Genomic DNA, 57,671 nt, shown 5'->3' with positions numbered 1-57,671 from the left:
CCCACGGGCCCTGCGGGGCCCGGCCGCCCCAGCCGCTGTCGGCACGGGCCGGGGTGGGGGCCGGCGGGGTGCCGTTCACGGGGGCGGTCGGGGGCTGCCACTGGCCGGCGGGAGGCTGGTCCTTCGACCACTGGGGGGCGGCGCCGTTCGCGTCGCCGGGCGAGGCGGGCCGGGGCACCCCCTGGTCGTTCTGGCCGTCGGAGGGAGCAGATCCGGGCGAGGCCCAGCCCGGAGTGTCGTTCACGGTCGTCCACCTCGAGGAATGGTCGCGGGGCCGGATCGGCGAACCGGCTCGGTCTCTGCGGCCGACCGCCTGGAGCGGCGGGCCGGGAGCCATCGTGCCACGCGGGCCCCGCCCGTGGGCGGGGCCGTCTCGGCTTTGTGTCCTCGCTCCCGGGTGGGCGGGTCGGGGGACGCGGGCGGTGGGTGGGGTCGTGGCCCCCGACATGGTGGAGCCCCCTGTCCGTGGGGTTTCCAGGCAGGGGGCGCAAACGGTGTTGTTCGCGAGTGTCGAGTGTTTCGGCTACGTCACTTGTTCCATCCACCGGGGGCGTGGCCCGAGGGGTTCTGGAACTCGCTCTCCTGCGTGAGCGAGCTGCCCTTGCAGGACGGCTGCTGGCCGCCGGGGTCGTGGCCGCCCTTGTTGGTGCAGGAGATGTCCACTTCGTCGATGGTGGCGACGGCGGTTCCGGCAGTGCCCAGCCCGAGCGCGCAGGCAGCGGCGGCCGCGGCTATCGCCGCACCGAGCCTCTTCTTCGTGAGGGACCTGGTCATGACGACCTCGAATCCTTTGGTGCAATATTCGCTCCCCACGTTTCTCGGGCAAAACGCTCGTTGTCAAGCGATTCGGGCAAGTGTGGTGGAGTTGATGAACCGGCCGGTAGGGGAGGTCGCGGGCTGAGGCCGGGCCGGTTCGTCCCATGGCCGCGCCGGGTGGCGCAAGGTACGGTGCAGGGCGGCAAGGGGCCACGGGGTGACGGCCATCTGACATCGACACCCACGGACACCGGCGGATCACGGCGCGCAACCGCGGACGTCACCGCAGGTCAGTGAGGTATCTCACCAGCCGCCTTGAGACTGATACGGAAATGGGATGATGTCGATATGAAGGGACGCGTTCTTGTCGTCGATGACGACACCGCACTGGCCGAGATGCTCGGGATCGTGCTGCGAGGGGAAGGTTTCGAGCCGTCGTTCGTCTCGGACGGCGACAAGGCGCTCGCCGCTTTCCGTGAGGCCAAGCCGGACCTGGTGCTGCTCGATCTGATGCTGCCCGGTCGGGACGGCATCGAGGTGTGCAGGCTCATCCGGGCCGAGTCCGGGGTGCCCATCGTCATGCTCACGGCCAAGAGCGACACCGTCGACGTCGTGGTGGGCCTGGAGTCCGGGGCCGATGACTACATCGTGAAGCCGTTCAAGCCGAAGGAGCTCGTCGCCCGCATCCGGGCGCGGCTGCGGAGGTCGGAGGAGCCGGCGCCCGAGCAGCTCGCCATCGGTGACCTCGTCATCGACGTGGCCGGGCACTCCGTGAAGCGGGACGGGCAGTCCATCGCCCTGACGCCGCTGGAGTTCGACCTGCTCGTCGCCCTGGCCCGCAAGCCGTGGCAGGTGTTCACGCGCGAGGTGCTCCTGGAGCAGGTCTGGGGCTACCGGCACGCCGCCGACACCCGCCTGGTGAACGTGCACGTCCAGAGACTGCGCTCGAAGGTCGAGAAGGACCCCGAGCGCCCGGAGATCGTGGTGACCGTCCGCGGTGTCGGTTACAAGGCAGGACCGAGCTGACATGAACGCAGGCAGTGCTGCTCCGAAGCCCGGGGACCCGGGAGTCCGTACGGGGCGGGCTGCCGGACCGGGGCGGGGGGGCTCGAGTCTTGGCCGTCTGCTGCAGGACGGAACACCGGGTGGACCGGTGTTCCGGCTCGTCGCGCGCTGGGTGCGTCGACCGCTGCTGCCCGCCGTGCGGCTGTGGCGGCGCAACCTCCAGGTGCGGGTGGTCGCCGGCACCCTGCTGATGTCGCTCGGAGTGGTGCTGCTGCTCGGCCTGGTCGTCATCGGACAGGTCCGCAACGGTCTGCTCGACGCCAAGGAGAAGGCCGCGCAGAGCCAGGCGGCGGGTGGTTTCTCCGCCGCGCAGGACCGCGCGGCGACCACGCCGTCCGCGCCGGGCGGCGACCAGGACAACGGCCGGGCCGGTCCGTCGGTGAACTGGCGATCCACGCTCGTCGAACAGCTCGCGAGCGGTGGTCAGAGCGCGTTCAACGTCGTCGCGCTCTCCCTGGAGACCGGGGACACCGCGAGCCGTGGCGCCCGCGCCTCCGGCGAGGTCGACCCGACCACGAGCATCCCCGCCGACCTGCGGCACAACGTCGCCCAGGGCACCAACACCTTCCAGACGTACGCCCGCATCCACTACACGAGTGGCAAGGCCTCCGAGGCCGGCCTGGTGGTCGGCAAGCGCCTCAACGACGCCGACGGCACCCCGTACGAGCTGTACTACCTCTTCCCGCTGACGCAGGAGGAGGACTCCCTCGCTCTGGTCAAGGGCACCCTGGCGACCGCCGGCCTGTTCGTCGTGGTGCTGCTCGGCGCCATCGCCTGGCTCGTGGTGCGGCAGGTCGTCACGCCCGTGCGGATGGCCGCCGGGATCGCCGAGCGGCTCTCGGCGGGCCGGCTCCAGGAGCGGATGAAGGTCACCGGCGAGGACGACATCGCGCGGCTCGGCGAGGCCTTCAACAAGATGGCGCAGAACCTCCAGCACAAGATCATGCAGCTGGAGGACCTGTCCCGGATGCAGCGGCGCTTCGTCTCGGACGTCTCGCACGAGTTGCGCACCCCGCTGACGACCGTGCGGATGGCGGCCGACGTCATCCATGACGCGCGGGCCGACTTCGACCCGATCACCGCGCGCTCCGCGGAGCTGCTCGGCGACCAGCTGGACCGCTTCGAGTCGCTGCTGTCCGACCTCCTGGAGATCAGCCGCTTCGACGCGGGCGCCGCGGCCCTGGAGGCCGCGCCGATAGACCTGCGCGAGGTGGTCAGGCGCGTCATCGGAGGCGCGGAGCCGCTGGCCGAACGCAAGGGCTGCAGGATCGTCGTCGTCGGCGACGAGCAGCCCGTGGTGGCCGAGGCCGACGCCCGCCGTGTCGAGCGGGTGCTGCGCAACCTGGTCGTGAACGCCGTCGAGCACGGCGAGGGCCGGGACGTGACCGTGCGGCTCGCCGCCGCCGGCGGGGCCGTCGCCGTGGCCGTGCGCGACTACGGCGTGGGGCTCAAGCCGGGCGAGGCGACCCGGGTCTTCAACCGGTTCTGGCGCGCCGACCCGGCGCGCGCCCGTACCACCGGCGGTACGGGTCTGGGCCTGTCGATCGCGGTGGAGGACGCCCGGCTGCACGGCGGCTGGCTCCAGGCGTGGGGCGAGCCGGGCGGCGGTTCGCAGTTCCGGCTGACGCTGCCGCGCACCGCGGACGAGCCGCTGCGCGGCTCCCCGATCCCGCTGGAGCCGGAGGACTCGCGACGCAACCGCGAGCAGACGGCGGCCGCCCGGGCGGCCGGGTCCGGTGCCGGGGCGCGCCTGACGGCGGTGCCGGTGCAGCCGGCCGGGGATCGCCCGGCCGCCCTGCCCGTACCGCCGCGTATGCCGCCCGTGCCGAGGGCGACGGTGGATCCGACGGCCCTGCCGGGCAACGGTGCCCGGGTGGTGGCCAGGGCCGCCGAGGGGGCGGACGGCGACGGTGGTGAGGCGATGGCGTCGACGCGCGCCGAGCGGGAGGACGGAACACGTGGGCGCTGACCTTCGAGGGGCTCGGGAGGCCCTGGGGCGGGGACGGTCGGTGCGGGGCGCGGTTCTCGCGGCCTGCGGTTCGCTGCTGGTGGCCGGCTGCGCGACCATGCCCGACAGCGGTGACGTGCGCCTGGTGAAGGCGTCCAACCCGGGCGACTCGCAGGTGCGGGTGTACGCCGTCGCGCCGCGCGAGAACGCGGATCCGGACGAGATCGTCGACGGCTTCCTGGAGGCCATGACGAGTGACGACCCCGGCTTTGCCACGGCGCGGAAGTACCTGACGAAGCAGGCGGCCCGCACCTGGAAGCCGGAGGAGAGCATCACGGTGCTCACCAACGCGCCGGACCGCGACCAGGCCGACCGGATGGCCGACCCGGAGACCAAGGGGCGCACCTATCCGATCTCGGGGCGGCGGCTGGCGACGGTCGACGCGAGCCACGCGTACCAGCCGCAGGCGCCCGCCGAGTTCAGCGAGTCGATCCACGTGGTGCAGCAGCCCTCGGCGGACGGCAAGAGCAAGGAATGGCGCATCGACAACCTGCCGAAGGGCCTGGTGCTCGGTGAGGCGGACTTCCTGCGCAACTACCGCTCGGTCAACAAGTACTACTTCGCCTCGGGCGAGAACTGGGTGGTCGCCGACCCCGTCTACATCCGGCAGCGCCAGGACCCGGTGACCCGCATGGACCCGGTGACGCAGACCGTCAAGGCGCTCCTCGAGGGGCCGACGGGCTGGCTGGGCCGGGCCGTGGACTCGCGCTTCCCGTCCGGCACCCAGCTGCGGACCGGTGTCACGACGCTGACGACCGACGACCAGTCGACCCTGAAGGTGCCGCTCAACTCCAAGGCCGACCACGTGAGCTCCCCGGCCTGCAAGGGCATGGCGGCGCAGCTGCTGTTCACCCTGGGAGACCTCACCTCGGTCCGGGTCGAGCAGGTCGAGATCCTGGGCAGCGACGGCAACTCCCTGTGCCGCCTCGGCAAGGGGCAGGCCCTGGAGGAGTACTCGCCGGTGCGCGACCCGCGCCGGGGCGAGAACCCGTACTTCGTGGACGAGCACGGCAAGCTGATGATGATGTCGGTCGGCGCGAGGCAGACGGACCGGCCGATCGAGGCGGCCGGCCCCTTCGGCAAGGGCCTGGCGCCGCTGCGCTACGTGGCGGTGGACCGCGACGAGAGCCAGGCGGCCGGTGTCGTGCTGGACGGACGCGAGCTGCGCGTCGGCTCCCTGACGACCGAGGAGGAGCTGCCGGCGCCGGTCGTGGTCAGCAGCGCGCTCAAGCCCGACGACCGCCTGTCGGCGCCGAGCTGGGACGGGCGCGGCGACCTGTGGGTCGCCGACCGCAACCCGGTGAAGCCGCGGCTGTGGCTGGTGCCCGGCGGCCGGGGCGAGCGGGTCGAGGTCACCACGCCGTGGCTGAAGGACGGCGCCCGCGTCGAGTCGCTGCGAGTCTCCGCCGACGGCGTGCGCATCGCGCTGCTGGTGACCAAGGACAAGAAGACCACCTTGCAGATCGGTCGGGTCGAGCGGAGCCACGCCGACGGGCACGAGGTCGTGTCCGTCATGGACCTGCAGAACGCCGCGCCGCGCCTGGAATCCGTCACCGCCGTGTCCTGGGCCGGTCCGAGCCGGCTCGTGGTGGTCGGCACGGAGGCCGGCGGGGTGCAGCAGGTGCGGTACGTGCAGACGGACGGCTCGACGTCGACGACGTCCGTCCTGCCGGGCCTCAACGGGGTCACGGCGGTGGCCGCGCCGCACGGCGAGCAGGCGCCGGTGGTCGCGGACTCCGGGCCCGACGGCATCGTGCGCCTGGTGCCCGGCGCGAACTGGCAGCCCGTGGTCAAGGAAGGCAGCTCCCCGGTCTATCCGGGCTGACCCCGAGCCGTTCCCTGCCCGCTCCCTCGCTTCGTCCCCTGCCTGTGGAAACCCCGTCCGGTCGTCCGGGCGGGGTTTTCCACAGGGGTGGCCGGACCGGCCCCGCGGGAGGACAGTGGATCCATGCGGGGGTGGTGGCGAGAGTTCGCCGGACTGGTGCTGCCGGTCTCCTGCGGAGGATGCGGGAGGCCCCGTGCAGCGCTGTGCCCGCGGTGCGCGGCCGAGCTCACCGGGAGCGGGCCCCGCAGGGTGCGGCCGGCACCCGAGCCGCGGGGGCTGCCGCCCGTCCACGCGGCGGCGGCGTACGAGGGTGGGGTGCGGGAGCTGATCCTGGCCCACAAGGAGCGCGGCGTGCTGGCGCTCGCCGGGCCGCTCGGCGGCGCGCTGGCCGGTGCCGTGGAGGCGGCCGAGCGGGCCTCTGGCGGGCCGGGGGCCGGACCGCTGCTTCTCGTACCGGTCCCGTCCTCGCGGCGCTCCGTGCGCGCGCGTGGCCACGATCCGACGCGGCGGATCGCGCTGGCGGCGGCCGGCCGGCTGCGGCGTGCGGGACGGGCGGCGCGGGTCGTGCCGGTGCTGCGGCAGCGGCGGCCGGTGGCCGACCAGGCGGGGCTCGGCGCACGGGCCCGGCTCGCGAACCTGGCGGGTGCGCTGGAGGTCCCCGCGGGCGGCGTGGCGCTGCTCGACGAGGCCGCGAGGGCGGGCGGCCGGGTGGTGTTCGTGGACGACCTCATGACCACCGGGGCGTCGCTCGCGGAGGCCGCGCGTGCGCTCGCGGCGGCTCGTGCCGACGTACACCGTCTGTTCATTCCTGGATTACCGGACAGCCCGGAGGGAGGGACGGCGGAGGCATTATTCGAACAGCCGAAGGCCGCGGTAGTCGCATCCTCTCCGTCCTCGTTCGAAATAAACAGGAACTCACGGGGAAGTTGCATCGTTGCAGGTGGTGAGAGGTGAATGCACCCGAACGGAGTTAACTGGCCGCAGCGGGTGCCGACACCCGTCCGAACGAGCTATGTTCGGTTGTGAGGAATGGCGAATGCTACGCCTCACCGAATGCGCGGGTGCGCCTACAGGACAGGAGTTCAGGGCGAATTAACCTCTGGTTGGTGGGGTGGGGAGCTTGTCGACTGGGGAGGAGGAGGTCAGGTCGCCAAGTCCGAGACTCCGGTAATCGCCGGAGTCTGGTGCAAAGGGAGATGCTCGCCGGCCAAGGAGCCGGACCGAGCGATCCGGGAACGGAGTTCTGCGTGGACATCGTCGTCAAGGGCCGCAAGACCGAGGTGCCCGAGCGGTTCCGGAAGCACGTGGCCGAGAAGCTGAACCTGGAGAAGATCCAGAAGCTCGACGGCAAGGTGATCAGCCTCGACGTCGAGGTGTCCAAGGAACACAATCCGCGGCAGGCCGACCGGTCCGACCGCGTGGAGATCACCGTCCATTCCCGAGGCCCGGTGATCCGGGCGGAAGCGGCAGCAGGCGACCCGTACGCAGCGCTCGACCTCGCCCACGGCAAGCTGGAAGCGCGTCTGCGCAAGCAGCACGACAAGCGGTTCACCCGCCGCGGCAACGGCAGGCTGTCGGCCGCCGAGGTCGCTGACGTCGTGCCCGGTGTCGCCCAGCTCAACGGAAGCGGCGAGCTGGTGGCCGACGAGCCCGGCGTGCCCACCACGATGATGGGCTCGATCGAGGTCCAGGGCGAAGGGCCGTTGGTGGTCCGGGAGAAGACCCACAGGGCCGCCCCCATGACGCTCGACCAGGCGCTCTACGAGATGGAGCTGGTCGGGCACGACTTCTATCTCTTCGTCGACTCCGACACGAAGCAGCCGAGTGTCGTCTACCGACGGCACGCCTACGACTACGGCGTCATCCACCTCGAGAGCGACCCGCTCGCCGAGGGCGGAGGCGCGGGCGGTGCACTGGGCGGCTGACCCTCGGCCGCAGGAACACGACACCGCAGAGACCACGACACCCGGTGCCCCTGGAGCGCCCCCCGCGCTCCCAGGGGCACCCCTTTGCGCCCCCACGCGCCCACGGGAACGCCGCGCGGTCGCCGGGGCATGAAATCATGGCGTGCACGCCAACCGGTGCTCCCCGAGCAGCGGTTGGAGGACCGAAAGCGACACCAAAAGACGACTTCAGGCCACGGCCTTCAGGGGGAGGAACGATGGCGGACGGCTTCGGGCCGGTGCACAGCGGGCGGGACGAGCACGGCCCGGCAAATCCGGAGGCATCGGATTCGGCCAACGGCGCGTCGCGGGACGAGCCGATCAGGGTCCTCGTCGTGGACGACCACGCCCTTTTCCGTCGCGGTCTGGAGATCGTCCTCGCGCAGGAGGAGGACATCCAGGTCGTCGGCGAGGCGGGTGACGGCGCGGAGGCCGTCGACAAGGCCGCCGATCTCCTCCCCGACATCGTCCTCATGGACGTGCGGATGCCCAAGCGGGGCGGGATCGAGGCCTGCACCTCCATCAAGGAGGTCGCTCCCAGCGCGAAGATCATCATGCTCACGATCAGCGATGAGGAGGCCGACCTCTACGACGCGATCAAGGCGGGCGCGACCGGCTACCTCCTGAAGGAGATCTCCACCGACGAGGTCGCCACCGCGATCCGCGCGGTCGCCGACGGGCAGTCGCAGATCAGTCCGTCGATGGCGTCCAAGCTCCTCACCGAGTTCAAGTCGATGATCCAGCGCACCGACGAGCGCCGGCTCGTGCCGGCCCCCCGGCTGACCGATCGCGAGCTGGAGGTCCTCAAGCTCGTCGCGACGGGGATGAACAACCGGGACATCGCCAAGGAGCTGTTCATCTCCGAGAACACGGTGAAGAACCACGTCCGCAACATCCTGGAGAAGCTGCAGCTGCACTCCCGGATGGAGGCGGTCGTCTACGCCATGCGGGAGAAGATCCTCGAGATCCGCTGACGTCGTGTCCGCCGACCGCGAGGACCTCTCCCCGACCGGATCACCCTCAGCCGAGGGCCTTCAGCAGTTCCGGCGCGAGCTCCGGGGCGTCCACACGCTCCACCGCCACCGCGTCGCAGCCCACCCACGCGGCCGCCTCGCGCAGCGCGGTCGCCACCGCGGGCACCGCCTTCGCGCCCTCCAGCGAGACCTGACGGGCGACCAGGGTCCGGCCGTCGCGCGCGGGGTCCACCCGGCCGACCAGTCGGCCGCCGGCGAGGACGGGCATCGCGAAGTACCCGTACACCCGCTTCTGCTTCGGCACGTACGCCTCCAGGCGGTGCGTGAAGCCGAAGATGCGCTCGGTGCGGGCCCGCTCCCAGATCAGCGAGTCGAAGGGCGACAGCAGCGTCGTCCGGTGCCGGCCGCGCGGCTCCGTCGCCAGCGCCGCCGGATCGGCCCAGGCCGGCTTCCCCCAGCCCGCCACCGTCACCGGGACCAGACCCGAGTCCGCCACCACCGCGTCGAAGGCCTCGGCCTTGATCCGGTGGTAGTCGGCGATGTCCGCCCGGGTGCCGACGCCGAGCGCCTCGCCCGCCTGACGCACGAGCCGACGCAGGCACTCCGTGTCGTCCAGGTCGTCGTGGAGCAGGGCGTCCGGTACGGCGCGCTCGGCGAGGTCGTACACCCGCTTCCAGCCGCGCCGCTCGGTGACCACCACCTCGCCGTACATCAGAGCCCGCTCGACGGCGATCTTCGAGTCGGACCAGTCCCACCACTCGCCCTTGTTCTTGGCGCCACCGAGCTCGGTCGCGGTCTGCGGCCCCTCCGCCCTGAGCTGGGCGATGACCGCCTCGTACGCCCCGTCCGACAGCTGGTGGCCCCAGTGCGGGCGGTCGCGGTAGCCGCGGCGGCGGAAGGCGAACAGCGGCCACTCCTCGACGGGCAGGATGCAGGCCGCGTGCGACCAGTACTCGAAGGCGTGGCCCTCGGTCCAGTAGGCGTCCTCGACCGTGCGGCGGCCGACCGCGCCCAGGCGCGCGTAGGGGATGAGCTCGTGCGAGCGGGCCAGCACGGAGATCGTGTCCAGCTGGACCTGGCCGAGATGGCGCAGCACGCCCCGGACCCCGGCCCGGCGGTCGGGTGCGCCGAGGAACCCCTGGGCCCGCAGGGCGATCCGGCGGGCTTCGTCGGCGGACAGTTCGGCGGCGGGGCGCGGGACGGTCGTCATGGTCCGCAGCCTAGGCGGCGGCACTGACAACCGGCCGGGGCGTGCACGCGGGCGGGCGGGCGGCGCTCAGGCCCGCGTCGGGGCCTTCGCCGGCAGGTACGGCAGCGGCGAAGGGAGGCCCAGGTCGGAGGGGAGCAGCGCACCGAGCCAGCAGTCGCGGACCGTGTCGTTGTGGACGAGCCCCGCCCGCTCGACGCCCTCGATGGTGAAGCCGGCCCGCTCGGCGACGGCGAGCGAGGGGGCGTTGCCCACCTCGGCGCGCCACAGCAGGCGGTGGACGCCGATCGAGAAGGCCCAGCGGGCGAGGGCGCCGACGGCCTCCGTCATGTAGCCCCGGCCGCGGTGCTCCTTGGACAGCCAGAACCCGACCTCGCGGATGCCCGGGCCGCGCAGGTGCAGCCCGATGGCCGCGACCAGCGGGCCGCCCTCCAGGGGTTCGACGGCGAAGGCGTACTCGCCGTCCTGCCGCCAGCCCTCCGGAACGATGCGGGTGACGAAGAGCTCGGCGTCCGCACGGGTGTACGGCGAGGGGACGGTCGTCCAGCGTTGGATGTCGGGGTCCTGACAGTTCTCGTACACGGCGTCGACGTCTGCCGCCGTGAAGGGGCGCAGGCGCAGCCGGTCGGTGGTGAGAGTCACGGGTTCCATGACGGAATTCTGCTCACCCGCCCAGGCCTGTGCGAACAGTTTTCGGGAGGGGCGGCACCTTCCGGCGGCCTCGTGCGTTCTCTATTCACGGGAGGCGTCACGGGCGCGAACGGAGCTCCGGCACTGCGGGCCTCCCTTCGTGAGGGCGGTCTCGCTTACGATGGCCGTTGCGGTGGGGACCACCTGCCGTGCCCGCGCCCGAGTCATGACAAGACCCAGTGCCAGGCCCGACCGGCAAGGAGACCAGCCTCAGTGTCCGTCTTCAACAAGCTCATGCGTGCAGGCGAAGGCAAGATCCTGCGCAAACTGCACCGCATCGCGGACCAGGTCAACTCCATCGAAGAGGACTTCGTCAACCTCTCCGACGCCGAGTTGCGGGCGCTCACCGATGAGTACAAGCAGCGGTACGCCGACGGCGAGAGCCTCGACGACCTGCTTCCGGAGGCGTTCGCCACCGTCCGTGAGGCCGCCAAGCGCGTCCTCGGCCAGCGCCACTACGACGTGCAGATCATGGGCGGCGCGGCCCTCCACCTCGGCTACGTGGCCGAGATGAAGACCGGTGAGGGCAAGACCCTCGTCGGTACCCTCCCGGCGTACCTGAACGCGCTGTCCGGCAAGGGCGTCCACCTGATCACGGTGAACGACTACCTGGCCGAGCGCGACTCCGAGATGATGGGCCGCGTCCACCGCTTCCTGGGCCTGAACGTCGGCTGCATCCTGGCCAACATGACGCCGGCCCAGCGCCGCGAGCAGTACGCGTGCGACATCACGTACGGCACGAACAACGAGTTCGGCTTCGACTACCTGCGCGACAACATGGCGTGGTCCCAGGACGAGCTCGTGCAGCGCGGCCACAACTACGCGTGCGTCGACGAGGTCGACTCGATCCTCGTCGACGAGGCCCGTACGCCGCTGATCATCTCCGGTCCGGCGGACCAGGCCACCAAGTGGTACGGCGACTTCGCGAAGCTCGTCACGCGCCTCGTCAAGGGCGAGCCGGGCAACCCCCTCAAGGGCATCGAGGAGACCGGCGACTACGAGGTCGACGAGAAGAAGCGCACCGTCGGCATCCACGAGTCCGGCGTCGCCAAGGTCGAGGACTGGCTGGGCATCGACAACCTGTACGAGTCGGTGAACACCCCGCTCGTCGGTTACCTGAACAACGCCATCAAGGCCAAGGAACTGTTCAAGAAGGACAAGGACTACGTCGTCATCGACGGCGAGGTCATGATCGTCGACGAGCACACCGGCCGTATCCTCGCCGGCCGCCGCTACAACGAGGGCATGCACCAGGCCATCGAGGCCAAGGAGGGCGTGGCGATCAAGGACGAGAACCAGACGCTCGCCACGATCACCCTCCAGAACTTCTTCCGCCTCTACGACAAGCTCTCCGGCATGACCGGTACGGCCATGACCGAGGCGGCCGAGTTCCACCAGATCTACAAGCTGGGCGTCGTCCCGATCCCGACGAACAAGCCCATGCAGCGCAAGGACCAGCCGGACCTGATCTACCGGACCGAGGTCGCGAAGTTCGCCGCCGTCGTCGACGACATCGCGGACAAGCACGAGAAGGGCCAGCCGGTCCTCGTCGGCACCACCTCGGTCGAGAAGTCCGAGTACCTGTCGCAGCAGCTCAGCAAGCGCGGCATCCCGCACGAGGTGCTCAACGCGAAGCACCACGAGCGCGAGGCCGCGATCGTCGCCCAGGCGGGTCGTCGGGGCGCCGTCACCGTCGCCACGAACATGGCCGGCCGCGGTACGGACATCAAGCTCGGTGGCAACCCGGACGACCTCGCCGAGGCCGAGCTGCGCCAGGCGGGCCTCGACCCGGTCGAGCACGTCGAGGAGTGGGCCGCGGCCCTCCCGGGCGCCCTGGAGCGCGCCGAGAAGGCCGTGAAGGCGGAGTTCGAGGAGGTCAAGGAGCTCGGCGGTCTGTACGTCCTGGGCACCGAGCGCCACGAGTCCCGCCGTATCGACAACCAGCTCCGTGGCCGTTCCGGCCGTCAGGGCGACCCGGGCGAGTCCCGCTTCTACCTGTCGCTCGGCGACGACCTGATGCGCCTCTTCAAGGCGCAGATGGTCGAGCGCGTCATGGCCATGGCCAACGTGCCGGACGACGTGCCGATCGAGAACAAGATGGTCACCCGGGCCATCGCCTCCGCGCAGGGCCAGGTCGAGTCCCAGAACTTCGAGACGCGTAAGAACGTCCTGAAGTACGACGAGGTCCTGAACCGGCAGCGCGAGGTCATCTACGGCGAGCGCCGTCGCGTCCTGGAGGGCGAGGACCTGCACGAGCAGGTGCGCCACTTCATGGACGACACCATCGACGACTACATCCGCCAGGAGACCGCCGACGGCTTCGCCGAGGAGTGGGACCTGGACCGGCTGTGGACCGCGTTCAAGCAGCTCTACCCGGCGAAGGTCACCGTGGACGATCTGGAGGACGCCGTCGGCGACCGTGCGGGCATCACCGCCGAGTTCATCGCCGAGTCCGTCAAGGACGACATCCACGAGCAGTACGACGCGCGCGAGAAGCAGCTCGGCTCGGAGATCATGCGTGAGCTGGAGCGTCGCGTGGTCCTCTCGGTCCTCGACCGCAAGTGGCGCGAGCACCTCTACGAGATGGACTACCTCCAGGAGGGCATCGGCCTGCGCGCCATGGCCCAGAAGGACCCGCTCGTCGAGTACCAGCGCGAGGGCTTCGACATGTTCTCCGCGATGATGGAGGGCATCAAGGAGGAGTCCGTCGGCTACCTGTTCAACCTGGAGGTCCAGGTCGAGCAGCAGGTCGAGGAGGTCCCGGTGCAGGACGCGGCCCCGTCCCTGCAGAAGCAGGACGCGGTCCCGGCCGGCGCCGGCCGCCCGGAGATCCGCGCCAAGGGCCTGGACGCCCCGCAGCGCCCGGACCGCCTGCACTTCTCCGCGCCGAAGGTCGATGGCGACGGCTCGGTCGTCGAGGGCGACTTCGCCTCGGACGGCGACTCCTCCGGCGACGGCATGACCCGCGCGGAGCGCCGCAAGGCACAGAAGAGCGCGGGCGGGCGTCGGCGCAAGAAGTAGCCGCCGCGAGTGGTTGAGCACTGAGGAAGGGCCGGTCGCCGAGCGACCGGCCCTTCCGCGTGGGCGGGGGCCGACGGGCTGGCCGCGGCGGCGGGCGGCCTGCGCCGGCCCGCAGCGGCGGACTGCGCCGGGGCACCTGCGGCCGGGATCCCCCATCTCGTCGGCCTGCTCCGCCACCTGCGGTGGGCATCCCGCCGTCCGCCCCCGGCCGCCCGCTGCGGGCCCAGGCGCCCGCCGCTCGCGACGCGCCCCGACGCCGGCCGCCCGCCCGCCGCCCCTGACTCCCCGCTGTCCGCTGGGCGCCTCCCGCCTCCCGCCGGGTCCCGGGGGCGGCCGGGGTGCGCTGCCGGCCCGCGGGCCGGCGCCAGCCCTCCGTGAGGCGCGCTGTGCTCGCCCAGGGTGTGCGGCAGCCGCCGCCGGGCGGGGTGCCGCAACGCGCGAGGCGGACCACGCGGGCGCGTGTCGACGCGGCATCGGGCGTCCCAAGGACGGCGGCCCCGCAGCGGGGGCGCCCGACAGGCTGGGTCCACCTGGCCCGGCACGCCGCCCACCCGGCATGCGCTGTCGAGTCGGGCGTCTCGGCGGTGCTCGTTGCCGGGGCCCCGGGACTGCGCTCTTTCGGGGATGCCCGGGGTCAACGGGGGCGGCGTTACGTGTGGGGGAGGCCGTCCAGTTCAACGGCCGCGCAGCGCCAGCGGCGGTCGGGGCCGCGTTCGAGGCGGAAGGCCATGGCGCGGACGCGGTCGCCGGTGGTGACCGTGGCGCAGGCCTCCAGGGTGTTGGGGGCAGGGACGTGGAACCGGCAGCGCTGGAGGACCGGTCGCGGGCCCGAGGAGCGGAAGGGCATCGCCGGGGCGAGGTGGACCAGCTGCTCGTACGCCTCGCCGATGGTGTGGCCGAGCATCCAGTGGACGGGGCGCTCGCCGCTCAGGACGGCGAGCAGGCGCTCCGCGAACACGACGTGCGCGGGCAGCACCCGGCGCGGGGAGGTGCCCGCGCGGCCGTGGGGCCGGGTGCCGGCGGGGCCGGACGGGCGGCGTGGGGCGGGGTGCGGGCGCGTGGCCGCGGGCGTGGTCATCGGGTCCCCGTTCGTAGCGCTGAGTCAGCCGGTCGTACCAGCCGGTAACTTCGTTGGGGATCTTCTACGGGCGGGGCGGGGCGAACGGCAAGGCGAGGTCGGGAGCCGCTCGTCACGCAGAGCGATTCACCTATCAGGGGGACCGGGGCCCGGAAAGGCGCATGGGCGTGCGAGGGGCGTCGCTCGGGGGCTCGGCCAGGGGTCGGGGGCACCGCCCCCGAAGGGGGACTCCGCACGTATCCTGAGGCTGTCCCCGACTACGAAAGCGGCCAGCCATGCGCGTGTACGTACCCCTGACCCTCCCCGGTCTCGCACAGGCGCACAAGGCGGGCGAGCTCGGCCCCGGGCCGCTCACCGCCTACGCCGTCACCCCCGCGCTGCGCGAGTGGTACGTCTCCGACGACATCGAAGAGCTCGAGTACGCCGCGCTCAACCGCGCCGCCGCCGCCTCGCTCCGGCTGCTCGCCGGCGACCCCGGTGCCGCCCGGCGGCGGATCGTCGTGGCCGTGGACGTGCCCGACAAGGACGCCGTCGCCGACCCCGACCGCGGGCTCGACGCGAGCTCGCTCGGCGAGGTCCGGATCGCCGGGGCCGTCCCGCTGGCCAAGGCCGCGGCCGTGCACGCCGACGCCGACGACGCCGAGCCGGACGTCACCGCCGCCGCCGACGCGCTCGGCGCGGCCGACCAGGGCGACGACGACGCCCAGTTCGTCGTGGACGGCGCCGAGGACCACGAGCTGCTCTGGTACGGCGTGCAGGAGATTCCCGCCCTGCTCGGCTGAGGCCTCCACGTCCTCGCCCTCACCTGTTCGGCCGGTACGGTGCTCTCCATGGGGAAGCACGCGAAGCACCTGGTCTGGGACTGGAACGGCACTCTGCTGGACGACATCGGCGCGGTCATCGGCGCCACCAACGCGGCCTTCGCCGAGCTGGGACTCGACCAGATCACGTTGGAGCGGTACCGCGAGCTGTACACGGTGCCGGTGCCGAAGTTCTATGAGCGTCTGATGGGGCGGCTGCCCACCGACGCGGAGTGGATCGTCATGGACGACGCCTTCCACCGCCACTACTGGCAGCAGGCCGAGGCCTGCGGGCTGACCGCCGGTGCGGCGGAGCTGCTCGCCACGCGGCAGGCGTCCGGATCCACGCAGTCGCTGCTCTCGCTCGCGCCCCACGTGGAGCTCCTGCCGCTGCTGCGGCGGCACGGCATCGCCGAGCGGTTCGTGCGGGTCGACGGGCGGACCGACCGGTCCACCGACGGGAAGTCCGGGCACATGGTGCGGCATCTGGCGGCGCTGGAGGGCGTGCCCGCGGAGCGGGTCGTCGTGATCGGGGACGCGGCGGACGACGCGATCGCGGCGCGGTTCGTGGGAGCGAACGCGGTCCTCTACACCGGGGGGTCCCACAGCCGGGCGTCGCTGGCGCGGGTGGGGGTGCCGGTGGTCGACTCGCTGGCGGAGGCGGTCGCCGTGGCGGACGAGCTGGTCTAGGGCGTCGCGTCCGTCCGCGGGAGCGGCGGCGGGGGCCGGGTGCGGCCCCGGGGCCGGGTGCGTCCCGGTGGTGGGTGCGTACCCACCCGCCACCCCCGCGGAACGACTGCCCACGGACCCCGGCCCGGGCCGGTGACCCCGGCCCCGGGACGTGCAGGGCGGGGCGGGCGGACGGCGGACGGCGGACCCTCGGGCTACGCCTTCGCCTCGCGGAGGACCTTCAGGAACTCCCTCATCCAGCTCGGGTGGTCCGGCCAGGCGCGGGACGACACCAGCTGACCGTCGACGACCGCCGCCGTGTCCTGGAAGGTGGCGCCCGCCGACTGCATGTCGAGCTCCAGGGCCGGGTACGCGGTGACACGGCGGCCTTCCAGGGTGCCGAGGGCGGCCGTGAGGAGAGGACCGTGGCAGATCTGGGCGACGGGCTTGTCCGCGTCGAAGAAGGACTTCAGGATCTTGCGGAGCTCCGGGTCGTTGCGCAGGTACTCCGGCGCACGGCCGCCCGGGATGACGACGGCCACGTACTCGCCCGGGTCGACCTCCGAGAAGGCCAGGTCGGCGGGCCAGGTGTAGCCCGGCTTCTCCGTGTACGTGTCGTAGCCGGGCTCGAAGTCGTGGACCACGAACCGCAGCTGCTTGCGGGCCGGGGCCGCGATGTCGACCTCGTACCCCTCTTCGAGGAGACGCTGGTACGGGTACAGCACCTCCAGCGACTCCGCCGCGTCTCCCGTCACGATCAAGACCTTCGCCATGGCCGCTCTCCCCGGTCTGTCAGATCCGTCTGTGGTCGTGTGCCCCGGGGAACCATTCGTCGCTGTCCAGATCGTCAAACTTCCCGTCCCGCTTTTGTACACATAAGGCTCATGACGACCGGGGGGGCATCAGCGATAGGCTTTTCCCGTGATCAGCGCGATACGCCAAGGGGGCAACGCAGCCCCCGGCCTCCGCCCGGTTCGCCTCAGCGGCCGGGCCGACGGTGCGTTCGCGCGAATCCCTCGTCCGGTGGCCGAGGAGCGGCCGGACATCTCTCATCGCGGCACAACGCCCCTTCCGACCGGTACCACCGCGTCCCGGCGTTGTGTCCTTTCCACCGACGTCACGCAACGGCGCGCGACAGGAGTCAGAGGACATGCAGACCAAGCTGGACGAAGCCAAGGCCGAGCTGCTCGATCGGGCCGCCCGGGTAGCTGAGAACAGCCCGGTCGGGGGGCGACTTCCGACAGGGCCGGAGACGGGTAGGCGTCCGGACCACGCGACCCTGCTCGACTACCTCCAGCGCTACTACCTGCACACCGCGCCCGAGGACCTCACCGGCCGTGAGGCCGACGACGTCTTCGGCGCCGCGCTCTCGCACTACCGCCTCGCCGAGAACCGTCCGCAGGGCACCGCGAACGTCCGCGTCCACACCCCGACGGTGGAGGAGAACGGCTGGACCAGCAGCCACTCCGTCGTCGAGGTCGTCACCGACGACATGCCGTTCCTCGTCGACTCCGTGACGAACGAGCTGTCGCGCCAGGGGCGCGGCATCCACGTCGTCATCCACCCCCAGGTCATGGTCCGCCGTGACGTGACGGGCAAGCTCATCGAGGTGCTCGCCAAGGAGCCCAAGGGCGAGCTGCCGCACGACGCGCTCACCGAGTCCTGGATCCACGTCGAGATCGACCGCGAGACCGACAGGGCCGACCTCAAGCAGATCACCGCCGACCTGCTGCGCGTCCTGTCCGACGTCCGCGAGACCGTCGAGGACTGGGAGAAGATGCGCGACACCGCGCTGCGCGTCGCCGACTCCCTGCCTGGCGAGCCCACCCCGTCCGACCTGCGGCCCACCGAGGTCGAGGAGGCCCGCGAGCTGCTGCGCTGGCTCGCCGACGACCACTTCACCTTCCTCGGCTACCGCGAGTACGAACTGGTCAACGGCGACGCCCTGTCCGCCGTCCCCGGCACCGGTCTCGGCATCCTGCGCTCCGACCCGCACCACAGCGGCGACGACAACCACGCCCACCCCGTCTCGCCGTCCTTCAGCCGGCTGCCCGCCGACGCCCGCGCCAAGGCGCGCGAGCACAAGCTGCTGATCCTGACGAAGGCCAACAGCCGCGCGACCGTCCACCGCCCCTCGTACCTCGACTACGTCGGCGTGAAGAAGTTCGACGCAGACGGCAACGTCATCGGCGAGCGCCGCTTCCTCGGCCTGTTCTCCTCGGCGGCCTACACCGAGTCCGTGCGCCGCGTCCCCGTCGTCAAGCGCAAGGTCCAGGAGGTCCTGGAGGGCGCCGGCTTCTCGCCGAGCAGCCACGACGGCCGCGACCTGCTCCAGATCCTGGAGACCTACCCGCGCGACGAGCTCTTCCAGACCCCGGCCGACGAGCTGCGGTCCGTCGTCACCAGCGTCCTGTACCTGCAGGAGCGGCGGCGCCTGCGCCTCTACCTGCGCCAGGACGAGTACGGCCGCTACTACTCGGCCCTCGTCTACCTTCCGCGCGACCGCTACACCACCCGCGTCCGGCTGCGGATCATCGAGATCCTGAAGGAAGAGCTCCAGGGCACCAGCGTCGACTTCACGGCCTGGAACACCGAGTCGATCCTGTCCCGGCTGCACTTCGTCATCCGCGTCGAACCCGGCACCGCGCTCAGCAAGCTGACCGAGGCCGACGTCGACCGCATCGAGTCCCGGCTCGCCGACGCCGCCCGCTCCTGGGCCGACGGCTTCGGCGAGGCGCTCAACTCCGAGCTGGGCGAGGAGCGCGCCGCCGAGCTGCTGCGCCGCTACGGCAACGCCTTCCCCGAGGGCTACAAGGCCGACCACTCGCCGCGCGCCGCCGTCGCCGACCTGTGCCACCTGGAGGCCCTGGCCGGCAGCGACAAGGACTTCGCGCTGTCGCTGTACGAGCCGGTCGCCTCCGGCAGCGGCGAGCGCCGCTTCAAGATCTACAAGACGGGTGAGCAGATCTCGCTGTCCGCCGTGCTGCCGGTCCTCAACCGGCTCGGCGTCGAGGTCACCGACGAGCGCCCGTACGAGCTGCGCTGCGCCGACCGCACCCACGTCTGGATCTACGACTTCGGTCTGCGGATGCCGCTGACCGGCGGCAACGGCGGCGACTACCTCGCCGACGACGCCCGCGAGCGCTTCCAGGAGGCCTTCTCGGCCACCTGGACCGGACTGGCCGAGAACGACAACTTCAACTCGCTCGTCCTGTCCGCCGGGCTCAACTGGCGCGAGGCCATGGTGCTGCGCGCCTACGCGAAGTACCTGCGCCAGGCCGGTTCCACGTTCAGCCAGGACTACATGGAGGACACCCTCCGCAACAACGTCCACACGACCCGACTGCTCGTCAACCTCTTCGAGGCCCGCATGGCGCCGGAGCGGCAGCGCGCCGGCACCGAGCTGATCGACGGGCTCCTGGAGGAGCTGGACGGCGCCCTCGACCAGGTCGCCTCCCTCGACGAGGACCGCATCCTGCGTTCCTTCCTCACCGTCATCAAGGCCACCCTGCGAACGAACTTCTTCCAGAAGGCCGCCGACGGCAAGCCGCACCCCTACGTGTCGATGAAGTTCGACCCGCAGGCCATCCCGGACCTGCCGGCCCCGCGCCCGGCCTTCGAGATCTGGGTGTACTCGCCGCGCGTCGAGGGCGTCCACCTGCGCTTCGGCAAGGTCGCCCGAGGCGGTCTGCGCTGGTCCGACCGCCGCGAGGACTTCCGTACCGAGATCCTCGGCCTGGTCAAGGCGCAGATGGTCAAGAACACCGTCATCGTGCCGGTCGGCGCCAAGGGCGGCTTCGTCGCCAAGCAGCTGCCGGACCCGTCGCTCGACCGTGACGCGTGGCTGGCCGAGGGCGTCGCCTCGTACAAGACCTTCATCTCCGCGCTCCTCGACATCACCGACAACCTGGTCGCCGGCGAGGTCGTGCCCCCGGTCGACGTGGTCCGCCACGACGAGGACGACACCTACCTGGTCGTCGCGGCCGACAAGGGCACCGCGACCTTCTCCGACATCGCCAACGGCGTCGCCGAGGCGTACGGCTTCTGGCTGGGCGACGCGTTCGCCTCCGGCGGCTCGGCCGGTTACGACCACAAGGGCATGGGCATCACCGCCCGCGGTGCCTGGGAGTCGGTCAAGCGGCACTTCCGCGAGCTGGGCCACGACACCCAGACCGAGGACTTCACCGTGGTCGGCGTCGGCGACATGTCCGGCGACGTCTTCGGCAACGGCATGCTGCTCTCCGAGCACATCCGTCTCGTCGCGGCCTTCGACCACCGCCACATCTTCATCGACCCGAACCCGGACGCGGCCGTCTCCTACGCCGAGCGCCGCCGCCTCTTCGAGCTGCCGCGCAGCTCCTGGGCCGACTACAACACCGAGCTGCTCTCGGCCGGCGGCGGGATCCACCCGCGTACGGCCAAGTCGATCCCGGTCAACGCGCACATGCGGGCCGCCCTCGGCATCGACGCCGGCGTCACCAAGCTGACCCCGGCCGACCTGATGAAGGCGATCCTGCAGTCGCCCGTCGACCTGCTGTGGAACGGCGGCATCGGCACGTACGTGAAGTCCTCGGCCGAGTCGAACGCCGACGTCGGCGACAAGGCCAACGACGCCATCCGCGTCGACGGCCAGGACGTCCGCGCCAAGGTCATCGGCGAGGGCGGCAACCTCGGCGCGACCCAGCTGGGCCGCATCGAGTTCGCCCGCGCCGGGGGACCCGATGGCGAGGGCGGCAAGGTCAACACCGACGCCATCGACAACAGCGCCGGCGTGGACACCTCCGACCACGAGGTCAACATCAAGATCCTGCTCAACGGGCTCGTCGCCGAGGGCGACATGACCGTCAAGCAGCGCAACAAGATCCTCGCCGAGATGACGGACGAGGTCGGCGCGCTCGTGCTGCGCAACAACTACGCGCAGAACACGGCCCTGGCCAACGCCGTCGCCCAGTCGCCGTCGCTGCTCCACGCCCACCAGCGCTTCATGCGCCGCCTGGGCCGTGACGGGGCGCTCGACCGCTCGCTCGAGTTCCTGCCCAACGACCGGCAGATCCGCGAGCTGCTCAACGCCGGCAAGGGCCTGTCCCAGCCGGAGCTCGCGGTCCTCCTCGCGTACACCAAGATCACGGTGGCCGACGAGCTGATCGGCACGGACCTGCCGGACGACCCGTACCTGCGCGGGCTGCTCCACGCGTACTTCCCGACGCTGCTGCGCGAGCAGTTCACGGACGCCGTCGACAACCACGCGCTGCGCCGCGAGATCATCACCACCGTCCTGGTCAACGACACCGTCAACGCCGGTGGCTCGACCTTCCTGCACCGCCTCCGCGAGGAGTCCGGCGCGTCGATCGAGGAGATCGTCCGCGCCCAGACCGCGGCCCGCGCGATCTTCCGCCTGGGCGAGGTCTGGGACGCCGTCGAGGCCCTCGACAACAAGGTCGCGGCCGAGTTCCAGACCCGGATGCGCCTGCACTCGCGCCGTCTGGTCGAGCGCGGCACCCGCTGGCTGCTCAACAACCGCCCGCAGCCGCTGCAGCTCACCGAGACCATCGAGTTCTTCTCGGATCGCGTCGAGCAGGTCTGGGAGAAGCTCCCGCAGCTGCTGCGCGGCGCGGACCTGGAGTGGTACGAGTCGATCCTGGAGGAGCTGACCGCGGTCGGCGTCCCGGAGGAGCTGGCCCTGCGCGTGGCCGGGTTCTCCTCGGCCTTCCCGACGCTCGACATCGTCGCGATCGCGGACCGCACCGGCAAGGACCCGCTGGCGGTCGCCGAGGTCTACTACGACCTGGCCGACCGGCTGCGGATCACCGACCTGATGGACCGGATCATCGAGCTCCCGCGGGCCGACCGCTGGCAGTCGATGGCCCGCGCCTCCATCCGCGAGGACCTGTTCGCCGCGCACGCGGCGCTCACCTCCGACGTCCTCGCGGCCGGGAACGGCACCTCCAACCCGGAGGAGCGGTTCAAGGCCTGGGAGGACGACAACGCGGCGATCCTGGGCCGGGCGCGCACGACCCTGGAGGAGATCCAGGGCTCGGACGACTTCGACCTGGCGAACCTGTCGGTCGCCATGCGGACGATGCGCTCGCTGCTCCGTACGCACAGCTGACCGTCGCTCGGCGACGCGGGGGCGCCCCCGCCGGTCTTCACGACCGGCGGGGGCGCCCTTTTCCGTGGGTGCTCCTTCGCGCGTGCCCCTTCGCGTGTGCCCCTTCGTGCGTGATCTCTCGTGCGTGCTTCCCGGTACGCGCTCCTCTGCGCGGCCCTCAGGCGACCGGGGTGACCGTGGAGGTCCACAGGCGTCGGGCGGCGAGCACCGCGGCCGCGAGGAGGAGGGCGTTGCGCAGCACCATGACAGTGATGCCCGGCCAGGTGCCGGTGACGACGTCCGCGTAGAGGACCGGGTACGCGAGGGTGCTCAGTGCCGCGGCCGGGAGGAGCAACAGGGTGACCGGGCGCATGACCGTGCTGCGCGAGGTCAGGCACACGGCGGCCAGGCCGAGCAGCCAGACCAGGTACTGCGGGCTGATCACCCGGCTGGTGACGGTGAAGAGCAGGACGGCGGCGAACGCGGCGTCCAGCGGGGTGGCCGCGGTCCAGCGGTGGGCGCGGAGCCGCCACAGCAGCAGCCAGATGAAGGCCAGGGCGGTCAGCAGCAGGGCGAGGTGTCCGACGGTGGAGACGTACGGGCCGACGTACTCGAAGGCGCCGTAGCGGAACTCCACGCCGCCCGGCCAGACGCCGGCCGCCTTCGCGAGGGCGAGGCCGGTGCCGCCGAGGGACTCGATCTGGACGCCCCGGTTGCCCTGCTGGCGCAGGAAGCCGAGCGACTCCGAGAAGAGCAGCGCCAGGGTGGCGAGGAGGGCCACGGCGGTGACGGCGGCGGCCGTCCAGGCCTCGCGGGTGGTGCGGCCGCGCGGGGTGCCGATCAGGGTGAGGGCGGGCCAGACCTTGACCATGGCGCCGAGGCCGGCGAGCACCCCGCCGATCCGGTGGGCGACGGAGGAGCGGGCGGTGAAGGCGAGCAGGGCGAGGACGGCGAGTGCGGTGGTCTGCACGTCGTAGCGGGCGAGCGGGAGGTGCAGGAGCAGCGGCAGGCCGAGGACCCAGTACCAGGCGCCGTGGGTGAGGCGGGCGCTGTCGGCGCGGGCGAGGGCCGCGACGACGGCCAGGTCTGCGAGCAGGGTGAGGAAGACGAAGCCCTGGAAGTACGTGAGCCAGGGCAGGACCCCCGGCGACATGATGACCAGGCCGGCGCCCGGCGGGTACTGCCAGGTGGCGTCGCCGGGCGGGAAGGTGCCCTGCGCGAACTGTCCGTACCAGTGCCGGTAGAGCACGTGGACCTCGCTGGCGACGCCGCCGATGCCGAGGCTGTCGCGGTCGAGCAGGAGCAGCATGCCGACGCGGGTGAGCAGCCAGACGACGGCGAGGGCGAGCAGCGGGCCGCGGCCGACCGTCACGAAGGTGGCGGAGGTGAAGGTCTCCGACTCGAAGGGGGACCGGGTCAGGGCGGGAGGCGCCGACCCGGTGCGGGCGGAGCGGGCGGCTCCGGCGGGGGAGCCGGTCGCGGGGCTTCCCGTGGCGGGTTCGTGCGAGGGCGGGTCGGTCGTCATCCCTCCGCACTCTAGACCGCTATGCCCTATTTGCCCTTTCTCTTAGCCTCTGTCCCGGTGAAGTGTTCGTAGGCCGCCACCACCTCGTCCGCCGGTCCGTCCATCCACAACGTGCCCGACTCCAGCCACAGCGCGCGGTCGCAGGTCTCGGTGATGGTGGAGTTCGAGTGGCTGACCAGGAAGACCGTGCCCGCCTCGGCGCGCAGCTCGTCGATCCGGCGTTGGCTGCGGCGACGGAACGGCGCGTCGCCGGTCGCCAGGGCCTCGTCGATGAGCAGCACGTCGTGGCTGCGCGCGGCCGCGATGGAGAAGCGGAGCCGGGCGCCCATGCCGGAGGAGTAGGTGCGCATCGGGCGGGAGATGGCGTCGTCGCCCTTGTCGTTGATGCCGGAGAACTCGACGATGCCGGCGTAGCGCTCGGCGACCTCCCTGCGGCTCATGCCCATCGCGAGCCCGCCGAGGATGACGTTCCGCTCGCCCGTCAGATCGCCCATGAGGGCCGCGTTGACGCCGAGCAGGGCGGGGTGGCCGCGCGTGTAGACGTGGCCCGCGCTGGTGGGCAGCAGGCCCGCGACGGCCTTCAGGAGGGTGGACTTGCCCGATCCGTTCGAACCGATCAGGCCGATCGCCTCGCCCCGGTACGCGGCGAAGCTGACGCCCTTGACCGCGTGGACGGTCTGCTTGCCGCCCCGCTCGGTGTAGGTGACGTGGACGCCGTCGGCGACGACGGTGGGTTCTCGTTCCGTGTGCTCAGCCACGTCCGTACGTCTCCTCCGCCTTCCAGAAGTAGAGGAAGCCGCCGGCGAGGGCCAGCGCGGCCCAGCCGGCCGCGAGCGCCCACACGTGCGGCGGCAGCTGGGAGCCGGTGAAGCTCTCGACGAGCGCGAAGCGCATCAGGTCGATGTAGACGGCGGCCGGGTTCGCCTGGAGCAGCAGGACCACCGCGTGCGGCAGGTCGCGGCCGTGGGTGAGGTGGGCGATCGACCACATGACCCCCGAGGCGTACATCCAGGTGCGCAGCACGAACGGCATCAGCTGGGCGATGTCGGGCGTACGGGAGGCCAGGCGGGCCATCGCCAGCGCGAGCCCGGTGCTGAAGAGGGTCTGGAGCAGCAGGGCCGGGACCGCCAGCAGCCAGCTCCAGCGCGGGAACTCGCCGAAGCAGAAGAGGATGGCGACCAGAGCGCCCAGCGAGAAGACCAGCTGCTGGAGCTGCTGGACCGCGAGCGCGACGGGCAGGCTCGCCCGCGGGAAGTGCAGGGCCCGGACCAGGCCCAGGTTGCCGCTGATGGCGCGGGTGCCGGTCATGAGCGTCTGCGAGGTGAAGGTCCACACGAAGACGCCCGTGATCAGGAACGGGACGTAGTCGGGGATGCCCCGCTGGACGTCCATGAGGACGCCGAAGATCGCGTAGTAGACCGCCGCGTTGAGCAGCGGGTTCATCACCTGCCAGATCTGCCCGAGCCGGGCCTGGCTGTACTGCGCGGTGAGCTTGGCCGTCGCGAAGGCCGTGATGAAGTCGCGCCGGGACCACAGCTGCCGCACGTACGTGGGGAGGGAGGGCCGCGCGCCGCTCACGGTGAGCCCGTGGCGCAGGGCGAGGGCGCGCAGCTCCTCCGAGGAGGGTGGCGCCGGCGGGGTGGGCCTGTTCGGCCGGCCGGGTGGGGCGAGGGTCTGGGTCGTCACGTGCAGCATCGCCTTCGGTGGGGCGGTGGAGCCCGTCCGATGGAACGGGTCCGTATCGTCGCTACGAGGAGACTAGGACGGGCTCACGTCGGAACGCAACCGTCTCGTCGTCTCGTGCCCCGTCGCGTAACCGCTGGTTAAGATCCTGTGCATGACGACACCCTCCGGATCCTCGGGAACCCCTCGTCGCGCCCCCGCGGGAGCCGCCGTGCTCCGGGAGGACGTCACCGAGGCCATCCGCGCCGCCGTCTTCGAGGAGCTGGCCGCGGTCGGCTTCGCCCGGATGTCCATCGAGGGCATCGCCCGCCGGGCCGGAGTCGGCAAGACCGCCGTCTACCGGCGCTGGAAGTCCAAGCTCTCCCTCGTCCTGGACCTGGTCGGCGCGGTCGCCCTCCAGGGCCTGCCCGCCCCCGCCACCGGCTCGCTGCGCGGTGACGTCCGCGCGCTCCTGGAGGTGGCCTCCCACGCCCTGCGCCACCCGGTGGCCTCGCAGGTCATCCCCGACCTCCTCGTCGAGGCCGCCCGGCACCCCGAGATCGCCGACACCCTCAAGGCCGCCCTCCTCGACCCCCAGCAGGGTGTCGTCGCCCAGGTCGTCCGAGCGGCCGTCGAGCGGGGTGAACTGCCCGCCGACGCCGACCCCGACCGGGCCCTCGACCTCGTGATCGGGCCGCTCTACTGGCGGCTCGTCGTCGTCCGCACGGAGCCGCCCACGGGCTACCTCGACGACCTGGCGCGCGCGGCGGTCGCCGCCCTCACCGCATGACCCCGGCCGTACGGGGCTGCTGAGCGCGCCGGCGCCGCGCCCGGCGGGCCGGTTCGCCCTCCGTGCGTACGGTCCCGGGCGCGGCGGGCCTGGTGTCGGGGGCGCGGCCGCCCGCGCGGCGATGCCGCCTCCGGTGCCGAACGGCGGATCCGGACCGGCTCATGACCTTCCGTCAGGCGTGCGTGGGTGTGGTGAGGGGCGCTATCGGAGTCGCCTCCACGGATCGGGCGGCGCGGTCGAGGGCACTGGCCAGCAGGGCCAGATCCGTCGGGCCGTTGCCCAGCTCGCGGACCGGGCGACGGGTGGGCGGGTCGCCCATCCGCTCCCACTCCAGCGGGACCACGGTCGGCCGTTGCGTGGCCGTGCGCGGGATGCGCCCGGTGACCCGGCCCGCCTGGAACGGCGTGACCCGGCCGTCCGGATGCCCCAGGCGCCCGCGTCCGGGCTGCGGCTCGTCGGGCCCCTGGGCCGGAGCGGAGGGCGGCGGGTCCAGCACGATCCGCAGCCGGGCGCCGTGCGCCAGCTCCGTGTCCGCCGTTCGGTCCGGCCGCGCCGAGGTCGCGACCAGATGCACGCCGAGCCGGGCCCCGTTCCGCGCGACCGCCTCCAGTGCCCGCACCACGGACCCGGCCGCCGGTCGGCCCGGCGCGCCGAGCGGGGGCGCGACCAGCGCGTCGAAGTCGTCGACGAGGACGACGAGACGGGGCAGCGCGCCGGCGCCTTCGGCGGTGCCGACGCGCGTGCCGGCCGTCCGAGGCGCGCCGTGCGCCGGGGGCTCGACCGCGCCCGCGCCGCCCGTCGCGTCCGCGCGCAGGGTGCGGCTGCTGGGGCGGTCGCCGAGGAGATCGGACCCGGGCGGCGGAGTGCCCTCACCGAGCGCGCTCGCGCGGTGGGTGCGGGCGCTGGTCGTGTCGTCGAGGGCGTCGGCGCCCTGGCGGTGGGTGCGGCTGCTGCCGGCTGTGTCGTCCGGGGCGCCCGTGCCCGTGCGGTGGACGCGTCCGCCGGTGGTGCCGTCCAGGGCTCCGGTGCTCGTGCGGTACGTGCGCCCGCTCGGGCGGTCGCCGAGGAGGTCCGAGCCCGGCGGCGGGGTGCGGTCGGCGGCCCCGCCGTCCTGGTCGTACACCTCGCCCGCACCGGTGCGGTGGGTGCGGGCGCTGGTCGTGTCGTCGAGGGCGTCGGCGCCCTGGCGGTGGGTGCGGCTGCTGCCGGCTGTGTCGTCCGGGGCGCCCGTGCCCGTGCGGTGGACGCGTCCGCCGGTGGTGCCGTCCAGGGCTCCGGTGCTCGTGCGGTACGTGCGCCCGCTCGGGCGGTCGCCGAGGAGGTCCGAGCCCGGCGGCGGGGTGCGGTCGGCGAGCGGGGGTGTGCCGGGCCTCGGGAGGCGGGCGGTCGGGGTGTCGCCGACCGCGCCGTCGGCGGCCACACGGAGGGTGCGGCCGCTCGGGCGGTCGCCGAGGAGGTCCGAGCCGGGGGGCGGGGTGCGGTCGCCCAGGGGCGCCGCTCCGACCGGGGTGCGGGGCAGCCGGCCGCTGCCCGGGTCGGCCAGGTCGGCCGCGCCCGAGCGCGCCTCCGGGATGCGGGCCGTGGCGCGGGGCCCGGCCGGGACGGACTCGGCCGGGCTCGGCGAGCGCTGGCCGACCAGGCGGCCCGAGCGCCGGTCCGCGAAGTGCGTGTCGCCGAGGAGCTCGGCGCGGCGCTTCAGCTCGGCGCCGAGGGCCTGGGCGAACTCCCGCATGCGTACGGGGTCGGAGGCGACCAGGTGCTCCGTGACGTGCGGCAGCTCCGTGCAGGCCCCGAGGCCCTCGCCGCGCTCCCCGCCCGCGCCGTCCACCAGGAGCAGGCCGAGCCGGTCGGGGCGGCCCCCGGCCGCGAGCGAGGCGGCGATCGAACGCAGCAGTTCGGTGCGGCCGCTGCCCGCCGGGCCCTCGATCAGCAGGTGCGGGCCCTCCTGCGTGAGGTCCACGGCGACCGGCCCGCGGGGCCCGGCACCCAGGATCGCCGTGCCGTCCGACGAGGAGGCCCAGCGGGCCATCAGGGACGCGGGGGTGGCCCGGGCCAGGCCCAACTCGTCGAGGAGCCGGGCCGAGGGCGGCAGCGCGGCGGCCGCGCGCCCCTGCCCGGGGCCGCCGCCCGCCTCCGTACGCAGAGGGGCGAGGGCCCGCCCGAAACGCTCGGCCCACGCGACGGACACCGCGTCCACCACGCCGACCGTGCCGTGCCCGGCGGCCCGGCCGCCGGCCGTGCGCAGCAGCCGCAGCGCCGTCGCCACGTCACCGCTGAGCAGCGCCGCGGCCCCGCACTCGCGGAAGGCGAAGGAGGCCGCGCACGCCTCCTCGTACGTCGCCGCGACGGGCGAGGCGGGCGAGGCGGCGGGCGCCTCGGCGAGGCAGACGAGATGGATGCCGGCGGCGGCGCCCGCTCCGGCCAGCCGGGCCGCCGTCTCGCGCAGCGCGGCGGAGCCCGGGTCACCGTCGACGATCACGACCGTCGCGGGCCCCTCGTACCGCGCGGCGGCCTCGGCGACGGCCGCCCGGTCGGCGCTCGGCCAGCCCGGCCCGAGCGGGCCGTCGTCGAGGCGCCGGGTGAGCTCGGTCAGGCGCGCGTGCGCCTGGTCGCGGTCGTACGCGAGGAGCAGCCTGCAGTCCTGGCCGTGCGCGGGCCGCGCGTGCGGCAGCCAGCCGAGCCAGCCCCAGGCCCGGCGCCGCTCCTCCAGGGGGCGGTTCCGGTCGGCGCTGACCAGGACGATCTCCAGATCGGCCGGGGAGTGCAGGGCGGCGAGCTGGGCGACCACGGAGCGGGCGAGCCCGGCGAGCCGGGGCGCGGGTCCGGCGAGACCGAGCGAGCCGGCCTCGCGCAGTCCGACGGTGACCGGCACGCCGGACAGCTCCGCGCGGTCCGTGGTGCCGAGCCGGACCACGAGGCTCTCCGGGTGCCCGGGGCCCCGCTCCCACAGGCGCGGTCCGGGGCCGAGCGCGGTGAGCAGCACGGCGGCGGGGTCGGGCCAGCTGTCGGGCGAGGGGCCGGGCGCGGCCCCGGGGACGGCTCCGGCGAAGGCGGGCACGGGCTCCACCCCGTACTCGCCGGAGCCGGCCTCCTCGCGGCCGCCGGCGAGCCGCCGGGCCCAGGCGCCGAGCCCTCGTTTGCGGGTCTGCCGGGTCCTGCTGTGTGCCTCGACCTCGCCCTGGGCCTCGGCGGCCTCCTCCGCGCGCGCGTGCCCGTGTCCGTCGCCGTCGGTGAGCGGGATGCCGGCGCCGTGCGTCGCGTCCTGGGGCGCCGCGCCCGTCGCGTACGCCCGCGTGGGGACCGCGGGGACCGGGCCGGTCGGCTCCGGGGGCCCGGCCGTCTCGGGGCGGGCCAGACGCAGATGGCCCTCGCCGTCGGGGGCGGTCGGCAGCACCCGGTCGGCGCCGGCGGCTTCGCCGGGGCCGGTCAGGCGCAGGGCGGACTCGCCGACCCGCAGCAGGGCGCCGGGCGGGAAGCGGACGGGCTGCGGGCCGACGGGGACGCCGTCGACGCTCGTTCCGTTGGTCGAGCCCGGGTCGGCGACCGTGACGCGGCCGTCCGCGCCGACCGTCACCGTGCAGTGGGAGCGGGACACGTCCGGGTCGTCGAGCGGCACGTCCGCGTCCACGGAACGGCCGATTCTGATCGCTCCGCCATGGAGCAGATGCACCCCTCCGGCGTCCGGTCCGGCCACCACGTGGAGCCGGGCGGGGGCGCCCTCGTCGACGCCCTCGTCCGCGCCGGGCACCTGGAGGGAGAGCACGGCGCCGTCGACCAGCGGCGGCACACCGAGCAGGCAGCGGCGGGTGTCGAGGCGCTCCGCGCCCGCGTACAGCACCGTGGTCCCCGAGGACGAGGTGTCCGGGCCGGAGACGGCCGCGGCGAGGGACGAGGCCACGGCGGCCAGCTCGGTCCCCGCGGGCGCGGTGACGAGCACGTCGCAGGCGCGCCCGGCGCCGTGGCCGGCGTGCGGCGCGAGGACGGTCAGCCGGATCTGCATCGCCGTCAGCGGTCCCTTCTGCGCGGCGCGCCCGGCAGGGGAATCCCACTCGCTCCCCCCACCCGGCACGGACGCGTCGTCCGGTACAGGTCGGCACGGCGCGGGGGCTCCCGACCCCCGACACGACGTGCTGTAGGCATCCTCGCACCTGCCACTGACAACCCGCCCCCGGGTCGTCCAGAAGTGATCTTGTTCGGTCGCGCTCGAAGCCCCACCGGACGGGAATTCGCCTGGTTGCGCACGTCTCGCGGTGCTTCCGGCAACCCGCGGAGCGCCCCCGGCGTCTTCTTCCAGGACGCGTACGGCGCACGCGGGGCGCGCGCGGGGTGCGCACGGGGCACACGTACGGCGTCGTGATCGGCCGTCCCGCAGACGGTCGATGACCCGTTCGGCGGCACTAAAGTGGGTCGGACACCCGGACGGGTCACAGAACACACAGGGACCGCGGGGACACTTCGACGAAGCACCCCCCGGACCCCAGGACCTGGGACCCCAGGACCACGATCAGCAGGGAGCGCGTGACGTGCGGCCTATCGGCAGCAAGTACCTGCTCGAGGAGCCGCTCGGCCGCGGCGCCACGGGCACCGTCTGGCGAGCCCGCCAGCGGGATACGGCCGGCCCCGAGGCGGCCGTGCCGGGCCAGCCCGGCGAGACCGTGGCGATCAAGGTCCTCAAGGAGGAGCTGGCCAACGACGCGGACATCGTGATGCGCTTCCTGCGCGAGCGGTCCGTGCTCCTGCGGCTCACCCACCCCAACATCGTGCGCACCCGCGACCTCGTCGTGGAGGGTGACGTCCTCGCCCTGGTCATGGACCTCGTCGACGGCCCCGACCTGCACCGCTACATCCGCGAGAACGGCCCGCTCACCCCGGTCGCCGCCGCGCTGCTCACCGCGCAGATCGCGGACGCGCTCGCCGCCAGCCACGCCGACGGCGTCGTGCACCGCGACCTCAAGCCCGCGAACGTGCTGCTGGCCGAGCGGGACGGCGCGATGTTCCCGATGCTCACCGACTTCGGCATCGCCCGCCTCGCCGACTCCCCGGGCCTGACCCGCACCCACGAGTTCGTCGGCACGCCCGCGTACGTGGCCCCCGAGTCCGCCGAGGGCCGCCCGCAGACCTCCGCCGTCGACATCTACGGCGCCGGCATCCTGCTCTACGAGCTGGTCACCGGGCAGCCGCCGTTCGCCGGCGGCACGGCGCTCGAGGTCCTCCACCGCCACCTGAGCGAGGAGCCGCGCCGGCCCTCGACCGTGCCCGGGCCGCTGTGGACGGTGATAGAGCGCTGCCTCAGCAAGAACCCGGACGGGCGGCCCAGCGCCGAGAACCTGGCCCGCGCACTGCGTACGGTCGCCGCCGGCGTCGGCGTGCACGCGACCCCCGCGCAGATCGAGGCCGCCGACGGCGTCGGCGCGCTGCTCGCCCCCGACCCGGCCCCGGCCCCGGTCCCGCAGGTCCCGGGCGTGGACCCGGCGGGCGCGACCCAGGTCCTGCCGAGCGGCGCACCGCAGCCGCCGCTGTACGACCCCGCCGCGCCGACCGGCGTGATGCCGACCAGCGGCCCGGCCGGCGCCGCCGACCCGACCGCCGTGCTGCCGGCCGCCGGACGTGGCCCGGTGGACGCCGCCGATCCGACCGCGGTCATGCCGCCCGTACCGCAGGACGCGCCGGCCGAGCAGCCGCACCCGTGGCAGACACAGCTGCGCGCGGCCCGGGACCGTAACGAGCAGACCCAGGTGCAGTACCTCGACCCCAGCGAGGACCCGCTGCGCCGGCGTCCGCAGCGGCGCCAGCAGCCGCCGCAGGGCGGGCCGCAGCAGTACCGGCAGCAGCCGCCGCCGCAGCAGTACCAGCAGCCGCAGCAGCCTCCGCAGTACCAGCAGCGTCCGCCGCAGCCGTACCAGCAGGGCCCGCAGCCCCAGCCGTACGCGCAGCAGCAGCCGCAGCGGCAGCAGTACGCGCCCCAGCCGCCCCAGCAGCAGTACGCGCCCCCGCAGCCGCCGCCGCAGGCCCCCGCGCCCGCACCGGCGGCCCGCGAGCCGCGCCCGCCCCGCCAGCGCAGCGCCAACCCGATGCACATCCCGGGCCTCGGCTGCCTCAAGGGCTGCCTGTTCACGATCGTGCTGTTCGTGATCGCGGGCTGGCTCATCTGGGAGCTCACCCCGCTCCAGGACTGGGTCGCCTCGGGCAAGGGCTACTGGCAGGCGATCGGCGACGGCATCAGCTCCTTCACGGACTGGGTGTCCTCGCTCGCCGACAGCGCCGACAGCGGCACCGGTGGCACCGGAGGTTCCGGCGGCGGCACGGGGCAGTGAGGGCCGGTAAAGACCGGCGATTCTGTCGCTTTGTCGACTTCCGAGGGGTGATTTCCCCTCGGAAGTGCCGGTCGGCGCCCTCGGCCGCGTAACTTTGACGCGAACCGCAGCCGCTGAGGGAGCAGTCTTGGCACGGAATATCGGCAGCCGCTACACGGCCCACCAGATCCTCGGGCGGGGCAGCGCCGGCACGGTGTGGCTCGGCGAGGGCCCCGAGGGCCCCGTCGCCATCAAGCTGCTGCGCGAGGACCTCGCCTCCGACCAGGAGCTCGTCGGCCGTTTCGTCCAGGAGCGCACCGCGCTGCTCGGACTCGACCACCCGAACGTGGTCTCCGTCCGCGACCTCGTCGTCGACGGCAACGACCTCGCGCTCGTCATGGACCTGGTCCGCGGTACCGACCTGCGCACCCGCCTGGACCGCGAGCGCCGGCTCGCCCCCGAGGCCGCCGTCGCGATCATCGCCGACGTCGCCGACGGCCTCGCCGCCGCCCACAAGGCCGGCGTCGTCCACCGGGACGTCAAGCCCGAGAACATCCTGCTCGACATGGAGGGCCCGCTCGGCCCGGGCGGGGCCCACCCGGCGCTCCTCACCGACTTCGGCGTCGCCAAGCTCATCGACACCCCCGGCCGCACCAAGGCCACCCGGATCATCGGCACCCCCGACTACCTCGCCCCCGAGATCGTCGAGGGCCTGCCGCCGCGCGCCGCCGTCGACATCTACGCCCTCGCGACCGTCCTGTACGAGCTGCTGGCCGGCTTCACCCCGTTCGGCGGCGGCCACCCCGGCGCCGTCCTGCGCCGGCACGTCACCGAGACCGTCGTCCCGCTCCCCGGCATCCCCGAGGAGCTGTGGCAGCTGATCGTCCAGTGCCTCGCCAAGGCCCCCGCCTCCCGGCTGCGGGCCTCCGAGCTCGGGACCCGGCTGCGGGACGTGCTGCCGCTGCTCAAGGGCATCCCGCCGCTCGACGTGGACGAGCCGGACGCGGACCCGGTGGCGGAACCGGAGGAGGACCCCTACCCCACGAGCGCGGGGGAGCAGGCCCCCCGCCGGGCCGCCGTCCCGCTCGTCCCCGGCGCCTCCACCGACTCCAACCGGGACACGCACACCTCCATGCGGGTCCCCGGCCCCGACGAGCTCTCCGGCGGCCCCCTCGGCACCGCCCGGGCCCCGCGCCCGGCCGGCGCCCGGCGGCCCGGCTCCGCCCGGCACAAGGCGGACGCCGTCCGCAAACGCCGGATCACGCTCACGGTGGCGGCCGTGGTCGTCGCGGGCGCACTGGGCGCCGGCGGCTATCTGGCGGCCTCAGGGGACGCCGGGACCCCGCCCCAGGACAGCCGCCCGTCGGCCCGGCCGTAGTCGCGGGGTCCGGGTCCTTGCCACGAGCCGTTACGCTGGACGCGTGGCAGTCGTCGATGTATCCGAAGAGCTGAAGTCCCTCTCCTCGACCATGGGGTCGATCGAGGCCGTCCTGGACCTCGACAAGCTGAGGGCAGACATCGCCGTGCTCGAAGAGCAGGCCGCGGCCCCGTCCCTCTGGGACGACCCGGAGGCGGCGCAGAAGATCACGAGCAAGCTTTCCCACCTCCAGGCCGAGGTCCGCAAGGCCGAGGCGCTGCGCGGCCGTATCGACGACCTCGCGGTCCTGTTCGAGCTGGCCGAGGAGATGGACGACCCGGACACCCGGGCCGAGGCCGAGACCGAGCTCGTGGCCGTGCGCAAGGCGCTCGACGAGATGGAGGTCCGCACCCTCCTCTCCGGCGAGTACGACGAGCGCGAGGCACTGGTGAACATCCGGGCCGAGGCCGGCGGCGTCGACGCCTCCGACTTCGCCGAGCGCCTCCAGCGCATGTACCTGCGCTGGGCCGAGCGCCACGGCTACTCGACCGAGGTCTACGAGACGTCCTACGCCGAAGAGGCGGGCATCAAGTCCACGACCTTCGTGGTGAAGGCCCCGTACGCCTACGGCACCCTCTCCGTCGAGCAGGGCACCCACCGTCTGGTCCGCATCTCGCCCTTCGACAACCAGGGCCGCCGCCAGACCTCCTTCGCCGGCGTCGAGATCCTCCCGGTCGTCGAGTCCTCCGACCACGTCGAGATCGACGACTCGGACCTCCGCGTCGACGTCTACCGCGCCTCGGGCCCCGGCGGCCAGGGCGTCAACACCACCGACTCGGCGGTGCGCATCACGCACATCCCGACCGGCATCGTGGTCTCCTGCCAGAACGAGCGCTCCCAGATCCAGAACAAGGCGAGCGCCATGAACGTCCTCCAGGCCAAGCTCCTCGAGCGCCAGCGCCAGGAGGAGCGCGCCAAGATGGACGCCCTCAAGGGCGACGGCGGCAGCTCCTGGGGCAACCAGATGCGCTCGTACGTCCTCCACCCGTACCAGATGGTGAAGGACCTCCGTACGGAGTTCGAGGTCGGCAACCCGCAGTCCGTCCTGGACGGCGAGATCGACGGCTTCCTGGAGGCGGGCATCCGCTGGCGCAAGCAGCAGGAGCAGGGCGCCCAGGGCTGACCCCCGCCCCGCCTGCAGACACACCCGCTCGGGCCCCGCTCACCTCTGGTGAGCGGGGCCCGAGGTCGTCATGCGCGTGACAGATTGCGCGACGCCGGGCGGTGCTTGTGGGCGGGCGAGGGGGAAGGGGCGACCGTCTCGCCCGAGATGGGTTTCTGTCGGACCGGGAAGCATGTGACGGCGCGTGACGCAAGCCTGGCGGATTCGCTGCAGCAAGCGACCCATCGGCGATTCTGACGCTTTGTCGACATGGGAACCGCCTCTGCGGGGGCGGGAGTTCCGGGTTTACGTCACAGTTGCATCCCCGCATGGCGGGCAGAAATGGATCTTTCGGGCATCGCACGCGCAACGACCTTGACGCGCCATCGGAAACTCGGAAGGGTGATACGCGGCATGCGTGTTCTGGGGCGCGTGTGAAACGGGGGCAGGTCCAGTGCATGTGACGCCCCCGGTGCCCGAAGCCCCGAGCGCAGCTCTACAGACGATTTTGAGCTACTGGGGGTAGCAGCCAGATGACGAAGAAGACGCGGGTCCGCTTTGCGCGGGTCGCCGCCGGTGTGGTCATCGCCGCCGGTGCGTCGCTGACGGCGGCCGGTGCCGCGCAGGCCGTGGGTGTGAGCGTCACGCTCGGCACCGAGGACGAGCCGCCCTGCGAGATCGACCCGACGCTCTGCCCGACGCCGACGGACGACCCGAAGCCCACGGATGACCCGAAGCCCACGGACGACCCGAAGCCGACGGACGACCCGAAGCCCACGGACGACCCCAAGCCGACGGACGACCCGAAGCCCACGGACGACCCCAAGCCGACGGACGACCCGAAGCCGACGGACAACCCGAAGCCCACGGACAACCCGAAGCCGACGGACAACCCGAAGCCCACGGGCAACCCGAAGCCGACGGGTCAGCCCACCACCCCGGGTGACGACGACAGCGACGACAACGGCGCCGGCACCTGCACCGTCGACCTCGACGGTGCCGAGTGCGTGGACAACGACCCGGGCACCAACAACGCCGGCTCGCAGCCCGTCGAGCAGGGCAAGGCCAAGGAGGAGCTGGCCGAGACCGGCGCCGCCGAGACCTCGTTCCTGATCGTCGGCGCCGCCACCATGATCGCCGGTGGCATCGGCTTCCGCTTCCTGCCGCGTCTCGTCGGCGGCGGGCGCACCGCCGTCTGAGGCCTGTAGGGGCATCCAGAGGCGTAGAGAGATATGGAGGAGGGCCGGACACCCCTGTGGGGTGTCCGGCCCTCCTGCGTACTGCTACGCGGTCTACGTACCCTTCAGCGCCGCCAGCAGGGCCATCGTCGCCACCAGCGCGATCACCAGGGTCAGCAGCATCGCCGGGGTCACGCCCGTCGGCTGGGGCAGTCGCTCGCGGTTCGCGCGGCAGACGGGACAGCGGCCCTCCGCGACGGGGGCCGCGCAGTTGGCGCACACCAGTCGGTCATAGGTCATGCGCTCTCCTCCTCCCGCACGGGTCCTCACCTCAAGAACGCTCCGGGTGAGCCGCGCGTTCCCCTACCACTGTGCCAGCTCCGAGGCGTTTCGGCGCGCCCCGTGGGAGTGGGATCGGGAGGACGAAAAGGATAAAGCACACAAGCCCGGACCGCGACTGCGCAGGCCATGCCCGTTCGCGTATGGTCACGCACACCTACTCCCGGCCGACCGTGGTGCATCCGTGATCCGATTCGACAACGTCTCCAAGTCCTATCCGAAGCAGAACCGCCCCGCGCTCCGGGATGTCTCCCTGGAGATCGAGAAGGGGGAGTTCGTCTTCCTCGTCGGTTCCTCCGGCTCCGGAAAGTCGACCTTCCTGCGGCTGATCCTGCGCGAGGAGCGCGCCAGCCACGGACAGGTCCACGTCCTGGGCAAGGACCTCGCCCGGCTGTCCAACTGGAAGGTGCCGCACATGCGCCGCCAACTGGGGACGGTCTTCCAGGACTTCCGCCTCCTCCCCAACAAGACCGTCGCCGAGAACGTGGCCTTCGCCCAGGAGGTCATCGGCAAGCCCCGCGGCGAGATCCGCAAGGCCGTCCCCCAGGTCCTCGACCTGGTCGGCCTCGGCGGCAAGGAGGACCGCATGCCCGGCGAGCTCTCCGGCGGTGAGCAGCAGCGCGTCGCCATCGCCCGGGCCTTCGTGAACCGCCCGATGCTGCTGATCGCGGACGAGCCCACCGGCAACCTCGACCCGCAGACCTCCGTCGGCATCATGAAGCTGCTCGACCGCATCAACAGGACGGGGACCACCGTCGTCATGGCGACCCACGACCAGAACATCGTCGACCAGATGCGCAAGCGCGTCATCGAGCTGGAAAAGGGCCGCCTCGTCCGCGACCAGGCGCGCGGCGTCTACGGATACCAGCACTGAGCCTGTAGCGAGTAGGAGAAAGCAGACCCATGCGCGCTCAGTTCGTGCTCTCCGAGATCGGTGTCGGTCTTCGGCGCAACCTCACGATGACCTTCGCCGTCATCGTCTCCGTGGCCCTCTCGCTCGCCCTCTTCGGCGGCGCCCTGCTCATGCGCGAGCAGGTCAGCACGATGAAGGACTACTGGTACGACAAGGTCAACGTCTCCATCTTCCTCTGCAACAAGAGCGACGGCGCCACCTCGGCCAAGTGCGCCAAGGGTGCCGTCACCGGGCAGCAGAAGGAGCAGATCGAGGCCGATCTGAAGAAGATGGACATCGTCGAGACGGTCCACCACGAGTCCGCCGACGAGGCCTACAAGCACTACAAGGAGCAGTACGGGGACACCGCGATCGCCTCGGTCGTCACGCCGGACCAGATGCAGGAGTCCTTCCGGGTCAAGCTCAAGGATCCGGAGAAGTACAAGGTGGTCGCGACGGCGTTCGCCGGGCGGGACGGGGTCGAGTCCGTGCAGGACCAGCGCAACATCCTGCAGAACCTCTTCGACCTGATGAACGGCATGAACATCGCCGCCCTCGGCGTCATGGGCCTCATGCTGGTCATCGCGCTGATGCTGATCGTCAACACCGTGCGCGTCTCCGCCTTCAGCCGGCGCCGCGAGACCGGCATCATGCGGCTGGTCGGCGCGACCAACTTCTACATCCAGATGCCGTTCATCATGGAGGCCGCGTTCGCCGGTCTGCTCGGCGGGGCCGTCGCCTGCGTGATGCTGCTCGTCGGCCGGTACTTCCTGATCGACCACGGCATCGCGCTCGCCGACAAGATGCAGCTGGTCAACTTCATCGGCTGGGACGCCGTCCTCGCCAAGCTGCCGCTCGTCATCGCGATCGGCCTCCTGATGCCCGCTCTGGCCGCCTTCGTCGCGTTGCGCAAGTACCTGAAGGTGTGACAGTTCACTCGGCGTGAGCACCTGGCGTCGTACGGCCAACCACCGTACGGCGCCGTTCGCTTGTCCTAGAGTGGGCGACATGCGTGCCGGTGCCGGCTCCGAATTCTGTCGACGGCCCCGCGGAGTTCTCCGTGGGGCCGCCTTGACGTTGGTCTTCGCCGGCGTGCTCGGTACGGCCGCGGCCACCGGCTCGCTGCCCCGGCGGGAGGACGCGCGCGAGGCCGCGCCCGCCCCGGTCGCCACCCGCGCCACCGTCGACCGGGCCGCGCTCGCCCGCGCCGCCGCCGAGGCCATCGCCGACGGCAAGTCCGGCAAGAAGGCCGCCGAGGAGTTCGTCAGCCGCAGCGGTGACCGCTGGGGCGCCGTCTACGACAAACGGGAGTACGCCGAGTTCGAGCAGGCCCTCGACGGCGCGTACACGGGTGTCGGACTGTCCGCCCGCAAGGCGGGTCCGGACCGGGTCGAGATCAGCCGTGTCCAGGCCGGCGGACCCGCCGAGCGGGCCGGACTGCGCCCCGGCGACCGGCTCACCGCCGTCGACGGGCGCCGGATCGGCGGGCTCTCGGTCTCCGAGATCGTCTCCCTGCTGCGCGGGGAGGGCATCTCCGGCACCACCGTCGCCCTGGGGGTCGAGCGGGGGCGCGCCGCCTGGACCCAGCGCCTGCGCCGGGCCCGGCTCGCCACCGACCCCGTCACCGTCCGCCGGCTCGACGGCGCCACCGTCCTCATCCGGGTCGCCGCCTTCACCAAGGGCACCGGCGAGCGGGTGCGGGCGGCCGTGCGGGCCGCGCCGCCCGGTGCGGGAGTCCTGCTCGACCTGCGCGGCAACCCGGGCGGACTGCTCGCCGAGGCCGCCACCGCCGCCTCCGCCTTCCTCGACGGCGGTCTGGTCGCCACGTACGACGTCGACGGCGAGCAGCGCGCGGTGTACGCGGAGGGCGGCGGCGACACCGCGCGGCCCCTGGTGGCGCTCGTCGACGGCGGCACCATGAGCGCGGCCGAGCTGCTCGCCGGCGCCCTGCAGGACCGGGGCCGGGCGGTGACGGTCGGTTCGCGCACCTTCGGCAAGGGCTCCGTGCAGATGCCCAGCGCCCTGCCCGACGGCTCCGTCGCGGAGCTCACGGTCGGCCACTACCGCACTCCCGCGGGGCACGCGGTGGACGGCCGCGGCATCACGCCGGACGTCGCGGTCGGCGGCGCGGTCGGGGACCGGGCCGAGGAGCGGGCCCGCACGGTATTGAGTGGCCTCGGAGGGGCCCCGTAGTGCGAAAATGACCGCACTATGGCTAAGGGACTCGTCAACGTGCAGGGCAAGCCTGCGAAGAAGAAGGCCCAGGACAAGGGGCCGGAGCGCAAGCTCATCGCGCAGAACAAGAAGGCGCGCCACGACTACCACATCCTCGACACCTACGAGTGCGGTGTCGTGCTCATGGGTACCGAGGTGAAGTCGCTGCGCATGGGCCGGGCGTCGCTGGTGGACGGCTTCGTCCACATCGACGGCGGGGAGGCCTGGCTGCACAACGTCCACGTGCCCGAGTACTCCCAGGGCAGCTGGACCAACCACTCGGCGAAGCGGAAGCGCAAGCTGCTGCTGCACCGTGCCGAGATCGACAAGCTGGAGCAGAAGGCCTCCGAGACCGGTCACACGATCGTGCCGCTCGCGCTGTACTTCCTGGGCAGCCGGGTGAAGTGCGAGATCGCGCTGGCCAAGGGCAAGAAGGAGTACGACAAGCGGCAGACGCTGAAGGAGAAGCAGGACACGCGTGAGGCGAGCCGCGCCATCGCGGCGGCCCGTCGCCGGCAGCGGGCGGCGGAGGCCAGGTAACCCTGGCGACAGCTGCCAGGAATGCGCTGGCAACCGTACGCGTTGGTCACGTACGATGGACCACGCGCCCCACAGAGGGTGCGCGGATTGATAAATCAACATGGGGATGATCGGTTTCGACAGCGGATGTCGAAGCAGGGGAAGCGTGTCGAGGAAGCGGCAATGATCTCGTTAACCACGCGCCGAAACCAATAATCGCCAACACCAAGCGCGATTCCTTCGCCCTCGCTGCCTAAGTAGCGACTTGCGAAGTGTCAGCCCGGGGCTGTTCCCGACCCGGATCCTGGCATCATCAAGGGGACTAAACCTTGATCCCGGTCACGGGGTGAAGAGGGAAACCACACAGTGACTGAGCCCGTTCCGGACTTGTCTGGGTGATCCGGAGGGCTGAGAAACGCGTACCAGACTGCACACGGAGAAGCCCTGATTCCGCACCGTTGGACGCGGGTTCGATTCCCGCCATCTCCACCGAGAGCCCGAGGGGGCGTGCCCCGCTCGGACACCTCATCCCATGTGGGCGAAGGCCCGGTGGTCGTACGCGACCGCCGGGCCTTCGTCATGTCGTCGGCGCCTCCCGCGTTCCGCCCCCTTGTCGACTTGGTCTGGACCTGACACCCTTCGGTCGCCGCCCCCCATGCCACGGCATCCCCGGAGGTACGTATGCGCCACAAGGGACTCCTCTCGGTCCTGCTCATGCTCCTCGCCCTGCTGGTCCCCACGGCCGCTCCCGCCACCGCCGCCGCCCCCGTCCAGGTGTACGGCGCCTGGCACTGCGGCGACGACTACTGCACCTGGTCCACGGTCCGCGACGTCGCCGAGTTCGACGCCAAGAACCACTGGCTGATCGACCGCGGCGACGGGCGGCCCTCGGTCAATCTGGTCGTCCTCAGCTTCGTCGAGCCGCTCAAGCTGCTGCACCGCACCAGCGACGCCGGCACCGCGGGCGGCCTGCCCGTCGGCATGAGCCGGGAGATCGTCCAGTACTTCACCTCGCACGGGATCCGCGTGATGCTCTCCATCGGCGGCGTCACCTACACCGACGAGTGGGACGCGGCGCTCGCCGAGGACGCCGGGCAGCTCGGGCGGAACGCGGCGGCCGTCGCCGCCGATCTCGGCGTCGGCATCGAGATCGACTACGAGCAGAACACCGCCCCGAACCTGGTCGGACTGCAGACCTTCATCGACGCCTACCGTTCCGTCCACCCGTACGACGCCACCGGTGCGGACCCGGCCGCCCGGCTCACCCTCGACACCGCCGCCGGCGACCGCTGGTTGATCGACATCAACCGCAAGGCCACCGCCGACTGGCTGCGTACGGACAAGCCGGTGCTCGACTACGCCAACGCGATGGTGACCGCCCGCCCCACCTCGGCGAGCTCCCACATCGCCAACTGGCAGGAGCACCTCGACGGCAAGCCCCAGTACTCCCCGCCCGTCGCCCCGCTCGCCCCGGCCAAGTTCACGGCGGGGCTCTACGTCGCCTACGGGCGCAGCCCCCTGCCGGAGTGCACCGACTACGCGAACTCGCTGCAGAAGGCGACGGCGGACTGGGTGCGCGACGCGGCGCCGAAGGGGGCGGGGACGACGGCCGGGCTGCTCGGGTACATGTTCTGGGCGGCGGAGAAGCCGTCGACGCGGGGCTTGGGGACCCAGGAGCCGGACGGCTGCGAGGGGGGTGTCGGGGGAGGGGCGACCGCTCTCGGCGTGCAGGTGCCGATGGGGCCGCTGCGGCAGAGCTGATCAGTGCGGTGCGCGGCGGCCCGTACGGGCCGCCGCGCACAGCGCGAGCGCCAGGGCCGCCGCCGTGGGCGGGACCAGGTAGCCGTACGTCGTGGCCGGTGCGTGCTCGGCGAGCCAGCCGCCGCCGGCCGAGCCGACGGCGACGCCGCCGAGCAGGGCGGTCACCGCGAGGGTCATGCCCTCGTTGAGCTGGGTCGGCGGGGTGAGGCGCTGGACCAGGGTCGTGCCCGTGACCATCGTCGGGGCGATCGACGTCCCCGCCGCGAGGAGCGCGCCCGCGAGGAGGACCGTCGAGCCGGTGAGGGCGGCGAGCAGGGGCAGGGTCATCAGCGTCGCCATCGCCGCCAGGCAGCTCGCGAGCCCGGGCGAGCGGCGGACGTGCCCGTAGGCCAGGCCGGCCAGGCAGGAGCCCGCGGCCTGGAGGGCCAGCACCGGGCCGGCGATCGGGCCGTCCAGGTGCGCGAGGGTGACCACCTCCATCGAGCCGAAGACCGTGCCCGTGACGAGGAGGACCGAGAGCAGCGCCGGCATGCCGGGTGCGCGCAGCGGGGAGCGGGCCGCGGTGCGCGGGGCGACCGGGGGCTCGGTGGCGCGCTGCGCCGCGAAGAGCAGGACGCCGGTGAGGAAGAGGACGGCGGCGGCCAGGGTGCCCGCCTCCGGGAACAGCGCCGAGCACAGGAACGCCGCCAGGACCGGGCCGAGCATGAAGCACAGTTCGTCGGCGGCCTGCTCGAAGGCGTTGGCGGTGTGCCGGGCGTCCGGGTCGTCCTTGAGGAGGTGGGCCCAGCGGGCGCGCGACATGCCGCCGGTGTTGGGGGCGGTCGCGGTGGCCATGGTGGCGGCGAAGAGCGTCCAGACGGGGGCCTGGGCGTGCGCGCAGAGCAGCAGGACCAGCTGTCCCAGGACCGCCCAGACGGTGGCGGGCACCGCCACGCGGGCCTGTCCGTGGCGGTCGACGAGCCGGGCGATCCAGGGCGCGGTGAGCGCGCCGACCACCAGGCCGGCCGCGCTGACGGTGCCGGCGAGGGCGTAGGAGCTGTACGTGCCGGCGATCATGACGACGGAGCTGACGTTGAACATGCCCACGGGCAGCCGGGCGATCAGGTTGCCGAGAGTGAAGGCCCGGGCGCCGGGGACGGTGAAGAGGCGGACGTAGGGGTTGGCGTGGGCGGGCCTGCCTTCGGTGGGGTGGCGTCCGGCGGGCCCGCGCTCGGCGGGGTCGCGTCCGGCGGGCCCGCGCTCGGCGGGGCCGCCGGCGCCGTCCGGGCGGCGGGCCTCGTGGGGTTCGTAGCGGGGGGCCAGGGCAGGGCCCGCGGGGGTGAGCATCAGGTCCGGGTGGGGCATGGGGCAAGGGTCTGTTGGCATGTCCCCGGCGGTCCAACACCTATTCGGTGGTGATTCACGCACCCGCGTTGTTAGATACCGGCCGTGGCCTCCTCGTACGACCTCGATCCCCGCCTCCTCCGCGCCTTCGTCGCCGTGGCGGCGGACCTGCACTTCACCCGCGCCGCCGAACGGCTCTTCGTCGCCCAGCAGGCGCTCAGCCGGGACATCCGGCGGCTCGAACGGGAGTTGGGCGCCGAGCTGTTCGTGCGCACCACCCGGCAGGTCGCGCTCACCCCGGACGGTGAGCGGCTCCTGCCGTACGCGCACACCGTGCTCGCCGCGCACGGCGAACTCGCCGAGGCCTTCCGCGCCGAGCCCCGCCCCCTGCTCGTCGACCTCAACAGCGCGGGCCTCGGCCACGAACGCGTGATCCGCCGCGCCCGCGCACTCGCCCCGGAACTGGAGCTGATGGCCCGCTACGAGAGCGGTCTCACCGGCGCGGTCCGCGAGATCCTCGCCGGGCGCCTGGACGCCTCCTTCGGACGCTACGGCGGGCTCGCGCCCGGGCTGCGGGCCCGGCTGGAGGCGCAGTTCGTGCGGTACGAGCCGATGGCCGTGCTGCTCCCCGAGAACGACCCGCTCGCCGCGCTGCCCGAGGTCCCGCTCGGCGCCCTCGCCGGCCGTGACGTCTACGCGGGCGCAGGGAACGACCGTACGCCCGAGTGGACCGACCTCGCCGCCCGGCTCTTCGCCGACCGGGGCGTCCGCGTCGCCCCGCCCTCGCCGCTCGTCGTCGGGAAGGAGGAGTTCCGCCGGGTCATGGCCAAGGCCCCGACGCCGGTGCTCGCCGTCGTCGACTTCCCGCCGATGCCGGGCAGCGTCCTGCGGCCCCTCGTCGACCCCGTACCGCTGTCGCCCGTGAGCCTCGTCTGGCGAAAGGGCCTGCGGCACCCCGGCCTCGACGCGCTGCGCCGGGCCGCCGCCGAGCTCGGCGCCCAGGAGGGCTGGCACGAGCGGCCGCCCGGCTCCTGGCTGCCGGACGGGGAACCGGGCACCCCGTAGGCCGAGCCCGTGAAGTCCCGTCCGGCGCGCGACGCCGGGTACGCACGCCGGCAGCGCCGCCGGGATCACCCGAGTACGGCCCTACGGGGGCGACCCTCCGCCTGGCGGTCGCACGCACCGGACGCCGCGAGCCCGGCCCTGCGGGCGGACGGCGCCACTCTCCGGACACGACCCGGCGGGGGCGCTCACAGCAGGCGCGCGCTCCGGGTGAGAGCAAGGTTCCGTGTCCGTCACCTCCCGCCACCGCCCTGAAACGCGGCTTTTCTAGCGTCTGCCGCAAGGGACCCGAGCACTCGCTCACCAGGGCCCGACACCCGTGGAGGTGCGAGATGGCCGGCCGATGGATCGAACGGTGGGAGCCCGAGGACGAGACCTTCTGGCGCGAGGGGGGCGAGCGGATCGCGCGCCGGAACCTGTGGTTCTCGGTGCTGGCCGAGCACATCGGCTTCTCCGTCTGGAGCCTGTGGTCCGTCATGGTGCTCTTCATGGGGCCGCAGTACGGCGTCGACCCGGCGGGCAAGTTCTTCCTGATCGCGACCGCCACGCTCGTCGGCGCCTTCATCCGCGTCCCGTACACCTTCGCCGTCGCCCGCTTCGGCGGCCGCAACTGGACGATCGTCAGCGCCCTGCTGCTCCTGCTGCCGACGGGCCTCGCCTACGCGGTCATGGAGCCGGGCACCTCGTACGGCACCTTCGTGCTCGTCGCCGCCCTGACCGGCGTCGGCGGCGGCAACTTCGCCTCCTCCATGACGAACATCAACGCCTTCTTCCCGCTCCGGAAGAAGGGCTGGGCGCTGGGCCTGAACGCGGGCGGCGGCAACATCGGCGTTCCCGTCGTGCAGCTCGTCGGCCTGCTCGTCATCGGCACCGCCGGCGCCCTGCACCCGCGGATCGTCCTCGGCGTCTACCTCCCGCTGATCGTCGTCGCCGCCGTGTGCGCCGCGCTGTTCATGGACAACCTGAGCCCGGTCAGGAACGACACCGGTGCCGTCAAGGAGGCCGTGAAGGCCCGTCACACCTGGATCATGGCCTTCCTCTACGTCGGCACCTTCGGCTCCTTCATCGGCTACAGCTTCGCCTTCGGACTGGTCCTCCAGACCCAGTTCGGACGCACGCCGCTGCAGGCCGCCTCGCTCACCTTCATCGGCCCGCTGCTCGGCTCCCTCGTCCGGCCCGTCGGCGGCGCGCTCGCCGACAGGTACGGCGGCGCCCGCATCACCCTCGCCACCTTCGGTGCGATGGCCCTCGCCGCCGGAGTCGTCCTCTACGCCTCCGTCGCCGAGTCCCTCGGGATCTTCCTCGTCGGCTTCATCGGGCTCTTCGCGCTCAGCGGCCTCGGCAACGGCTCCACGTACAAGATGATCCCGGCGATCTTCCTCAGCCAGGGGCACCACAAGGGCCTGTCGGGCGAGGCGGCCGAGGCGTACGGGCGGCGCCTGTCCGGGGCCTCCATGGGCCTCATCGGCGCGGTCGGCGCGCTCGGCGGCCTCGGCATCAACCTCGCCTTCCGCCAGTCCTTCCTCACGGTCGGCTCCGGCACCGGCGCCTTCGTCGCCTTCCTCGCCTTCTACGCGGCGTGCATGCTCGTCACCTGGGCGGTATACCTTCGCCGGCCCGCCGCCGTGGCCCCCGTGCCCGACACGGCCGCCGGGGTGGAGCCGGCGGTGTCCGGTGCGCGCGAAGCCGCCGAGGTATGAGTCACAGTGGCCCCGCACGGCCGTAACGACCAGGAAATACGCGTGAACCGAGACCGACACGCGACCCCGGCAGTCTCGGCCGACAGCGACGAGTACGACAGGGGCGAGCGCGACATGGACGAGCTGCAGGAACGGGGCCCTCTGGCGGGCTTCACCGTCGGAGTCACGGCGGCACGGCGCGCGGACGAGCTGATCGCGCTGCTGCGCCGCCGGGGCGCGGGTGTCGTGCACGGCCCCGCGCTGCGGATCGTGCCGCTCGCCGACGACACCGAACTCCTCGCCGCCACCAAGGACCTCATCGACCACGCCCCGGACGTCGTCGTCGCCACCACGGCGATCGGCTTCCGGGGATGGGTCGAGGCGGCCGACGGCTGGGGGCACGGCGAGCAGCTGCTCGACCGGCTCCGCGGGGTCGAACTCCTCGCCCGCGGGCCCAAGGTGAAGGGCGCGGTGCGGGCGGCCGGGCTCACCGAGACCTGGTCGCCGTCGTCCGAGTCGATGGCCGAGGTCCTCGACCGGCTGCTCGACGAGGGCGTCGCCGGGCGGCGCGTCGCCCTCCAGCTGCACGGGGAGCCGCTGCCCGGCTTCGTGGAGGCGCTGACGGCCGGCGGGGCGGAGGTCGTGCCCGTCCCCGTCTACCGCTGGATGCCGCCGGAGGACATCGGCCCGCTCGACCGGCTGCTCGACGCGACCGTGGGCCGCGCGCTGGACGCGGTCACCTTCACCAGCGCCCCGGCCGCCGCCTCGCTCATCGACCGGGCGCGTGAACGCGGGCTGCTCGACGAGCTGTTGGCGGCGCTGCGGCACGACGTGCTCGCGGTGTGCGTGGGTCCGGTGACGGCGCTGCCGCTGCAGGCCCTGGCCGTCGACACCCACCAGCCCGAACGCTTCCGGCTCGGCCCGCTGGTGCAGCTGCTCTGCCAGGAGCTGCCCGCCCGGGCGAGGGTCCTGCCGGTCGCCGGGCACCGGATCGAGATCCGCGGCCACGCGGTCCTCGTCGACGGCGCCCTGCGGCCGGTCCCGCCGGCCGGCATGGCCCTCCTGGGCCTCCTCGCCCGCCGCCCCGGCTGGGTCGTCGCCCGCCCCGAGCTCCTGCGCGCGCTCCCGGGCGCGGGCCGCGACGAGCACGCGGTGGAGACGGCGATGGCCCGGCTGCGGGCGGCGCTCGGCACCCCGAAGCTGATCCAGACGGTGGTGAAGCGCGGCTACCGGCTGGCCCTGGACCCGGTGGCGGACACCAAGTACGGGGGCGAGGACGGGAGCCACGCCTAGCGCGCGTCCCGCCGGGGGTCCGGAGCGCTCCGTACGGCCAGGGCGCGCAGCAGGCACCCGAATCCGGCCACCGTGAGGACCGCGCGGACGAGGTTCCAGGCCACCCACGGCCCCTCGAAGTCCGCGCGGGCCCGTACCGGGTCCGTGGCGGCGGCGAGGGCGTCGTTGAGGGGGACGTTCGCCGCGGACGTCACGACGAAGACGGCCGTGTAGAGGGCGAGCGCGGTCCAGGTCCATCCGCGGGCGCGGGAGGTGCGGTGCTGCCAGGCGGCCACCGCCGTGAGGAGCAGCGCCCCGAAGAACGGGGTGAAGAACACCGGGTTCTGGATGACGTCGTTGATGTTCCGCATCACCTCGACGTAGACCCGGTCGTCGCTGCGCGCCAGTGCCGGCATCACCGAGCACCCGTACGCGAACCAGATCCCCGCGACCAGACCGGTCGCCGCCGTCGCCGTGCCGAGGACCGCCCCGGCTCCCTTTCCGCCCGTGCTGCTCTGTGTCATGTGCCCATTCAAGAACGGAAGTTGGGCGTGCGACATCGTTTCGCGTCGCACCGGCATACGCGGGCGTCTACGGTACGCGGATGGCCACCGTCACGATCAGACCCGCGGGTCCCGGCGCCGCCGACGCCCCGGCGCTCGCCGCCGCCCTGCTGCGCAACCGCGCGTACATGCGGCCCTGGGAGCCGCACCGGACCGGGGCCTACTACACGGTCGAGGCGCAGGCCGCCCGGCTGGGCGACGGCGCTCGCCGCTGGTTCGCGGTCGTCGAGGGCGCCGAGGGCGACCGGATCGTCGGCGCGGCCACCCTCTCCGGCATCGCCCTCGGCCCCTTCCGCAGCGGCTCGCTCGGCTACTGGGTCGACGAGGAGTACGCCGGCCGGGGCCTGGCCACCGCCCTGGTCGAGGAGGTCTGCCGGGCCGCCCGCGAGGAACTGGGCCTGCACCGCGTCGAGGCGGGCACCCTCCTCCGCAACCACGCCTCGCAGCGCGTGCTCGCCAAGTGCGGCTTCGCCCGCATCGGCACCGCGCCCCACTACCTCCACATCGACGGCGCCTGGCGTGACCACCATCTCTTCCAGCGGATCCTCCACGACGACCCGCCGCCGCGTACCTGAAGAACGACCGCCCGGTGGAACGACCGTCCGGTGGAACGACCGTCCGGTGGAACGACCGGCCCGGTCACCGGGCCCGCAGCATCGGGGTCCGGGCGTGGGACTTCTGGAGGCCCGGCCGGAAGATCATGATGATCAGCCGGGCGCCCGGGGCCGTGAGGGGCTGGGCGGCGCAGATCGAGACGTGGCCCGGGCCCAGGAGGGCGTGGTGGAGCGGGCGTTCGTCGCCGTCGGGGTGGACGGTGACGCCGCCGGCGGCCCACAGCGGGCCGAGGTCGGGGTCGTCGCGCACCTCCCGCTCGATGCCGCGCAGGGTCTCGTCCTCGCCGCGCACGGCCAGGGCGGCGCGCAACTGGGGGAGGATCAGCGGGGCCCACACGGTGCGCCAGCTGATGATCGTGGTCCCGCGGGCCTCCTTGTCCAGGAGCATCCAGCGCATCGTGTTCGAGGGGGCCAGGCCGCCGGGGTACATGTCGGCGAAGTGCCGGTTGTGCGCGATCAGGTTCCAGGAGGCGTCGGTGACGTACGCCATGTGGCCGATGCCGTCGACCGCCTCCTGCCACACGCCGGGGATCTCCAGGCCGGACGAGGCGTGCAGCGGACCGGGCGGGTCGCCGATCCCCGCGTACCGGCAGAGCAGCACCCACTCCTGCTCGTTCAGGCCGAAGAGGCGGGCGACCTGCCGCAGGTAGTCGGCCGGCGGGTTCGGGTAGCGGCCGGTCTCCAGGCGGTTGTACGTGTCGACCGCGCGGCAGGTGAGCTCGTCGACCTGGTGCTGGGACAGCCCGCGGGCGCGCCGGCCGCGGCCGGTCGGCCGGGACAGGCCGTGCGCCTCGGGGGCGATCAGCTCGCGGCGTTCCATGAGCAGGGCCCGTAGCGCCGTCTTGTTCACCGCACCCCCGATAAGTCCGTGTGTGAATTGGTAGGAAAAACGGTCCGTAGATAATAAACAGTTGAACGTTAATGCTGTGGGTGCCCCGTGCTGACCTGCACGGACGCACCCGGACAACCGGACAGCCCTCCCCCGAGCGGTCCGGTTTCCGGTCGGCCCGGGCGGCTCCCCCGTACGCCCGGGCCGACCCGTTCCCCGGCGGCGGTGGCTCCTTCCCGCCCGCCCCTGCGAAGCACCCCTAGCCACCCGCCCCGTCCGTGGGCACTCTGGTCGGGACGTTCCCGGATCGGGGGGTGGCAGGAGCATGACAGTGCGGTTCGACTCCGGACGCGTCTGCCTCGACCTCGCCGACGAGCCCCTCGGCCGCCCCGAGGACCTCGTCCGCTTCCTCCGCGGCGCCGGCCTCGTCCCGCCCGGCACCCGCCTGCGCGCCCTCGACGCACGCTGCCTCGACGCCTTCCGCGAACTGCGCGACTGCGTCGGCGAACTGGTCGGCACCCAGGTCGAGGGCCGGCCCGCCCGACCCGCCGCCCTGGAGCTCCTCAACGCCCTCGCCGCCGCCTCCGCGCCGCCCGCGCCCCGTGCCGTACGCACCCGTTCCGGTGCACTTGTCCGCACCCTCAGCGGGGAGCCCGACTGCCGTGCCCTGCTCGCCGCCGTCGCCCGCGACGCCGTCGACCTGCTCACCGATCCGGCCGCCCGCGCGCTGCTGCGCCGCTGCGAGGGCCCCGGCTGCCGGCGCTGCTATCTCGACACCTCCCGCGGCCGGCGCCGCCGCTGGTGCTCCAGCGAGGTCTGCGGCAACCGGGCCCGGGTCGCCCGGCACCGCGCCGCCCACCCCCGGCCCGGCCGCCACCAGGCCTGACACGGCACCCCCCGGTGGCGTAGCCTCGAAGGCTGCCCAGCACGTGAGAAGGGGGCCAGGTGGCCGCGCAGGAAGCCGTCGACACGGTCAGAGACCGCGAGATCGGTGTCGAACAGGAACATCTTGATCGGGTCTACCGGCGTCTCGAGGAGAAGATCCACGAGGCCGAGTTCCTGATGAACGACGCCGCCAAGCGGGGCCAGGTCGGCACGCCTGGCGCCCTCGCCGAGCGCGACGCCCAGGTCTTCCGGGCCGGCATCCACCTCAACCGGCTCAACAACGAGTTCGAGGACTTCCTCTTCGGGCGGATCGACCTGCTCTTCGGCAAGGACGGCAAGAAGGGGCCCGACGGCGCCTACACCTCCGTCGAGCCCGCCGAGGACGCCGTACGCCCCGACAACACGGCGGACATCGGCGAGACCCTGCACATCGGCCGCATCGGCGTCCTCGACGCCGACTACGCCCCGCTCGTCATCGACTGGCGCGCCCCCGCCGCCGCCCCCTTCTACCGCTCCACGCCCGTCGACCCCGGCCGGGTCGTGCGCCGCCGCGTCATCCGCTCCAAGGGCCGGCAGGTCCTCGGCGTCGAGGACGACCTGATGCGCCCCGAGCTCAAGGCCACCCTCGACGGGCAGGCGCTCCCCGTCATCGGCGACGGTGCCCTCATGGCTGCGCTCGGCCAGGCCCGCGGTCACACCATGCGCGACATCGTCGCCTCCATCCAGGCCGAGCAGGACCTGGTCATCCGCGCCCCCGCCGCCTCCGTCACCTACGTCGAGGGCGGGCCGGGCACGGGGAAGACCGCCGTCGCGCTGCACCGTGCCGCGTACCTGCTCTACCAGGACCGGCGGCGCTACTCCGGCGGCATCCTCATCGTCTCCCCGACCCCGCTGCTCGTCTCGTACACCGAGGGCGTGCTCCCCTCGCTGGGCGAGGAGGGCCAGGTCGCCATCCGGGCCCTCGGCTCGCTGGTCGACGGTGCCGAGGCCGACGCGTACGACGAGCCCGCCGTCTCCCGGCTCAAGGGCTCCTCCCGCATGGTCGCCGTGCTGCGCAAGGCCGCCCGCGGCGCGCTGGAGACCCCCGCGCCGAGGACGCCGGCCGACGGACACCGCGACGGACGGGGCGCCGGACAGCTCGCCCTGGGCGAGGACGAGGACGAGGCCCCCAAGGCCCCGGCCGGCACCCCGACCCTGCTCCGCGTCGTCGCCTTCGGCCGCCGCCTGGAACTCGGCGCCGACGAGCTCAGGCGCATCCGCCACAACGTCCTCGGCGGCACCGCCCCGGTCAACCTGCTCCGCCCGCGCGCCCGCCGGCTGCTGCTCGACGCGCTGTACGCCAAGTCGGGCGCGGCCGGCCGGCACAGCGATCCCGAGCTCGCCGCCGAACTGCGCTCCTCCTTCGACGAGGACGTGTCCAGCGAGGACTCCTTCCTCGGCTTCCTGGACGCCTGGTGGCCCGAACTCACGCCGCGCCGGGTCCTCGACGCCATGGCCGACGAGAAGCGGCTCGGCCGCTGGGCCCGCCGGATCCTCAACCCGGGCGAGGTGCGCCGGCTCGCCCGATCGCTCCGCCGCCCCGGCCTCTCCGTGCACGACGTCGCCCTCCTGGACGAACTGGCCATGCTCCTCGGCACGCCGGCCCGGCCGCGCAGGAAGCGCGAGTACGACCCGCTGGACCAGCTCACCGGCCTGGAGGAGCTGATGCCGGTACGGGAGGAGACCCAGCGCGAGCGGGCCGAGCGGCTCGCGGCCGAGCGCACCGAGTACGCCCACGTCATCGTCGACGAGGCGCAGGACCTCACGCCCATGCAGTGGCGCATGGTCGGCCGCCGCGGCCGGCACGCCACCTGGACCGTCGTCGGCGACCCGGCCCAGTCCTCCTGGTCCGACCCGGACGAGGCCGCCGAGGCCCGGGACGAGGCCCTCGGCACCCGCCCGCGCCGTCGCTTCGAGCTCACCGTGAACTACCGGAACCCGGCCGAGATCGCCGAGCTCGCCGCCAAGGTCCTCGCGCTCGCGATGCCGGGCAAGGAGTCTCCGAAGGCGGTCCGGTCGACGGGCGTCGAGCCCCGGTTCGTCCCGGTGGGGGAGAAGGGCGAGCTGGCCGGAACCGTACGGTTGGAGGCGGAGCGGCTGCTCGCCGAGGTGGACGGCACGGTCGGCGTCGTCGTCGCCATGGACCGGCGCGCGGAGGCCGCCGGCTGGCTCGCCGGACTCGGCGACCGGGTGGTGGCGCTGGGCTCCCTGGAGGCCAAGGGCCTGGAGTACGACGCCACGGTCGTGGTCTCGCCCGCGGAGATCGCGGATGAGTCGCCGGCCGGCCTGCGGGTGCTCTACGTCGCGCTGACCCGGTCCACGCAGGCGCTGACGGTGGTCGCGGGCGACCGTGACCTGCCGGACGCGGCCGGCGTGCCGGACCTGCTGCGGGACTGATCCCGGGGGCGGCCCGGGTCTGATTTCGAGTCAACTCGCGCCGGAGGAATCACTTGCCGGAGGGGTTTGTTAGCCTGGTCGTGGCACCGGCTCGATCCAAGCCCCCGGGCCCAACCTTCGTCCCTCAGAGGGACCACTTGCCGCGAGGCGAGCATGGCGGGTCGGTGCCGCTCACGTGTGGAGGCCCTCGTCACCTTCGGGTGACGGGGGCCTCTTCTGTTTCCTCGCCATCTCTCGTATGGTGGAAACTACTTTCCGAAAACTAAAGGACCGTATTACCTGCTACTCGCGGGTAGGTGCGACGATCGGAGGGCGCCGCCGGGCAACCAGCCGGGCCGGCGTAGCAACGAAGCTAGGGAAAGAGGAACACGGCCATGGCAACGGCGCCCAGCGTCTCGTACTCGATGACGGTCCGCCTGGAGGTGCCCGCGAGCGGCACCGCGGTCTCCCAGCTCACCACGGCTGTCGAGACCCACGGCGGCTCCGTCACCGGCCTCGACGTGACCGCCTCCGGCCACGAGAAGCTCCGCATCGACGTCACCATCGCCGCCACCTCCACGGCGCACGCCGACGAGATCGTCCAGCAGCTGAAGACGATCGAGGGCGTCGTCGTCGGCAAGGTCTCCGACCGTACGTTCCTGATGCACCTCGGCGGCAAGATCGAGATGGCGTCGAAGCACCCCATCCGCAACCGTGACGACCTGTCCATGGTCTACACCCCGGGCGTCGCCCGCGTGTGCATGGCGATCGCCGAGAACCCCGAGGACGCCCGCCGCCTCACCATCAAGCGCAACTCCGTCGCAGTCGTGACCGACGGTTCCGCCGTCCTCGGCCTCGGCAACATCGGCCCCAAGGCCGCCCTGCCCGTCATGGAGGGCAAGGCCGCCCTGTTCAAGCGCTTCGCGGGCATCGACGCCTGGCCGATCTGCCTCGACACCCAGGACACCGACGCCATCGTCGAGATCGTCAAGGCCATCGCCCCGGGCTTCGCGGGCATCAACCTGGAGGACATCTCCGCACCCCGCTGCTTCGAGATCGAGGCCCGGCTGCGCGAGGCCCTGGACATCCCCGTCTTCCACGACGACCAGCACGGCACCGCCATCGTCGTGCTCGCCGCCCTCACCAACGCCCTGCGCGTGGTCGGCAAGGGCATCGGCGACGTACGGGTCGTCATGTCCGGTGCCGGCGCCGCCGGTACGGCCATCCTCAAGCTGCTCATCGCGGCCGGCGTCAAGCACGCCGTCGTCGCCGACATCCACGGCGTCGTCCACGCGGGCCGCGAGGACCTGGTCGACGCCACGCCCGACTCGCCGCTGCGCTGGATCGCCGACAACACCAACCCCGAGGGCGTCACCGGCACCCTCAAGGAGGCCGTCGTCGGCGCCGACGTCTTCATCGGCGTCTCCGCCCCGAACGTGCTGGGCGCCGAGGACGTGGCCGCCATGGCGGAGGGCGCGATCGTGTTCGCGCTCGCTAACCCGGACCCCGAGGTCGACCCGGCGATCGCCCGTCAGACGGCCGCCGTCGTCGCCACCGGCCGCTCCGACTTCCCGAACCAGATCAACAACGTGCTGGTCTTCCCGGGCGTCTTCCGCGGTCTGCTCGACGCGCAGTCCCGCACCGTGAACACCGACATGATGCTGGCCGCCGCGAGCGCCCTCGCCGACGTCGTCACCGAGGACGAGCTGAACCCGAACTACATCATCCCGTCGGTCTTCAACGACAAGGTCGCGGGAGCCGTCGCCGGTGCCGTCCGCACCGCGGCGAAGGCCGCCGGCGCGGGCGCCAACGACGGGGCCGGCACGCTGGTCTGACGCGCCCCCGGGCGGTGCGCGGCGCGTGTCGCGGGTCGCGGCACCCCAAACCCGCCTTTAGGGTGGTAGTCCGGCTCCGCACGGTTCGTGCGGAGTCGACGCTACGTCACCACTGAGGGGCACTGGCGCTTTTCGTGTGACCCCAGAGGGTGCCGGATTGGCGTTCCCGCCGCTGGTGGGGGCAGGATGCGGTCTGGGCGCGAGGGTCTGTCACCAGACCCGGGTCCGGGCACTGTCCGAGGGCCCTGGCAGCATCGGCTTCGCAGTGCCCATCACGCGGCCCCGCCGCGTGGCCCGCCTCACAGGCAACCCGCCTCACAGGCAAGAAGAAACACGGGAGTAACGAAATGAACCGCAGTGAGCTGGTGGCCGCCCTGGCCGACCGCGCCGAGGTGACCCGCAAGGACGCCGACGCCGTTCTGGCCGCGCTCGCCGAGACCGTCGGCGAGGTCGTCGCCAAGGGTGACGAGAAGGTCACCATCCCCGGCTTCCTGACCTTCGAGCGCACCCACCGTGCCGCTCGCACCGCGCGCAACCCGCAGACCGGCGACCCGATCAACATCCCGGCCGGCTACAGCGTGAAGGTCTCCGCGGGCTCGAAGCTCAAGGAAGCCGCCAAGGGCAAGTAAGGGCCTGCAGGCGCGCTGAGGCCGCCCAGGCGGCCTGAGGCAAGCGGAGAGGGCGGCCACCCTGTCAGGGGGTGGCCGCCCTCTCGTGTGCCCTCAGGGGCGCCCGTGCGCCTCGCGGGGCCCCGGAGGCGGCAGGCGTGCGCCGCCTCCAGGGGCTCCGGTCGCGTCAGACGAGCGCGCTGCCCGGGAGCTCGACCTTGGCGCCGAGCTCGACGAGCTTCTCCATGAAGTTCTCGTAGCCGCGGTTGATCAGGTCGATGCCGTGCACGCGGCTCGTGCCCTGCGCCGCCAGGGCGGCGATCAGGTACGAGAAGCCGCCGCGGAGGTCCGGGATGACCAGGTCGGCGCCCTGCAGCTTGGTCGGGCCGCTGACGACCGCCGAGTGCAGGAAGTTGCGCTGGCCGAAGCGGCAGTCCGAGCCGCCCAGGCACTCGCGGTACAGCTGGATGTGCGCGCCCATCTGGTTCAGCGCGGACGTGAAGCCCAGCCGCGACTCGTACACCGTCTCGTGCACGATGGACAGGCCCGAGGCCTGGGTCAGGGCGACCACCAGCGGCTGCTGCCAGTCGGTCTGGAAGCCGGGGTGCACGTCCGTCTCCAGGGCGATCGCGTTGAGCGAGCCGCCCGGGTGCCAGAAACGGATGCCCTCGTCGTCGATCTCGAAGGCGCCGCCGACCTTCCGGTACGTGTTGAGGAAGGTCATCATCGAGCGCTGCTGCGCGCCGCGCACGTAGATGTCGCCCTCGGTGGCGAGCGCCGCGGACGCCCAGGACGCCGCCTCCAGGCGGTCGGAGAGGGCGTGGTGGTTGTAGCCGCCGAGCTTGTCGACACCGGTGATCCGGATGGTCCGGTCGGTGTCCATGGCGATGATCGCGCCCATCTTCTGCAGCACGCAGATGAGGTCCTCGATCTCCGGCTCCACGGCCGCGTTGGACAGCTCGGTGACGCCCTCGGCGAGGACGGCGGTGAGCAGCACCTGCTCGGTGGCGCCGACGGACGGGTACGGCAGGGCGATCTTCGTGCCGCGCAGCCGCTGCGGGGCCTCCAGGTACTGCCCGTCCGCGCGCTTCTCGATCGTCGCGCCGAACTTGCGCAGCACGTCGAAGTGGAAGTCGATCGGCCGGCCGCCGATGTCGCAGCCGCCGAGGCCGGGGATGAAGGCGTGGCCGAGGCGGTGCAGCAGCGGGCCGCAGAAGAGGATCGGGATGCGCGAGGAGCCGGCGTGGGCATCGATGTCGGCCACGTTGGCGGACTCGACGTGCGTCGGGTCCATGATCAGCTCGCCCGGCTCCTCGCCGGGGCGGACCGTCACGCCGTGCAGCTGGAGCAGTCCGCGGACCACCCGGACGTCACGGATGTCGGGCACGTTGCGCAGGCGGCTCGGCTCGCTGCCGAGCAGGGCGGCGACCATCGCCTTGGGCACGAGGTTCTTCGCGCCGCGGACGCGGATCTCGCCCTCCAGCGGGGTACCGCCGTGGACAAGCAGGACATCGTCTGTGCCGGTCATGAATCTCGCGTTCCGGGTCGTCGGTCGGGTGGCCAGAGAAAAGGGTAAGGGGCAAGGAGACCCCACTTGTATGGCTGAGGGTGCCTCGCGAATGTAATGAATTCGGCACAACACCCTCCGTCCCCGTGATCTTGCGGAGCGTCACCGTCCGCTTGTTTCCGATCGCCCGCCGGGAGCCCGGGCTGACCTGCGGTGGCGCACGCCTACCCCGAACCCGGTCGGACAACCCCCGCAATCGCCGAAGATGCGGGATCATGTGTCGCATGACCGAGGTGTCCTCGCTCACAGGACGACTGCTAGTCGCCACGCCCGCGCTGGCGGATCCCAACTTCGACCGCGCGGTGGTCCTGCTGCTCGACCACGACGACGAGGGCTCCCTCGGCGTGGTCCTCAACCGGCCGACCCCGGTGACGGTCGGCGACATCCTCGCGCCCTGGGCCGACCTCGCGGGCGAACCGGGCGTCGTCTTCCAGGGCGGCCCGGTCTCCCTCGACGCGGCCCTCGGCCTCGCCGTGATCCCCGGCGACGAGGGTCCGCTCGGCTGGCGCCGGGTGTACGGGGCGATCGGGCTGGTCGATCTGGAGACCCCGCCCGAACTCCTCGGCCCGGCCATCGGCGCCCTCCGCATCTTCGCGGGCTACGCGGGCTGGGGCCCCGGCCAGCTGGAGTCCGAGCTGGGCGACGGCGCCTGGTACGTCGTCGAGTCCGAGCCCGGCGACGTCTCCTCCCCGCGCCCCGAAACCCTCTGGCGCCAGGTCCTCCGCCGCCAGCGCGGCGACCTCGCGATGGTCGCCACGTACCCGGACGATCCCTCGCTGAACTGAGGGGGCCGGCGGGCGCCCGGGCCCGGGGACTTTCAGTACCCTGGAGCCCATGAGCACTCTCGAGCCCGAGCGCGGGGCAGGTACGGGAACCCTCGTGGAGCCGACGCCGCAGGTGTCCCACGGTGACGGCGACCACGAGCGCTACGCCCACTACGTCCAGAAGGACAAGATCATGGCGAGTGCCCTCGACGGCACTCCCGTGGTGGCACTGTGCGGCAAGGTCTGGGTACCGGGGCGCGACCCCAAGAAGTACCCGGTGTGTCCGATGTGCAAGGAGATCTACGAGTCCATGGGCTCCGGCGGGGACAAGGACAAGGACAAGGGCGGCAAGGGCAAGTAGCCCCGGTCCCAGCGGTGGTCGGGACGGCCCCCCGCGGAACCGCCGGAAGACTCCTGCGGCGATGTCGATCAGGCCGAA

General features: G+C 72.7%; 45 protein-coding genes and 1 other RNA gene (1 of these 46 running past the window's edge). 31 read left to right on the top strand and 15 right to left on the bottom strand.

All coding sequences use genetic code 11. The features are described from left to right. Together AB0M16_RS34535 and AB0M16_RS34530 are read right to left on the bottom strand one after the other, a co-directional pair. Window positions 1-244: the start of a hypothetical protein gene (locus AB0M16_RS34535; protein WP_365350175.1), read on the bottom strand. It extends 986 nt beyond the left edge of the window; the window shows 244 of its 1,230 coding nt (coding positions 1-244); it begins with the start codon at window positions 242-244; the stop codon falls past the left edge of the window. Between the two features lie 284 nt (window positions 245-528). After that, complete coding sequence (locus AB0M16_RS34530; protein WP_365350173.1) at window positions 529-774, bottom strand: hypothetical protein; 246 nt, start codon at window positions 772-774, stop codon at window positions 529-531. A gap of 330 nt (window positions 775-1,104) precedes the next feature. Between AB0M16_RS34530 and mtrA the strand changes: the two genes are divergently transcribed. The 6 genes from mtrA (at window position 1,105) to AB0M16_RS34500 (ending at window position 8,571) form a co-directional block, all read left to right on the top strand. After that, window positions 1,105-1,782 (top strand): two-component system response regulator MtrA, encoded by a 678-nt coding sequence (gene mtrA, locus AB0M16_RS34525; RefSeq protein ID WP_030250475.1) that lies wholly within the window; start codon window positions 1,105-1,107, stop codon window positions 1,780-1,782. Between the two features lies 1 nt (window position 1,783). After that, window positions 1,784-3,790, top strand: coding sequence for an MtrAB system histidine kinase MtrB (gene mtrB, locus AB0M16_RS34520; protein ID WP_365350171.1), 2,007 nt, complete (start codon window positions 1,784-1,786; stop codon window positions 3,788-3,790). Window positions 3,791-3,887: 97 nt separating this feature from the next. Beyond that, entirely contained in the window at window positions 3,888-5,654 is a 1,767-nt protein-coding gene (locus tag AB0M16_RS34515; RefSeq protein WP_365350189.1) for an LpqB family beta-propeller domain-containing protein, read from the top strand. A 123-nt stretch (window positions 5,655-5,777) separates the two neighbouring features. Beyond that, entirely contained in the window at window positions 5,778-6,608 is an 831-nt protein-coding gene (locus AB0M16_RS34510) for a ComF family protein (RefSeq protein ID WP_365350169.1), read from the top strand. 242 nt (window positions 6,609-6,850) lie between these two features. After that, window positions 6,851-7,579 (top strand): ribosome-associated translation inhibitor RaiA, encoded by a 729-nt coding sequence (gene raiA / locus AB0M16_RS34505; protein WP_365350167.1) that lies wholly within the window; start codon window positions 6,851-6,853, stop codon window positions 7,577-7,579. 236 nt (window positions 7,580-7,815) lie between these two features. Continuing rightward, window positions 7,816-8,571, top strand: a complete 756-nt coding sequence (locus AB0M16_RS34500) for a response regulator transcription factor (RefSeq protein WP_365350165.1) — start codon at window positions 7,816-7,818, stop codon at window positions 8,569-8,571. 46 nt (window positions 8,572-8,617) lie between these two features. Here AB0M16_RS34500 and AB0M16_RS34495 read toward each other — a convergent pair whose 3' ends face one another. Both AB0M16_RS34495 and AB0M16_RS34490 read right to left on the bottom strand, forming a co-directional pair. After that, entirely contained in the window at window positions 8,618-9,781 is a 1,164-nt protein-coding gene (locus tag AB0M16_RS34495; protein WP_365350163.1) for a crosslink repair DNA glycosylase YcaQ family protein, read from the bottom strand. Between the two features lie 66 nt (window positions 9,782-9,847). Next, window positions 9,848-10,429 (bottom strand): GNAT family N-acetyltransferase, encoded by a 582-nt coding sequence (locus AB0M16_RS34490; RefSeq protein WP_365350161.1) that lies wholly within the window; start codon window positions 10,427-10,429, stop codon window positions 9,848-9,850. A gap of 252 nt (window positions 10,430-10,681) precedes the next feature. Here AB0M16_RS34490 and secA point away from each other — a divergent pair, with 252 nt between their 5' ends. Continuing rightward, window positions 10,682-13,489, top strand: coding sequence for a preprotein translocase subunit SecA (gene secA / locus AB0M16_RS34485; protein WP_365350159.1), 2,808 nt, complete (start codon window positions 10,682-10,684; stop codon window positions 13,487-13,489). Between the two features lie 649 nt (window positions 13,490-14,138). Here secA and AB0M16_RS34480 read toward each other — a convergent pair. Then, on the bottom strand, window positions 14,139-14,567 hold the full coding sequence (locus AB0M16_RS34480) for an Rv3235 family protein (RefSeq protein ID WP_365350157.1): 429 nt from the start codon (window positions 14,565-14,567) through the stop codon (window positions 14,139-14,141). A 275-nt stretch (window positions 14,568-14,842) separates the two neighbouring features. Between AB0M16_RS34480 and AB0M16_RS34475 the strand changes: the two genes are divergently transcribed. Both AB0M16_RS34475 and AB0M16_RS34470 read left to right on the top strand, forming a co-directional pair. Beyond that, on the top strand, window positions 14,843-15,349 hold the full coding sequence (locus tag AB0M16_RS34475) for a hypothetical protein (RefSeq protein ID WP_365350155.1): 507 nt from the start codon (window positions 14,843-14,845) through the stop codon (window positions 15,347-15,349). Window positions 15,350-15,397: 48 nt separating this feature from the next. Beyond that, window positions 15,398-16,057, top strand: a complete 660-nt coding sequence (locus AB0M16_RS34470; protein WP_365350153.1) for an HAD family hydrolase — start codon at window positions 15,398-15,400, stop codon at window positions 16,055-16,057. 194 nt (window positions 16,058-16,251) lie between these two features. Here the strand turns inward: AB0M16_RS34470 and AB0M16_RS34465 are convergent, their stop codons facing one another. Continuing rightward, window positions 16,252-16,809, bottom strand: coding sequence for a DJ-1/PfpI family protein (locus AB0M16_RS34465; RefSeq protein ID WP_365350151.1), 558 nt, complete (start codon window positions 16,807-16,809; stop codon window positions 16,252-16,254). Window positions 16,810-17,186: 377 nt separating this feature from the next. Here AB0M16_RS34465 and AB0M16_RS34460 point away from each other — a divergent pair, with 377 nt between their 5' ends. Beyond that, window positions 17,187-22,145, top strand: coding sequence for an NAD-glutamate dehydrogenase (locus AB0M16_RS34460; protein ID WP_365350149.1), 4,959 nt, complete (start codon window positions 17,187-17,189; stop codon window positions 22,143-22,145). Window positions 22,146-22,302: 157 nt separating this feature from the next. On the opposite strand, the gene AB0M16_RS34455 is transcribed toward AB0M16_RS34460, so the two are convergent. The 3 genes from AB0M16_RS34455 to AB0M16_RS34445 are packed head-to-tail and all read right to left on the bottom strand — an operon-like array spanning window position 22,303 to window position 25,260. Further along, window positions 22,303-23,649: a glycosyltransferase 87 family protein gene (locus AB0M16_RS34455; protein ID WP_365350147.1), complete on the bottom strand. Its 1,347-nt coding sequence runs from the start codon at window positions 23,647-23,649 to the stop codon at window positions 22,303-22,305. Between the two features lie 26 nt (window positions 23,650-23,675). Next, entirely contained in the window at window positions 23,676-24,407 is a 732-nt protein-coding gene (locus AB0M16_RS34450; RefSeq protein WP_365350145.1) for an ABC transporter ATP-binding protein, read from the bottom strand. Then, window positions 24,400-25,260, bottom strand: a complete 861-nt coding sequence (locus tag AB0M16_RS34445) for an ABC transporter permease (protein ID WP_365350187.1) — start codon at window positions 25,258-25,260, stop codon at window positions 24,400-24,402. The genes AB0M16_RS34450 and AB0M16_RS34445 overlap by 8 nt, the downstream gene beginning before the upstream one ends. A 226-nt stretch (window positions 25,261-25,486) precedes the next feature. Between AB0M16_RS34445 and AB0M16_RS34440 the strand changes: the two genes are divergently transcribed. Next, a complete protein-coding gene (locus AB0M16_RS34440) occupies window positions 25,487-26,101 on the top strand; it encodes a TetR/AcrR family transcriptional regulator (RefSeq protein WP_365350143.1) in 615 nt (204 codons plus the stop codon). A gap of 172 nt (window positions 26,102-26,273) precedes the next feature. On the opposite strand, the gene AB0M16_RS34435 is transcribed toward AB0M16_RS34440, so the two are convergent. After that, the gene (locus AB0M16_RS34435) at window positions 26,274-30,101 is read right to left on the bottom strand and encodes an FtsK/SpoIIIE domain-containing protein (RefSeq protein ID WP_365350141.1); all 3,828 of its coding nucleotides are present in this window, start codon (window positions 30,099-30,101) and stop codon (window positions 26,274-26,276) included. A gap of 523 nt (window positions 30,102-30,624) precedes the next feature. Here AB0M16_RS34435 and AB0M16_RS34430 point away from each other — a divergent pair. From AB0M16_RS34430 to AB0M16_RS34415, 4 genes are all read left to right on the top strand, one after another. Continuing rightward, complete coding sequence (locus tag AB0M16_RS34430) at window positions 30,625-32,415, top strand: protein kinase (protein WP_365350139.1); 1,791 nt, start codon at window positions 30,625-30,627, stop codon at window positions 32,413-32,415. A 127-nt stretch (window positions 32,416-32,542) separates the two neighbouring features. After that, window positions 32,543-33,772 carry a serine/threonine-protein kinase gene (locus AB0M16_RS34425; protein ID WP_365350137.1) on the top strand — a complete coding sequence of 410 codons (1,230 nt, stop codon included), beginning with the start codon at window positions 32,543-32,545 and terminating at the stop codon, window positions 33,770-33,772. Between the two features lie 43 nt (window positions 33,773-33,815). Beyond that, the gene (prfB, locus tag AB0M16_RS34420) at window positions 33,816-34,934 is read left to right on the top strand and encodes a peptide chain release factor 2 (protein ID WP_365350135.1); all 1,119 of its coding nucleotides are present in this window, start codon (window positions 33,816-33,818) and stop codon (window positions 34,932-34,934) included. Window positions 34,935-35,446: 512 nt separating this feature from the next. After that, complete coding sequence (locus AB0M16_RS34415) at window positions 35,447-36,112, top strand: hypothetical protein (protein ID WP_365350133.1); 666 nt, start codon at window positions 35,447-35,449, stop codon at window positions 36,110-36,112. Between the two features lie 93 nt (window positions 36,113-36,205). Here AB0M16_RS34415 and AB0M16_RS34410 read toward each other — a convergent pair whose 3' ends face one another. Then, a complete protein-coding gene (locus AB0M16_RS34410) occupies window positions 36,206-36,391 on the bottom strand; it encodes a hypothetical protein (RefSeq protein ID WP_365350131.1) in 186 nt (61 codons plus the stop codon). A 223-nt stretch (window positions 36,392-36,614) separates the two neighbouring features. On the opposite strand from AB0M16_RS34410, the gene ftsE reads away from it, so the two are divergent. From ftsE to AB0M16_RS34380, 6 genes are all read left to right on the top strand, one after another. Beyond that, window positions 36,615-37,304 carry a cell division ATP-binding protein FtsE gene (gene ftsE / locus AB0M16_RS34405; RefSeq protein ID WP_345487862.1) on the top strand — a complete coding sequence of 230 codons (690 nt, stop codon included), beginning with the start codon at window positions 36,615-36,617 and terminating at the stop codon, window positions 37,302-37,304. 29 nt (window positions 37,305-37,333) lie between these two features. Continuing rightward, complete coding sequence (ftsX, locus tag AB0M16_RS34400; RefSeq protein WP_365350129.1) at window positions 37,334-38,251, top strand: permease-like cell division protein FtsX; 918 nt, start codon at window positions 37,334-37,336, stop codon at window positions 38,249-38,251. 79 nt (window positions 38,252-38,330) lie between these two features. After that, window positions 38,331-39,515 (top strand): S41 family peptidase, encoded by a 1,185-nt coding sequence (locus AB0M16_RS34395; RefSeq protein WP_365350127.1) that lies wholly within the window; start codon window positions 38,331-38,333, stop codon window positions 39,513-39,515. 18 nt (window positions 39,516-39,533) lie between these two features. Next, window positions 39,534-40,076, top strand: coding sequence for an SsrA-binding protein SmpB (gene smpB / locus AB0M16_RS34390; RefSeq protein WP_365350125.1), 543 nt, complete (start codon window positions 39,534-39,536; stop codon window positions 40,074-40,076). 102 nt (window positions 40,077-40,178) lie between these two features. Next, window positions 40,179-40,547: a transfer-messenger RNA gene (ssrA, locus tag AB0M16_RS34385) on the top strand. Between the two features lie 189 nt (window positions 40,548-40,736). Next, the gene (locus tag AB0M16_RS34380) at window positions 40,737-41,816 is read left to right on the top strand and encodes a hypothetical protein (protein WP_365350123.1); all 1,080 of its coding nucleotides are present in this window, start codon (window positions 40,737-40,739) and stop codon (window positions 41,814-41,816) included. On the opposite strand, the gene AB0M16_RS34375 is transcribed toward AB0M16_RS34380, so the two are convergent. Next, the gene (locus tag AB0M16_RS34375) at window positions 41,817-43,160 is read right to left on the bottom strand and encodes an MFS transporter (RefSeq protein ID WP_365350121.1); all 1,344 of its coding nucleotides are present in this window, start codon (window positions 43,158-43,160) and stop codon (window positions 41,817-41,819) included. 84 nt (window positions 43,161-43,244) lie between these two features. On the opposite strand from AB0M16_RS34375, the gene AB0M16_RS34370 reads away from it, so the two are divergent. From AB0M16_RS34370 to AB0M16_RS34360, 3 genes are all read left to right on the top strand, one after another. Further along, a complete protein-coding gene (locus AB0M16_RS34370) occupies window positions 43,245-44,204 on the top strand; it encodes a LysR family transcriptional regulator (protein ID WP_365350119.1) in 960 nt (319 codons plus the stop codon). Window positions 44,205-44,533: 329 nt separating this feature from the next. Then, window positions 44,534-45,901, top strand: a complete 1,368-nt coding sequence (locus AB0M16_RS34365; protein ID WP_365350117.1) for a nitrate/nitrite transporter — start codon at window positions 44,534-44,536, stop codon at window positions 45,899-45,901. Between the two features lie 114 nt (window positions 45,902-46,015). Beyond that, a complete protein-coding gene (locus AB0M16_RS34360; RefSeq protein WP_365350185.1) occupies window positions 46,016-47,173 on the top strand; it encodes a uroporphyrinogen-III synthase in 1,158 nt (385 codons plus the stop codon). Here AB0M16_RS34360 and AB0M16_RS34355 read toward each other — a convergent pair. Further along, window positions 47,170-47,676: an anthrone oxygenase family protein gene (locus tag AB0M16_RS34355; protein WP_365350115.1), complete on the bottom strand. Its 507-nt coding sequence runs from the start codon at window positions 47,674-47,676 to the stop codon at window positions 47,170-47,172. The two genes, AB0M16_RS34360 and AB0M16_RS34355, sit on opposite strands and share 4 nt — an antisense overlap. Before the next feature lie 80 nt (window positions 47,677-47,756). Here AB0M16_RS34355 and AB0M16_RS34350 point away from each other — a divergent pair, with 80 nt between their 5' ends. After that, window positions 47,757-48,290, top strand: coding sequence for a GNAT family protein (locus AB0M16_RS34350; protein WP_365350113.1), 534 nt, complete (start codon window positions 47,757-47,759; stop codon window positions 48,288-48,290). A 64-nt stretch (window positions 48,291-48,354) separates the two neighbouring features. Here AB0M16_RS34350 and AB0M16_RS34345 read toward each other — a convergent pair whose 3' ends face one another. After that, a complete protein-coding gene (locus AB0M16_RS34345; protein WP_365350111.1) occupies window positions 48,355-49,179 on the bottom strand; it encodes a helix-turn-helix domain-containing protein in 825 nt (274 codons plus the stop codon). Window positions 49,180-49,483: 304 nt separating this feature from the next. Between AB0M16_RS34345 and AB0M16_RS34340 the strand changes: the two genes are divergently transcribed. From AB0M16_RS34340 to AB0M16_RS34325, 4 genes are all read left to right on the top strand, one after another. Further along, window positions 49,484-50,044, top strand: a complete 561-nt coding sequence (locus AB0M16_RS34340; protein WP_365350109.1) for an ABATE domain-containing protein — start codon at window positions 49,484-49,486, stop codon at window positions 50,042-50,044. 59 nt (window positions 50,045-50,103) lie between these two features. Then, window positions 50,104-52,479, top strand: coding sequence for a UvrD-helicase domain-containing protein (locus tag AB0M16_RS34335; protein ID WP_365350107.1), 2,376 nt, complete (start codon window positions 50,104-50,106; stop codon window positions 52,477-52,479). A 374-nt stretch (window positions 52,480-52,853) separates the two neighbouring features. Further along, window positions 52,854-54,293, top strand: coding sequence for an NAD-dependent malic enzyme (locus AB0M16_RS34330; protein WP_365350105.1), 1,440 nt, complete (start codon window positions 52,854-52,856; stop codon window positions 54,291-54,293). A 347-nt stretch (window positions 54,294-54,640) separates the two neighbouring features. Beyond that, window positions 54,641-54,922, top strand: a complete 282-nt coding sequence (locus AB0M16_RS34325; RefSeq protein ID WP_017237029.1) for an HU family DNA-binding protein — start codon at window positions 54,641-54,643, stop codon at window positions 54,920-54,922. 166 nt (window positions 54,923-55,088) lie between these two features. Here the strand turns inward: AB0M16_RS34325 and murA are convergent, their stop codons facing one another. Further along, on the bottom strand, window positions 55,089-56,429 hold the full coding sequence (gene murA, locus AB0M16_RS34320) for a UDP-N-acetylglucosamine 1-carboxyvinyltransferase (RefSeq protein WP_365350103.1): 1,341 nt from the start codon (window positions 56,427-56,429) through the stop codon (window positions 55,089-55,091). A 263-nt stretch (window positions 56,430-56,692) separates the two neighbouring features. Here murA and AB0M16_RS34315 point away from each other — a divergent pair, with 263 nt between their 5' ends. Both AB0M16_RS34315 and AB0M16_RS34310 read left to right on the top strand, forming a co-directional pair. Then, window positions 56,693-57,253 (top strand): YqgE/AlgH family protein, encoded by a 561-nt coding sequence (locus AB0M16_RS34315; protein ID WP_365350101.1) that lies wholly within the window; start codon window positions 56,693-56,695, stop codon window positions 57,251-57,253. Between the two features lie 49 nt (window positions 57,254-57,302). Next, entirely contained in the window at window positions 57,303-57,593 is a 291-nt protein-coding gene (locus tag AB0M16_RS34310; protein WP_037879418.1) for a DUF3039 domain-containing protein, read from the top strand. Window positions 57,594-57,671 lie beyond the last annotated feature (78 nt).

The organism is Streptomyces sp. NPDC051921 (assembly GCF_040680975.1).
Classification (GTDB): Bacteria; Actinomycetota; Actinomycetes; order Streptomycetales; family Streptomycetaceae; genus Streptomyces.
The sequence above is the reverse complement of the archived record's forward strand: the minus strand, read 5'-3'. Positions and strand labels throughout refer to the sequence as shown.

Excerpts from the sequence above, each read along its gene's own strand:
- AB0M16_RS34530 (WP_365350173.1), bottom strand. The coding sequence starts at position 774 with ATGACCAGGTCCCTCACGAAGAAGAGGCTCGGTGCGGCGATAGCCGCG.
- mtrA (WP_030250475.1), top strand. The coding sequence starts at position 1,105 with ATGAAGGGACGCGTTCTTGTCGTCGATGACGACACCGCACTGGCCGAG.
- mtrB (WP_365350171.1), top strand. The coding sequence starts at position 1,784 with ATGAACGCAGGCAGTGCTGCTCCGAAGCCCGGGGACCCGGGAGTCCGT.
- AB0M16_RS34515 (WP_365350189.1), top strand. The coding sequence starts at position 3,888 with ATGCCCGACAGCGGTGACGTGCGCCTGGTGAAGGCGTCCAACCCGGGC.
- AB0M16_RS34510 (WP_365350169.1), top strand. The coding sequence starts at position 5,778 with ATGCGGGGGTGGTGGCGAGAGTTCGCCGGACTGGTGCTGCCGGTCTCC.
- raiA (WP_365350167.1), top strand. The coding sequence starts at position 6,851 with ATGCTCGCCGGCCAAGGAGCCGGACCGAGCGATCCGGGAACGGAGTTC.
- AB0M16_RS34500 (WP_365350165.1), top strand. The coding sequence starts at position 7,816 with ATGGCGGACGGCTTCGGGCCGGTGCACAGCGGGCGGGACGAGCACGGC.
- AB0M16_RS34495 (WP_365350163.1), bottom strand. The coding sequence starts at position 9,781 with ATGACGACCGTCCCGCGCCCCGCCGCCGAACTGTCCGCCGACGAAGCC.
- AB0M16_RS34490 (WP_365350161.1), bottom strand. The coding sequence starts at position 10,429 with ATGGAACCCGTGACTCTCACCACCGACCGGCTGCGCCTGCGCCCCTTC.
- AB0M16_RS34480 (WP_365350157.1), bottom strand. The coding sequence starts at position 14,567 with ATGACCACGCCCGCGGCCACGCGCCCGCACCCCGCCCCACGCCGCCCG.
- AB0M16_RS34475 (WP_365350155.1), top strand. The coding sequence starts at position 14,843 with ATGCGCGTGTACGTACCCCTGACCCTCCCCGGTCTCGCACAGGCGCAC.
- AB0M16_RS34470 (WP_365350153.1), top strand. The coding sequence starts at position 15,398 with ATGGGGAAGCACGCGAAGCACCTGGTCTGGGACTGGAACGGCACTCTG.
- AB0M16_RS34465 (WP_365350151.1), bottom strand. The coding sequence starts at position 16,809 with ATGGCGAAGGTCTTGATCGTGACGGGAGACGCGGCGGAGTCGCTGGAG.
- AB0M16_RS34460 (WP_365350149.1), top strand. The coding sequence starts at position 17,187 with ATGCAGACCAAGCTGGACGAAGCCAAGGCCGAGCTGCTCGATCGGGCC.
- AB0M16_RS34455 (WP_365350147.1), bottom strand. The coding sequence starts at position 23,649 with ATGACGACCGACCCGCCCTCGCACGAACCCGCCACGGGAAGCCCCGCG.
- AB0M16_RS34440 (WP_365350143.1), top strand. The coding sequence starts at position 25,487 with ATGACGACACCCTCCGGATCCTCGGGAACCCCTCGTCGCGCCCCCGCG.
- AB0M16_RS34435 (WP_365350141.1), bottom strand. The coding sequence starts at position 30,101 with ATGCAGATCCGGCTGACCGTCCTCGCGCCGCACGCCGGCCACGGCGCC.
- AB0M16_RS34415 (WP_365350133.1), top strand. The coding sequence starts at position 35,447 with ATGACGAAGAAGACGCGGGTCCGCTTTGCGCGGGTCGCCGCCGGTGTG.
- AB0M16_RS34410 (WP_365350131.1), bottom strand. The coding sequence starts at position 36,391 with ATGACCTATGACCGACTGGTGTGCGCCAACTGCGCGGCCCCCGTCGCG.
- ftsX (WP_365350129.1), top strand. The coding sequence starts at position 37,334 with ATGCGCGCTCAGTTCGTGCTCTCCGAGATCGGTGTCGGTCTTCGGCGC.
- AB0M16_RS34395 (WP_365350127.1), top strand. The coding sequence starts at position 38,331 with ATGCGTGCCGGTGCCGGCTCCGAATTCTGTCGACGGCCCCGCGGAGTT.
- smpB (WP_365350125.1), top strand. The coding sequence starts at position 39,534 with ATGGCTAAGGGACTCGTCAACGTGCAGGGCAAGCCTGCGAAGAAGAAG.
- AB0M16_RS34380 (WP_365350123.1), top strand. The coding sequence starts at position 40,737 with ATGCGCCACAAGGGACTCCTCTCGGTCCTGCTCATGCTCCTCGCCCTG.
- AB0M16_RS34375 (WP_365350121.1), bottom strand. The coding sequence starts at position 43,160 with ATGCCCCACCCGGACCTGATGCTCACCCCCGCGGGCCCTGCCCTGGCC.
- AB0M16_RS34365 (WP_365350117.1), top strand. The coding sequence starts at position 44,534 with ATGGCCGGCCGATGGATCGAACGGTGGGAGCCCGAGGACGAGACCTTC.
- AB0M16_RS34360 (WP_365350185.1), top strand. The coding sequence starts at position 46,016 with ATGGACGAGCTGCAGGAACGGGGCCCTCTGGCGGGCTTCACCGTCGGA.
- AB0M16_RS34355 (WP_365350115.1), bottom strand. The coding sequence starts at position 47,676 with ATGACACAGAGCAGCACGGGCGGAAAGGGAGCCGGGGCGGTCCTCGGC.
- AB0M16_RS34350 (WP_365350113.1), top strand. The coding sequence starts at position 47,757 with ATGGCCACCGTCACGATCAGACCCGCGGGTCCCGGCGCCGCCGACGCC.
- AB0M16_RS34340 (WP_365350109.1), top strand. The coding sequence starts at position 49,484 with ATGACAGTGCGGTTCGACTCCGGACGCGTCTGCCTCGACCTCGCCGAC.
- AB0M16_RS34330 (WP_365350105.1), top strand. The coding sequence starts at position 52,854 with ATGGCAACGGCGCCCAGCGTCTCGTACTCGATGACGGTCCGCCTGGAG.
- AB0M16_RS34325 (WP_017237029.1), top strand. The coding sequence starts at position 54,641 with ATGAACCGCAGTGAGCTGGTGGCCGCCCTGGCCGACCGCGCCGAGGTG.
- murA (WP_365350103.1), bottom strand. The coding sequence starts at position 56,429 with ATGACCGGCACAGACGATGTCCTGCTTGTCCACGGCGGTACCCCGCTG.
- AB0M16_RS34315 (WP_365350101.1), top strand. The coding sequence starts at position 56,693 with ATGACCGAGGTGTCCTCGCTCACAGGACGACTGCTAGTCGCCACGCCC.
- AB0M16_RS34310 (WP_037879418.1), top strand. The coding sequence starts at position 57,303 with ATGAGCACTCTCGAGCCCGAGCGCGGGGCAGGTACGGGAACCCTCGTG.